This window comes from Microbacterium sp. F1-18, assembly GCF_052921305.1.
Map to the genome: position 1 here is coordinate 166596 of NZ_JBREVD010000003.1, position 55594 is coordinate 222189.

54 protein-coding genes and 1 tRNA gene (1 of these 55 running past the window's edge) are annotated in these 55594 nt (G+C 69.3%); 29 read left to right on the forward strand and 26 right to left on the reverse strand.

The annotated features are described in order from the left end of the window. The 5 genes from pstS to ACU6RU_RS09520 form a co-directional block, all read left to right on the forward strand. Positions 1 to 690, forward strand: partial view of a phosphate ABC transporter substrate-binding protein PstS gene (gene pstS, locus ACU6RU_RS09500; RefSeq protein WP_120264944.1) — the 3' portion only. Its footprint begins 414 nt before the window's first position; 690 of the gene's 1104 nt are visible here — the last part of the coding sequence; its start codon lies beyond the left edge, outside the window; it ends in the stop codon at positions 688 to 690. Positions 691 to 768: 78 nt separating this feature from the next. Beyond that, positions 769 to 1722 (forward strand): phosphate ABC transporter permease subunit PstC, encoded by a 954-nt coding sequence (gene pstC, locus ACU6RU_RS09505; protein WP_120264943.1) that lies wholly within the window; start codon positions 769 to 771, stop codon positions 1720 to 1722. A 1-nt stretch (position 1723) separates the two neighbouring features. Further along, the gene (gene pstA, locus ACU6RU_RS09510; RefSeq protein ID WP_120264942.1) at positions 1724 to 2821 is read left to right on the forward strand and encodes a phosphate ABC transporter permease PstA; all 1098 of its coding nucleotides are present in this window, start codon (positions 1724 to 1726) and stop codon (positions 2819 to 2821) included. A gap of 18 nt (positions 2822 to 2839) precedes the next feature. Beyond that, positions 2840 to 3619, forward strand: coding sequence for a phosphate ABC transporter ATP-binding protein PstB (gene pstB / locus ACU6RU_RS09515; RefSeq protein ID WP_023954907.1), 780 nt, complete (start codon positions 2840 to 2842; stop codon positions 3617 to 3619). 615 nt (positions 3620 to 4234) lie between these two features. After that, complete coding sequence (locus ACU6RU_RS09520) at positions 4235 to 5071, forward strand: DUF559 domain-containing protein (RefSeq protein ID WP_446726401.1); 837 nt, start codon at positions 4235 to 4237, stop codon at positions 5069 to 5071. Between the two features lie 152 nt (positions 5072 to 5223). On the opposite strand, the gene ACU6RU_RS09525 is transcribed toward ACU6RU_RS09520, so the two are convergent. The 4 genes from ACU6RU_RS09525 to sigK all read right to left on the reverse strand — a co-directional run bounded on the left by ACU6RU_RS09525 (position 5224) and on the right by sigK (position 8762). Next, the gene (locus ACU6RU_RS09525; RefSeq protein WP_446726402.1) at positions 5224 to 6108 is read right to left on the reverse strand and encodes an aminodeoxychorismate lyase; all 885 of its coding nucleotides are present in this window, start codon (positions 6106 to 6108) and stop codon (positions 5224 to 5226) included. Between the two features lie 465 nt (positions 6109 to 6573). Then, positions 6574 to 7212 carry a DNA-directed RNA polymerase subunit beta gene (locus ACU6RU_RS09530; RefSeq protein ID WP_289329839.1) on the reverse strand — a complete coding sequence of 213 codons (639 nt, stop codon included), beginning with the start codon at positions 7210 to 7212 and terminating at the stop codon, positions 6574 to 6576. Between the two features lie 120 nt (positions 7213 to 7332). Beyond that, positions 7333 to 8166, reverse strand: coding sequence for an anti-sigma factor (locus ACU6RU_RS09535; protein ID WP_289329840.1), 834 nt, complete (start codon positions 8164 to 8166; stop codon positions 7333 to 7335). Continuing rightward, positions 8163 to 8762, reverse strand: a complete 600-nt coding sequence (gene sigK, locus ACU6RU_RS09540) for an ECF RNA polymerase sigma factor SigK (protein ID WP_289329841.1) — start codon at positions 8760 to 8762, stop codon at positions 8163 to 8165. Before sigK ends, ACU6RU_RS09535 begins: the two co-directional genes overlap by 4 nt. A gap of 236 nt (positions 8763 to 8998) precedes the next feature. Between sigK and ACU6RU_RS09545 the strand changes: the two genes are divergently transcribed. After that, complete coding sequence (locus ACU6RU_RS09545) at positions 8999 to 9670, forward strand: fasciclin domain-containing protein (protein WP_120264938.1); 672 nt, start codon at positions 8999 to 9001, stop codon at positions 9668 to 9670. Between the two features lie 171 nt (positions 9671 to 9841). Then, a tRNA-Lys gene (locus ACU6RU_RS09550) sits at positions 9842 to 9914 on the forward strand. 35 nt (positions 9915 to 9949) lie between these two features. Here the strand turns inward: ACU6RU_RS09550 and ACU6RU_RS09555 are convergent. Beyond that, complete coding sequence (locus ACU6RU_RS09555) at positions 9950 to 11047, reverse strand: LacI family DNA-binding transcriptional regulator (protein ID WP_446726403.1); 1098 nt, start codon at positions 11045 to 11047, stop codon at positions 9950 to 9952. A 196-nt stretch (positions 11048 to 11243) separates the two neighbouring features. On the opposite strand from ACU6RU_RS09555, the gene ACU6RU_RS09560 reads away from it, so the two are divergent. The 3 genes from ACU6RU_RS09560 to ACU6RU_RS09570 are packed head-to-tail and all read left to right on the forward strand — an operon-like array spanning position 11244 to position 14216. Beyond that, positions 11244 to 12203 (forward strand): carbohydrate ABC transporter permease, encoded by a 960-nt coding sequence (locus ACU6RU_RS09560; protein ID WP_446726404.1) that lies wholly within the window; start codon positions 11244 to 11246, stop codon positions 12201 to 12203. Next, positions 12203 to 13096: a carbohydrate ABC transporter permease gene (locus ACU6RU_RS09565; protein ID WP_446726405.1), complete on the forward strand. Its 894-nt coding sequence runs from the start codon at positions 12203 to 12205 to the stop codon at positions 13094 to 13096. The genes ACU6RU_RS09560 and ACU6RU_RS09565 overlap by 1 nt, the downstream gene beginning before the upstream one ends. A gap of 31 nt (positions 13097 to 13127) precedes the next feature. Beyond that, positions 13128 to 14216 carry a glycoside hydrolase family 130 protein gene (locus ACU6RU_RS09570; protein WP_289329845.1) on the forward strand — a complete coding sequence of 363 codons (1089 nt, stop codon included), beginning with the start codon at positions 13128 to 13130 and terminating at the stop codon, positions 14214 to 14216. A gap of 139 nt (positions 14217 to 14355) precedes the next feature. On the opposite strand, the gene ACU6RU_RS09575 is transcribed toward ACU6RU_RS09570, so the two are convergent. Continuing rightward, positions 14356 to 18645 (reverse strand): galactose-binding domain-containing protein, encoded by a 4290-nt coding sequence (locus tag ACU6RU_RS09575; protein ID WP_446726406.1) that lies wholly within the window; start codon positions 18643 to 18645, stop codon positions 14356 to 14358. Between the two features lie 137 nt (positions 18646 to 18782). After that, positions 18783 to 20087 (reverse strand): ABC transporter substrate-binding protein, encoded by a 1305-nt coding sequence (locus ACU6RU_RS09580; protein WP_446726407.1) that lies wholly within the window; start codon positions 20085 to 20087, stop codon positions 18783 to 18785. A gap of 479 nt (positions 20088 to 20566) precedes the next feature. On the opposite strand from ACU6RU_RS09580, the gene ACU6RU_RS09585 reads away from it, so the two are divergent. The 3 genes from ACU6RU_RS09585 to ACU6RU_RS09595 all read left to right on the forward strand — a co-directional run bounded on the left by ACU6RU_RS09585 (position 20567) and on the right by ACU6RU_RS09595 (position 22946). Next, positions 20567 to 22222, forward strand: a complete 1656-nt coding sequence (locus ACU6RU_RS09585; RefSeq protein ID WP_446726408.1) for a catalase — start codon at positions 20567 to 20569, stop codon at positions 22220 to 22222. 78 nt (positions 22223 to 22300) lie between these two features. After that, positions 22301 to 22642 (forward strand): histone-like nucleoid-structuring protein Lsr2, encoded by a 342-nt coding sequence (locus ACU6RU_RS09590; protein ID WP_120264933.1) that lies wholly within the window; start codon positions 22301 to 22303, stop codon positions 22640 to 22642. A gap of 79 nt (positions 22643 to 22721) precedes the next feature. Next, positions 22722 to 22946, forward strand: coding sequence for a hypothetical protein (locus tag ACU6RU_RS09595; RefSeq protein ID WP_446726409.1), 225 nt, complete (start codon positions 22722 to 22724; stop codon positions 22944 to 22946). Positions 22947 to 22977: 31 nt separating this feature from the next. Here ACU6RU_RS09595 and ACU6RU_RS09600 read toward each other — a convergent pair whose 3' ends face one another. From ACU6RU_RS09600 to ACU6RU_RS09610, 3 genes are read right to left on the reverse strand one after another with little or no spacing between them, the layout of a single operon-like run. Further along, positions 22978 to 23310, reverse strand: a complete 333-nt coding sequence (locus ACU6RU_RS09600; RefSeq protein ID WP_120264931.1) for a hypothetical protein — start codon at positions 23308 to 23310, stop codon at positions 22978 to 22980. Between the two features lie 48 nt (positions 23311 to 23358). After that, on the reverse strand, positions 23359 to 23601 hold the full coding sequence (locus tag ACU6RU_RS09605; RefSeq protein ID WP_120264930.1) for a hypothetical protein: 243 nt from the start codon (positions 23599 to 23601) through the stop codon (positions 23359 to 23361). 20 nt (positions 23602 to 23621) lie between these two features. Beyond that, a complete protein-coding gene (locus ACU6RU_RS09610; protein ID WP_446726410.1) occupies positions 23622 to 23990 on the reverse strand; it encodes a VOC family protein in 369 nt (122 codons plus the stop codon). 57 nt (positions 23991 to 24047) lie between these two features. On the opposite strand from ACU6RU_RS09610, the gene ACU6RU_RS09615 reads away from it, so the two are divergent. The 3 genes from ACU6RU_RS09615 to ACU6RU_RS09625 all read left to right on the forward strand — a co-directional run bounded on the left by ACU6RU_RS09615 (position 24048) and on the right by ACU6RU_RS09625 (position 25917). Continuing rightward, positions 24048 to 24491: a MarR family winged helix-turn-helix transcriptional regulator gene (locus tag ACU6RU_RS09615; RefSeq protein ID WP_446726411.1), complete on the forward strand. Its 444-nt coding sequence runs from the start codon at positions 24048 to 24050 to the stop codon at positions 24489 to 24491. A gap of 22 nt (positions 24492 to 24513) precedes the next feature. Then, positions 24514 to 25554 (forward strand): YdcF family protein, encoded by a 1041-nt coding sequence (locus ACU6RU_RS09620; RefSeq protein ID WP_289329852.1) that lies wholly within the window; start codon positions 24514 to 24516, stop codon positions 25552 to 25554. Positions 25555 to 25638: 84 nt separating this feature from the next. Further along, positions 25639 to 25917, forward strand: a complete 279-nt coding sequence (locus ACU6RU_RS09625) for a PLDc N-terminal domain-containing protein (protein ID WP_446726412.1) — start codon at positions 25639 to 25641, stop codon at positions 25915 to 25917. Between the two features lie 24 nt (positions 25918 to 25941). Here the strand turns inward: ACU6RU_RS09625 and ACU6RU_RS09630 are convergent, their stop codons facing one another. Next, positions 25942 to 26796 (reverse strand): PhzF family phenazine biosynthesis protein, encoded by an 855-nt coding sequence (locus ACU6RU_RS09630; RefSeq protein ID WP_446726413.1) that lies wholly within the window; start codon positions 26794 to 26796, stop codon positions 25942 to 25944. A gap of 55 nt (positions 26797 to 26851) precedes the next feature. Here ACU6RU_RS09630 and ACU6RU_RS09635 point away from each other — a divergent pair, with 55 nt between their 5' ends. After that, entirely contained in the window at positions 26852 to 27190 is a 339-nt protein-coding gene (locus ACU6RU_RS09635) for an SH3 domain-containing protein (RefSeq protein WP_120264925.1), read from the forward strand. 16 nt (positions 27191 to 27206) lie between these two features. On the opposite strand, the gene ACU6RU_RS09640 is transcribed toward ACU6RU_RS09635, so the two are convergent. The 3 genes from ACU6RU_RS09640 to ACU6RU_RS09650 all read right to left on the reverse strand — a co-directional run bounded on the left by ACU6RU_RS09640 (position 27207) and on the right by ACU6RU_RS09650 (position 29988). Continuing rightward, positions 27207 to 27890 carry a HEAT repeat domain-containing protein gene (locus ACU6RU_RS09640; RefSeq protein ID WP_446726414.1) on the reverse strand — a complete coding sequence of 228 codons (684 nt, stop codon included), beginning with the start codon at positions 27888 to 27890 and terminating at the stop codon, positions 27207 to 27209. A gap of 62 nt (positions 27891 to 27952) precedes the next feature. Further along, entirely contained in the window at positions 27953 to 28711 is a 759-nt protein-coding gene (locus ACU6RU_RS09645) for a response regulator (protein ID WP_446726415.1), read from the reverse strand. Beyond that, positions 28708 to 29988 (reverse strand): ATP-binding protein, encoded by a 1281-nt coding sequence (locus ACU6RU_RS09650; protein ID WP_446726416.1) that lies wholly within the window; start codon positions 29986 to 29988, stop codon positions 28708 to 28710. Before ACU6RU_RS09650 ends, ACU6RU_RS09645 begins: the two co-directional genes overlap by 4 nt. Positions 29989 to 30139: 151 nt before the next feature. On the opposite strand from ACU6RU_RS09650, the gene ACU6RU_RS09655 reads away from it, so the two are divergent. The 3 genes from ACU6RU_RS09655 to ACU6RU_RS09665 are packed head-to-tail and all read left to right on the forward strand — an operon-like array spanning position 30140 to position 33298. Continuing rightward, a complete protein-coding gene (locus tag ACU6RU_RS09655; protein WP_446726417.1) occupies positions 30140 to 31162 on the forward strand; it encodes a tripartite tricarboxylate transporter substrate binding protein in 1023 nt (340 codons plus the stop codon). Beyond that, positions 31159 to 31779, forward strand: a complete 621-nt coding sequence (locus tag ACU6RU_RS09660; RefSeq protein WP_120264922.1) for a tripartite tricarboxylate transporter TctB family protein — start codon at positions 31159 to 31161, stop codon at positions 31777 to 31779. Before ACU6RU_RS09655 ends, ACU6RU_RS09660 begins: the two co-directional genes overlap by 4 nt. Before the next feature lies 1 nt (position 31780). Then, entirely contained in the window at positions 31781 to 33298 is a 1518-nt protein-coding gene (locus ACU6RU_RS09665) for a tripartite tricarboxylate transporter permease (RefSeq protein WP_120264921.1), read from the forward strand. Between the two features lie 24 nt (positions 33299 to 33322). On the opposite strand, the gene ACU6RU_RS09670 is transcribed toward ACU6RU_RS09665, so the two are convergent. From ACU6RU_RS09670 to ACU6RU_RS09685, 4 genes are all read right to left on the reverse strand, one after another. Continuing rightward, positions 33323 to 34870, reverse strand: coding sequence for a GMC oxidoreductase (locus ACU6RU_RS09670; RefSeq protein ID WP_446726418.1), 1548 nt, complete (start codon positions 34868 to 34870; stop codon positions 33323 to 33325). Beyond that, positions 34867 to 35865 carry a hypothetical protein gene (locus ACU6RU_RS09675; protein ID WP_446726419.1) on the reverse strand — a complete coding sequence of 333 codons (999 nt, stop codon included), beginning with the start codon at positions 35863 to 35865 and terminating at the stop codon, positions 34867 to 34869. The genes ACU6RU_RS09670 and ACU6RU_RS09675 overlap by 4 nt, the downstream gene beginning before the upstream one ends. After that, complete coding sequence (locus ACU6RU_RS09680; protein ID WP_120264918.1) at positions 35862 to 36761, reverse strand: SDR family oxidoreductase; 900 nt, start codon at positions 36759 to 36761, stop codon at positions 35862 to 35864. The genes ACU6RU_RS09675 and ACU6RU_RS09680 overlap by 4 nt, the downstream gene beginning before the upstream one ends. 114 nt (positions 36762 to 36875) lie before the next feature. After that, entirely contained in the window at positions 36876 to 37460 is a 585-nt protein-coding gene (locus ACU6RU_RS09685) for a TetR/AcrR family transcriptional regulator (RefSeq protein ID WP_446726420.1), read from the reverse strand. A gap of 93 nt (positions 37461 to 37553) precedes the next feature. Here ACU6RU_RS09685 and ACU6RU_RS09690 point away from each other — a divergent pair, with 93 nt between their 5' ends. Together ACU6RU_RS09690 and ACU6RU_RS09695 are read left to right on the forward strand one after the other, a co-directional pair. Continuing rightward, positions 37554 to 37943, forward strand: a complete 390-nt coding sequence (locus ACU6RU_RS09690) for a DUF1304 domain-containing protein (protein ID WP_120264916.1) — start codon at positions 37554 to 37556, stop codon at positions 37941 to 37943. An 82-nt stretch (positions 37944 to 38025) separates the two neighbouring features. Next, complete coding sequence (locus ACU6RU_RS09695; protein ID WP_446726421.1) at positions 38026 to 39045, forward strand: NADP-dependent oxidoreductase; 1020 nt, start codon at positions 38026 to 38028, stop codon at positions 39043 to 39045. A 78-nt stretch (positions 39046 to 39123) separates the two neighbouring features. On the opposite strand, the gene ACU6RU_RS09700 is transcribed toward ACU6RU_RS09695, so the two are convergent. Continuing rightward, entirely contained in the window at positions 39124 to 40527 is a 1404-nt protein-coding gene (locus tag ACU6RU_RS09700) for a DHA2 family efflux MFS transporter permease subunit (protein WP_183045434.1), read from the reverse strand. A 122-nt stretch (positions 40528 to 40649) separates the two neighbouring features. Here ACU6RU_RS09700 and ACU6RU_RS09705 point away from each other — a divergent pair, with 122 nt between their 5' ends. Continuing rightward, the gene (locus ACU6RU_RS09705) at positions 40650 to 41324 is read left to right on the forward strand and encodes a TetR family transcriptional regulator (RefSeq protein WP_446726422.1); all 675 of its coding nucleotides are present in this window, start codon (positions 40650 to 40652) and stop codon (positions 41322 to 41324) included. A gap of 216 nt (positions 41325 to 41540) precedes the next feature. Beyond that, the gene (erm, locus tag ACU6RU_RS09710; protein WP_446726423.1) at positions 41541 to 42338 is read left to right on the forward strand and encodes a 23S ribosomal RNA methyltransferase Erm; all 798 of its coding nucleotides are present in this window, start codon (positions 41541 to 41543) and stop codon (positions 42336 to 42338) included. Here the strand turns inward: erm and ACU6RU_RS09715 are convergent. From ACU6RU_RS09715 to ACU6RU_RS09730, 4 genes are all read right to left on the reverse strand, one after another. Beyond that, on the reverse strand, positions 42320 to 42613 hold the full coding sequence (locus ACU6RU_RS09715) for a hypothetical protein (protein WP_120264912.1): 294 nt from the start codon (positions 42611 to 42613) through the stop codon (positions 42320 to 42322). The two genes, erm and ACU6RU_RS09715, sit on opposite strands and share 19 nt — an antisense overlap. A gap of 172 nt (positions 42614 to 42785) precedes the next feature. Beyond that, positions 42786 to 43655: a WcbI family polysaccharide biosynthesis putative acetyltransferase gene (locus ACU6RU_RS09720; protein WP_446726424.1), complete on the reverse strand. Its 870-nt coding sequence runs from the start codon at positions 43653 to 43655 to the stop codon at positions 42786 to 42788. Between the two features lie 45 nt (positions 43656 to 43700). Then, positions 43701 to 44252 (reverse strand): CGNR zinc finger domain-containing protein, encoded by a 552-nt coding sequence (locus tag ACU6RU_RS09725; RefSeq protein ID WP_446726425.1) that lies wholly within the window; start codon positions 44250 to 44252, stop codon positions 43701 to 43703. A 234-nt stretch (positions 44253 to 44486) separates the two neighbouring features. Then, a complete protein-coding gene (locus ACU6RU_RS09730; protein ID WP_446726426.1) occupies positions 44487 to 45839 on the reverse strand; it encodes a D-alanyl-D-alanine carboxypeptidase family protein in 1353 nt (450 codons plus the stop codon). A 113-nt stretch (positions 45840 to 45952) separates the two neighbouring features. Here ACU6RU_RS09730 and ACU6RU_RS09735 point away from each other — a divergent pair, with 113 nt between their 5' ends. The 5 genes from ACU6RU_RS09735 (at position 45953) to ACU6RU_RS09755 (ending at position 52308) form a co-directional block, all read left to right on the forward strand. Beyond that, positions 45953 to 46921, forward strand: coding sequence for a hypothetical protein (locus ACU6RU_RS09735; RefSeq protein WP_120264907.1), 969 nt, complete (start codon positions 45953 to 45955; stop codon positions 46919 to 46921). Then, positions 46918 to 48531 carry a hypothetical protein gene (locus ACU6RU_RS09740; protein ID WP_446726427.1) on the forward strand — a complete coding sequence of 538 codons (1614 nt, stop codon included), beginning with the start codon at positions 46918 to 46920 and terminating at the stop codon, positions 48529 to 48531. The genes ACU6RU_RS09735 and ACU6RU_RS09740 overlap by 4 nt, the downstream gene beginning before the upstream one ends. Then, complete coding sequence (locus ACU6RU_RS09745) at positions 48528 to 49280, forward strand: ABC transporter ATP-binding protein (RefSeq protein ID WP_120264906.1); 753 nt, start codon at positions 48528 to 48530, stop codon at positions 49278 to 49280. Before ACU6RU_RS09740 ends, ACU6RU_RS09745 begins: the two co-directional genes overlap by 4 nt. After that, positions 49280 to 50599, forward strand: coding sequence for an ABC transporter permease (locus ACU6RU_RS09750; protein ID WP_289329869.1), 1320 nt, complete (start codon positions 49280 to 49282; stop codon positions 50597 to 50599). Before ACU6RU_RS09745 ends, ACU6RU_RS09750 begins: the two co-directional genes overlap by 1 nt. Positions 50600 to 50703: 104 nt before the next feature. Beyond that, positions 50704 to 52308, forward strand: a complete 1605-nt coding sequence (locus ACU6RU_RS09755; RefSeq protein ID WP_446726428.1) for a serine/threonine-protein kinase — start codon at positions 50704 to 50706, stop codon at positions 52306 to 52308. Positions 52309 to 52312: 4 nt separating this feature from the next. On the opposite strand, the gene ACU6RU_RS09760 is transcribed toward ACU6RU_RS09755, so the two are convergent. The 3 genes from ACU6RU_RS09760 to ACU6RU_RS09770 are packed head-to-tail and all read right to left on the reverse strand — an operon-like array spanning position 52313 to position 55554. Further along, entirely contained in the window at positions 52313 to 52897 is a 585-nt protein-coding gene (locus ACU6RU_RS09760; RefSeq protein ID WP_446726429.1) for an isochorismatase family protein, read from the reverse strand. After that, positions 52894 to 55098: an MMPL family transporter gene (locus tag ACU6RU_RS09765; RefSeq protein WP_446726430.1), complete on the reverse strand. Its 2205-nt coding sequence runs from the start codon at positions 55096 to 55098 to the stop codon at positions 52894 to 52896. The genes ACU6RU_RS09760 and ACU6RU_RS09765 overlap by 4 nt, the downstream gene beginning before the upstream one ends. Positions 55099 to 55158: 60 nt before the next feature. After that, the gene (locus tag ACU6RU_RS09770; protein WP_289329873.1) at positions 55159 to 55554 is read right to left on the reverse strand and encodes a hypothetical protein; all 396 of its coding nucleotides are present in this window, start codon (positions 55552 to 55554) and stop codon (positions 55159 to 55161) included. Between the last annotated feature and the right edge of the window lie 40 nt (positions 55555 to 55594).

Consider the following 55594-nt stretch of genomic DNA (forward strand, 5'->3'; position numbering starts at 1 on the left):
GACGGTGTCGACTCGCTGAACCTCGATGCCGACACGCTCGCGAAGATCTTCGCCGGCCAGATCACGACGTGGAACGACCCGGCGATCGCGGCCCTGAACGAGGGCGTCGAGCTGCCGGCGACGGCGATCACGCCGGTGCACCGCTCCGACAAGTCGGGCACCACGGGCAACTTCACCGACTACCTCGGCAAGACCGCGCCGGATGTCTGGACCGCCGGTTCGGTCGAGGAGTGGCCGGCCCTCGGCGGCGAGGCCGCTCAGGGAACGTCGGGCGTCATCTCGGCCGTCGAGGGCGGCCAGGGCACCATCGGCTACGCCGACGCCTCGCGCGCCGGGAACCTCGGCACCGTCGCGATCAAGGTCGGCGACGAGTTCGTCGAGTACTCCCCCGAGGCCGCGGCGGCGATCGTCGACGCATCGCCCGAGGAAGAGGGCCGCGCTGCGACCGACATCGCGATCAAGCTCGACCGCACGAGCACCGAGGCCGGTGTCTACCCCATCGTCCTCGTGAGCTACCTCATCGGCTGCGCCGAGTACAAGGACGCCGCGACCGCTGAGATGGTCAAGGGCTTCTTCAGCTACGCCGCGAGCGCCGAGGGTCAGGACGCCGCGGCATCCGCTGCCGGCTCGGCCCCCATCTCGGAGACCCTGCGCACGCAGGTCACCGAGGCCATCGAGGCCATCAAGTAAGACGCTCCGGGTGCCCGGTCCGGTTTCGCCGGACCGGGCACCTCGCGCGGTTCCCGTCCGTCGCACAGAATCGAAGCCATGACCACCACACCCGAGGTCACCCGCACCGGAGCCCCGAGGGCCAAGACCCGAGCGGGCGACCGCTGGTTCTCCGGCACGGCGCTCTTCGCCGGCTCGATGATCCTCGTGACCCTCGCTGCGGTCGCGATCTTCCTGGTCATCCAGTCGCTGCCCGCTTTCGTCGCCACCAACGAAGACGCCTCGATCCTGCCCGACAACTTCTGGTCGTACGTCGGGCCGCTCGTCTTCGGCACCGTCTGGGCAGCAGCGCTGGCGCTGCTCATGGCCGTGCCGCTGTCGCTCGGCGTCGCGCTCTTCATCTCGCACTACGCCCCGCGCAAGCTCGCTCAGGCTCTCGGCTACGTCGTCGACCTGCTCGCGGCCGTCCCCTCCGTGGTCTTCGGCCTCTGGGGCATCGGCGTCCTGGCACCGGCCGTGCAGCCCGTCTACAGCTGGTTCGTCGACAACGTGGGCTGGTTCCCGCTCTTCAACGGCCCCGTCTCCAGCACGGGCCGCACGATTTTCACGGCATCCGTCGTCCTCGCCGTCATGGTCACCCCGATCATCACCGCGATTTGCCGTGAGATCTTCCTGCAGACGCCGACCCTGCACGAGGAGGCCGCCCTGGCCCTCGGGTCGACGCGCTGGGAGATGATCCGGATGGCCGTCTTCCCCTTCGCCCGCAGCGGCATCGTCTCGGCCGCCATGCTCGGCCTCGGCCGTGCGCTCGGCGAGACCATGGCCGTCGCCATGGTGCTCTCGGTGTCGGGCGGCGTCACGTTCGCGCTCTTCACCTCGGGCAATCCCTCGACGATCGCGGCGAACATCGCACTCACCTTCCCCGAGGCCTACGGGACGAACGTCAACGTCCTCATCGCCACGGGCCTCATCCTCTTCGTCGTCACCTTCGCGGTGAACGCGGTCGCGCGCTACATCGTGAGCCGCCGCAAGGAATTCTCGGGGGCCAACTGACATGACCGCGACTCTGACTCCCCCGAGCACGTCGGCGCGCAGCGCTTCGACAGGCCTCACGACCGGCCACCTGCCGAGGTGGGCGCCCTGGGCGATCCTCGGAGCCTCCCTGGTCGTCGTGGGCGTCTTCTTCGGCGTGATCGCTGCCGCCTCGGGCGACGCTCTCAATGTGCCCGGCTGGCTCATCCTGTCGGCGGTGGCCTACCTCGTGCTCATCACGGCGGTCTCCGCCGCCGTCGAGGGCCGCCGCAAGTCGGTCGACCGCCTCGTGACCGGCGTCGTCACGGTGGCGTTCCTCATCGCCATGGTGCCGCTGGTCTCCGTCGCGTTCACCGTCATCACGCTGGGCGCCCCCAGCTGGAGCGGCGAGTTCTTCAGCTCGTCGATGCGCAACGTCGTCGGCGAGGGTGGCGGTGCGCTCCACGCCATCATGGGCACGGTCCTGATCACGCTCGCCGCCGCGGTCATCTCGATCCCGATCGGCATCTTCACCGCGATCTACCTCATCGAGTACGGGCAGGGGAAGCGTCTCGCGCAGGGCATCACGTTCCTCGTCGACGTGATGACGGGCATCCCCTCCATCGTGGCCGGCCTCTTCGCCTACGCCCTGTTCGCGCTGTTCCTCGGCCCCGGCATCCGCCTCGGCATCATGGGGTCGGTGGCGCTCGCGGTGCTGATGATCCCCGTGGTCGTGCGCTCGACCGAAGAGATGCTGCGCCTCGTCCCCAACGAGCTGCGCGAGGCTTCGTTCGCACTCGGCGTGCCCAAGTGGCTCACGATCGCCAAGGTGGTGCTGCCTACCGCCATCGCGGGCATCACGACCGGCGTCATGCTCTCGATCTCGCGCGTCATCGGCGAGACCGCCCCGCTGCTGATCACCGCCGGCTTCACGGCATCCATGAACTACGACCTCTTCAACGGTCGTATGCAGACCCTGCCGGTCTTCACCTACACCCAGTACATGAACCAGGGCATTCCCGCCGAGGCCTTCGTCGGCCGCGCGTGGGCGTCCGCCCTGACCCTCATCGTCATCGTGATGCTGTTGAACCTCGTGGCGCGCCTGATCGCCAAGTTCTTCGCACCCAAGACCGGCCGCTGACCCGAAAGAAGAATCTCCGTGTCCAAGAGCATCGAAGTCAACGACCTCAACGTCTACTACGGCGACTTCCTCGCCGTCGAGGGCGTCTCCCTCGACATCGAACCCCGCAGCGTCACCGCCTTCATCGGCCCCTCGGGCTGCGGCAAGTCGACGTTCCTCCGCACCCTGAACCGCATGCACGAGGTGATCCCCGGCGCGCGCGTCGAGGGCAGCGTGCTGCTCGACGGCGACGACCTCTACGGACCGGGCGTCGACCCGGTGCTCGTGCGGCGCCAGGTCGGCATGGTGTTCCAGCGGCCGAACCCCTTCCCCACGATGTCGATCCGCGAGAACGTGCTGGCAGGCGTCAAGCTCAACAACCGTCGCATCTCGAAGTCGGACGCCGATGCCCTCGTCGAGAAGTCGCTGCGCGGCGCCAACCTCTGGAACGAGGTCAAGGACCGTCTCGACAAGCCCGGCTCGGGACTCTCGGGCGGACAGCAGCAGCGTCTGTGCATCGCGCGGGCCATCGCCGTCTCACCCGATGTGCTTCTCATGGACGAGCCCTGCTCGGCCCTCGATCCGATCTCGACGTTCGCGATCGAGGAGCTCATCCAGGAGCTCAAGAGCGACTACACGGTCGTCATCGTCACGCACAACATGCAGCAGGCCTCGCGCGTCAGCGACAAGACCGCGTTCTTCAACATCGCCGGAACGGGCAAGCCCGGCAAGCTCATCGAGTACGACGACACGACCTCGATCTTCACCACCCCGTCCGTTCAGGCCACCGAGGACTACGTCTCCGGCCGCTTCGGGTGAGCCGCGCCCGGCTCGCTGTGGGCCGGGATGCAAGGAATCGTGCGCGACGCGCCGGTGCGAGGGCTCCTCGCCCGGCGCGTCGCCGTTTCGGCCTTGCATCCCGGCGCGCGTGGGGCTGGCGGTGGCCCGGTGGCTCGGGTAGGTGGGCCAGCTAGGCGGGCCGGCCCGGGGGAACCGGGGGGTCGGGCCTGTTGGGCCGGTCGGGCCGACCGGGGGCGAAGGCCGGCTCGGACTCTGCCGAGCTCGCTGCCCTCCGTGCCGGGATGCAAGGGATCGAGGCCGACACCCCGATGAGGATGCCGCCCCTGCGGGGTGTCGCACGGCATCTCTTGCATCGCGGAACACGCATCGCCCAGCCCCACCCACCCCACCAATAGACCGAACGGCCCACCCGGCCGGACGCCGCTCCGGCGGTGGCAGTACGCGGATGCAAGGGATCGAAGCCGACACCCCGGTGAGGATGCCGCTGTCGCGGGGTGTCGTCCCAGACCTGTTGCATCGCAGACGCGGCCGCACCCGACCGCCCGCTTCTCCACATCTCGGAGGACGAAAGAGCAGTGCACGAATAGTGTGTTCTCTCCCGTTGGCCGGCCGCGGCGGGGTCACGGTGAAGAGATGTGCGAGTCGCGATCGATCTTCACCACCCGGGACCTCCGCGCCGACGGCCTGAGCCGTCGCGAGATGGCGGCTGCACTCGACACCGGCAGGCTCAGCCGCATCCGAATCGGCGTGTACGCCTCTCCGGGTGCCTGCCCTTCGGCCCGAGCGATCGCGGCGCACGGCGGCTCGATGGCATGCGTCACGGCTGCGCGCCACCACGGGCTCTGGACGCTCGCCGACGACGACGAGCCGCACGTATGGCTCAAGACCGGCCAGCGCGCGCATCACGGCTCGTCGTGCGGGTGCGTCGAGCATTGGGACCGTGACCTGCGCCCCACGGCATCCGGTGCTCTTCCGCTCCGACAGGTGCTGCGCCAGATCCTCGGATGCCGCGGCCCCGAGCATTTCTTCGTCACGCTCGAGTCGGCCCTGCGACAGCGCCGTCTCACGACGGCCGACCTGCGGTGGCTCCGCATGCACACCAATGCCCGCGGCCGAGAGGCGCTTCAGCTCGCCCGGGCGGATGCCGACAGCGGGCTCGAATCGCTCCTGCGGTGGCGTCTGCGCACACTCGGACTACGGGTGCGAACCCAGGTGTCGATCTTCGGGGTCGGAGTCGTCGACGCCCTCATCGGCGACCGGCTCATCGTGGAGCTCGACGGCCGCGAGAATCACCACAGCGGGGCGAAGCGCCACAAAGACCTCATGCGCGATGCGAATGCGGCGACATGGGGATACGTGACGCTGCGCTTCGACTACGCGCTGGTCATCCACGACTGGGAGCTCGTCGAGTCAGCCATCCTCGGAGCCCTGCGCTCACACCCGAGCCTGCAGCTTGCAGCATCCGTTTGACCCGCGACCGGGCCACCTGTCCATGCTTGCTCGCCGCACCCGGATGCAATGGTTCGTCGCCGACACCCCGACGACGCCTGCCATTCTCCGGCGCGCCGCGCACGATCCCTTGCCTCGCGGGCCACCGCTAAGGCACCGCCACCCGCGGCGCCTCAGTCGCGGGGTGAGAGCAGGTAGGAGTTGAGGGATGCCGTGACCTCGGCGTCCACCGCCAGCGCCGCGCCGTCGAGTTCGATGATGGGGGCCGCGAGCCGCACGCTCGACACCAACCACGCGGCATCCGCTCGCCGCAGCTCATCGACCGGGATCGTCTCGTACGCCGTCTCGAAACCACGCTCGGCAAGGTGGTCGAACAGGCTCAGCTGCGTGGTGCCGTGCAGGATGCCGCCGTTGGGTGCCGGCGTGATGAATGTGTCGCCACGTCGCAGGATGAGCGATGCCGTCGGGGCTTCGAGCACGTACCCGTCGGAGCTGAAGAAGATCGCGTCGTCGGCGCCGCGCCGGTGCGCCTCGCGCAGGGCGGCCATGTTCACCGCGTAAGACAGGGTCTTCGCTCCCAGCAACAGCCACGGAGCGCGTGCCGGGGCGTCGATGGCGTAGCCGCGGTCGAGGGTCACGACGCGGATGCCGTCGGTGCGCGCCGCCGTGAAGTCCGCGGCCGCCGCTGCGGTCGCCCACGCCGTCGGGGTCGGTCCGTGCTCGATTCCGCGGCTCAGGATCAGCTTGACGACGCCTTCGCCCGGGCCGCATTCGGATGCCGCGATCGCCACGGCCTCCCGCCACTGGGCGAGGTTCGGCGCCGGCAGGTCGCAGAGCTCGGCGGAGTGCGCGAGTCGCTCCAGATGCGCCTCGACTTCCTGGGGGTGACCGCCCACGACCCCGATCGACTCGAAAATCCCGTCGCCGCGCTGGGTGCTGAGCTCCCCCACCGTCAACGCCGGGGCCGCGGGGTCGACCGAGGTGAAGGTCGACGCGAAGTCCGACCGGGTCTCATCCGCCGCGAGCGGGTCGATCATCAGCGCGAAACGCAGTGCCATGCGCCGAGCCTACGACGCGCCCGGTGCCGGGATGCACGACATCCGGCCCGACACCCCGATACGGATGCCGCTCCCCCGGCGCGTCGCCCACCATCCCTTGCATCGCGGCCCACCCGACCCGCCGCGGCGACCCCCGCCCCTTACCGGTCGGGCGCCGAACATGTCCACCCCGGGAATGCCCCCGGCCGAGGCTCCGTTAGACTGTAAGTGCCGGGCCGCAGTAACCCCGGGCTCCATCTTCAGCCGCTGCGAGCGGCCACGCGCCGAGAGGCGTTCTGCGGCCCGGCACTTCGCTTTTCCGGGGTCTTCTCGCGCTCGAGTAGCAGCCGCCGAGGACCGGGAATCGCGGCGCACACCGAACGCGCGCGACGTGAGAGACCGCCTCGAAGCCGGTTCGCCCCCGCTCCGCGCCCGCTTCGGCCCCACCCCGCGCCCCCCACGGCACGAGACTTCGTCCGCGCGGCCTCAGCTCAGCGCTTCACGCCGCCACAGCCCGGCGCACGATCCGAGGTCGTCGGCGTACGTACTCAGGCGCAGCGCTCGCGCGGTGAGCGCCGAGGACCGATCGGGCTCACTGACATCATGGTCGTCGGCCATCGAGGTCGCCCCCGCCGCCTGCACCCGGCAGAACGATGCGGCGCGTTCGAGCGCCACCGCGAAGTCGCCGCGGAACACGCCCCGCATGATCGTGTCGATGAGCGCCACCAGCTCGTCCGGCCCGGCGGGCGTCGGGGCTCCCGCGATCACCTCGTCGGCCGAACGCAGCACAACCCGTCCGCGTTCGTAGAGAAGCGCAGCGGTGCGCGGGTCGCGGTGGATCATCAGTTGCAGCAGGTAGAGCCGCCAAAGTGCTCCGGGCAGCGACTTCGCAGGTGAGCGCGACCACAGCTCGGCGACGGTATCGATCCCGTGTTCGGCCGTGAAGCCCACGAGGCGGTCGACGACGGCGTCACTCGGGTCTTCGCGCACGCGCGACAGCAGGGCTCCCGCGGTCGCGTGGGCGACGCGCGAGACCTCCGCCGGATCTTCACCGGCGAAGTGCCGGTCGAACTCGTCGGCGGGTCGCCGAACGGGCTTGTGGTAGTCCCGGGATCCGTCCGTCATCATTCCAGGCTAAGCGAGAGCGGCATCCCTCCGGCGCTGTTCCACACAAGCCGGAGGACGACGAAACGGCCGGCCCGAAGAGGGCCGGCCGTTTCGCTGCCGGATAACGGGGTCGGGCAGTCAGGCGCTCGTCGGGATCGCGACGATCGGGTCGGTGGTAGGCAGGCCGCTCGGCGACCCGCCGCTCTGCTCGATGGTGAGCGCGATGACGTCTTCGGGCTGCATGTCGCCCTCGAGCAGCATTGCGGCCGAGCCATCGCTCGATTCGAACGCCCCGGCCGGGATCGGCGCGCTGCCGCGGACGAACCACGCCTCGTATGACTGGTCGTCGGCGATCTCGGGCAGGCCATCGGCGACGAGCACGACACCGTCGACACTCGGCGACCAGTGGACCGTGGCCTCACCGCCGTCGCCGAGCTGCGCGGTGCTCGACTGCGCGTCGTCGGAGCGCTCGATCTGTGCGAGCACGCTTTCGGCGGACGGCGCCCGCATGTCCTGGGTCAGCGCGCCGACGCCCCAACCGATGCCCACGAGGAGCGCGATCGACGCCGTCAGCGCGAAAAGGCTGCGCGTCCAGTTGCGACGCTGCACGGTCTGAAGTTCTTCTGTCGCCGGAGAGCCGACGGAGTAGCCGGATGCCGCGGCACGCGGGTCGTCGTCGTGCAGCTCGTCGGCGGGGTCCGCGACGTCGTCCTCGCGAGACGACGGCTGCTCCGCGACTGGCTCCGCGACCGGCGCGCCGATCTGGGCGAGCAGGCTGGCCCGCAGGGCGGGCGGAGGAGCCACATCGGCGACGCCTTCGGAAAGCAGCGCCGCAGCCGCGGCATCCGCTTCGACGAGCGGCATCCACTCGGGGTGCGCCTCGAGGGCTTCGCGGTAGGCGAGCTCGTCTTCAGGCGACAGCGCTCCGAGCGCGTACCCTGCCGAGAGTTCGGCGAATGTCTGTTCGTTCACGATGTCACCCCCATTGCACTACGGAGCTTGGTCAATCCATCACGCATCCGTGTCTTGATAGTTCCGAGCGGCGCTCCCACCAGCGCTGCGATCTCGCTCTGACTGTAACCCCCGTAGTAGGCGAGGGTGATGGCCTCTCGTTGCGCCTCGGGTAGAGAGCTGAGAGCCCGAGCGACGCGCCGTCCTTCGATGCGCAGCTCAACCTGTTCGGCGACACCTTCGGGCTGTGTCGCCATCTCTCGGTAGCCCGCACGGACGTCGCGATCGCTGCTCGCCTGCGACGACCGAACCCGGTCTACCGCGCGGCGGTGGGCGATCGTGAGAACCCACGACCTTCCTTGCCCCCTCTTCGGAGCGAACGTCGAAGCGGATTGCCACACTTCGAGGAACACTTCCTGGAGCACTTCCTCGCTCTGCGCGCGGTCGACGAGAACACGGAGGATGAGCCCGAAGACCCTCCCCGACAGCGTGTCGTACAGGCTGGCGAATGCGCTGTGGTCACCGTCGGCGCAGCGCTGGATCAGCTCCGCGACGTGATCCGTCGACGGCCCGTCGTCGGGCACGTCCATTCCATCTATGACCATCGCTACCAGCATGCCGCATTCCCGGCCCGTTCCCGGATGCAGCGCCGACCTGTTATGCGTTCTCTACCTGGCGCGCCGCGCGGCCGAGAGCATCCGTCTCAGCTCGCTTCCTATAAGAGGGGTGCTTCGGATGCCTGAAAACTCGGTTTCAAAGTTTCTCGAACTTTTTCCGATCCGATCCCCGAGGGTCTCCGAAGAACCCTCGACGCCGGGGACGGACCTACGGCGGAGAACACACGGAGGCAATCATGCTCAGCACCAAGAAGAAGTTCACTGCTGCCCTGGCCCTCGGCTTCGCCGGAGCCCTCGCCCTTTCGGCCTGCTCGTCGGGCTCGGGCGACAACATGACCGAGGAGACCGAGGCCCCCTCGTCGTCGGCCGCCCCGATGGAGTCGGCTTCGCCCGACGCCTCGATGGACCCGGCCGCCAACCTCGTCGGCCCCGGCTGCGCCGACTACGCCGCCGCCGTTCCGGACGGCTCGGGTTCGGTTGCCGGCATGGCGCAGGACCCGGTGGCCACCGCGGCGTCGAACAACCCGCTGCTCACCACCCTCGTCGCCGCAGTCAGCGGACAGCTCAACCCTGACGTCAACCTCGTCGACACGCTGAACGGTGACGAGTTCACCGTCTTCGCTCCCGTCGACGACGCGTTCGCCAAGATCGACCCCGCCACCATCGAGTCGCTGAAGACCGACTCGGCGACGCTGACGTCGATCCTCACCTACCACGTCGTGCCCGGCCAGATCGCGCCCGACGAGATCGACGGCACCCACACCACCGTCAACGGTGCCGACCTGACCGTCACCGGCTCGGGCGACAACATCATGGTCAACGACAGCGCCGCGGTCATCTGCGGTGGCGTCACGACGGCCAACGCAACGGTCTACCTCATCGACACGGTGCTGATGCCCCCGATGTGACCCGAACAGCCGCGGTGAGGGGTTCCCGCGGCACGGCCTCGGTATCTCCGTGGCCGAGGCGAAGCCGCCGGTGCGAGCACACCGGCGGCTTTGTCGTGCCCGGACGGATGCCGGCGGGTCGGATGTCGGCGGTTCGAGCCCTCCCCCGCGGCTACTAAGCTGGGAAGCTCAGGGCCTCTAGCTCAGTCGGTAGAGCATCGGACTTTTAATCCGCGGGTCGTGGGTTCGAGCCCCACGGGGCCCACCCACCCGGAGGACGCGACGGCGGTCAGAACGCCGTCAGCGCGGCACTCGAGCAGTGCTTCCCCGCACCACGAACTCGACCGAAGGCAGCTGGACCACCTCAGGCTCGTTGCCCTCGACCAACGCGACAAGCGCATGCGCGCAGGCTCTGCCCCAGGCGATCACGTCCTGACGCACCGTCGTGAGCGGCGGCACCATGTACGGCGCGAGCGGGATGTCGTCGAACCCGACGATCGACACATCACCAGGCACGCTCATCCCGCGGTCGATGGCGGCCGACATTCCGGCGATGGCCATCAGGTCGTTGGCGTAGACGATCGCCGTCGGCGGATCCGACAGGTCGAGCAACTCGTGAGTGGCCGAGGCCCCCGCCGCACCCGTGAAGTCGGCGCTGACGGCCGGCCCCGGCGGCAAGCCCAGCTGCGCCATCTCCTGCTCCCAGGCGCTACGGCGCACGTGGGAGTGGATGTAGCGGTCGGGTCCGCCGACGTGGCCGATGCGTCTGTGTCCCAGGGCACTCAGGTGGCGCACCGCGCGCCGCACGCCCGCGGCGTCGTCCAAGCCGATCGGCGCTATCGCACCGTCCGCCGGACCTGCCGGCCCGACCATGACGAACGGCATGCCGAGGCGCGTCAATTCGTCGGGCCGGGTGTCGTCCATGCGCAGGTCGCCGAGAAAGACGCCGTCCACCCGTGATTCGCGCGCGAAGCTGACATACGCTGCATGCTCGGCCTCCTCGCTCTCGACCACCTGGAGCATGAGCGCGTAGCCGATGCCCGACAAGCCGCTCTCGACACCCGCGATGAATTGCGGGAAGAAGGGGTCGGTACTGAACAGCTCGGGCTCACGACGCACGACGTAGCCCAGAGCCTGTGCGCGGCTACGAGAGAGGGCTCGCGCGCGCGAATCGGGGCGCCAGTCGAGATCGGCCGCGGCCTGCAGGATGCGCTGACGCGCGGTGTCCCCCACGCCGCCACGTCCGTTGAACACGAAAGACACGGCGCTCTTGGAGACACCCGCGCGCGCGGCGACATCGCCGATGGTCACCTTTCGCTCCCGCTGCTCGCCGCGAGAGGAGCGGGGCCGACCCTCGGGGCCCTGCGAAGCCGTCGGGTCGGGTCGAGGTGTTGTCATTTTGCCATCATAGCGCGGGATTTAGCTCTTTTTAGTAGAGATGACTCGGCATCGAACCGCGTCGTAACAGGGCTGTGGCGCGTCCGACTCCAGGAGTTGACCTGCGGGAGACAAACCGGTTTACTACCATCGTCGGGATGCCCGCCGCTCACCCAAGACCGACGGCGCATGCGACTCGAGAATGAGGAGTGTCGCGATGACGCGCGTAGCAGACAGGGCCTCCGGTTCGACCGGCGTCCTCTCGCCCCAAGCGGCCGCCGCGCCGCGACGGAAGCGACGAGTGCATCGCTGGCTGGGAGAGAATCCGATCGGCCTGCTCTTGAGCAGCCCCTATGTCGCCTTCGTCGTCGTCGTCTTCCTCGTGCCGTTCTGCTTCGGCATCTGGATGTCGTTCCACGAGTTCTTCTTCACCGCCCCCGGCGTCGCTGTGCCGCATCCCTTCGTCGGGTTCGACAACTTCGCCACGGTGCTCGGCGACAGGCAGGTGCGGCAAGCGTTCGTGAACCTGCTGATCTTCCTCGTCATCAACGTGCCACTGACCGTCGTGCTCGGTCTGCTGCTCTCGAGCGGGCTGAACGCGGTCGTGCACTGGAAGGGCTTCTTCCGCGTCGCCTATTACATCCCGTACGTCACGGCGTCGGTCGCGACGATCGCCGTGTGGATCTTCCTGTTCAACGGCAACGGCGTCGTGAACTCGCTGCTGGGCAGTCTCGCCCCCGACCCGACATGGCTGGCCAATCCGGCGATCATCATGCCGCTGATCGCGGTGTACGTGACGTGGAAGAACCTCGGCTTCTACATCCTGCTCTACCTGGCGGCATTGCAGAACGTGCCCGAAGAGCAGTACGAGGCCGCGCAGCTCGACGGTGCCGGCCGCTGGCAGCGCTTCCGCTCGGTCACCCTGCCGGGAGTGGCGCCGGTGACCTCGCTGGTCATCCTGTTGACGATCATCACGACCGGTCAGATCTTCACCGAGCCCTACCTGCTCACCGGCGGTGGACCGAACGGCGCGTCGCTGACACCCGCACTGCTCATGTACCAGAAGGGCATCCAGCAGGGTCAGCCCGACATCGCCGCTGCCATCGGGATGATCCTCGTCGTGGCCGTGATGACCGTGTCGCTCGTGTCGCGCCGCCTGACGGAGAGGAAGAACTGATGACCACCGAGACCCCCCTCCCCGTCGATGCCCGCACGACTCGCGCCCGCAAGGCCGGCGGGTCGCGCGTCCTTTCCGCCCTGCGCTTCGGCGCCCTCACCCTCGGCGCTCTCGCTGCGCTCGTGCCCTTCTACTACATGGTCATCGGGGCGCTGCAGCGCAAACGTGACACGAGCTTGTGGGGACTCCTGCCGTTGCCCGGCAACCTGACGCTCGACAACTTCACCGAGGTCAACGAGTCGATCAATCTGTTGCGCTCACTCGGCAACTCGCTGATCATGACCGCCGGCGTCGTCGGCTGCACGCTCGTGTTCGGCCTGCTCGTCGGCTACGCGCTGTCGATCCTGCAGTTCCGCGGTCAGGGTCTGGTGTTCGCCCTCGTCCTGCTGGTGCAGGCGATCCCTTTCCAGCTGCTCATGATCCCGCTTTACGTCATGGTCGTGCGCTACTTCAACCTCGCCGACAACTACATCGGCATGATCCTGCCGTTCGCGATCAACTCGGTCGCGGTGCTGATCTTTCGCCAGTACTTCTTGCAGATCCCGAAGGAGATCTTCGACGCCGCCCGCATCGACGGGGCGAGCGAGATGCGGATCCTGCGCTCGATCGCGGTCCCCCTCGTGCGGCCCGCTGTGCTGACGGCCATGCTCGTGACCTTCATCGGGCCATGGAACGAGTTCCTCTGGCCCTTCCTGGTCACCAAGAACGCCGACCTACAGACCCTCGCCGTGAGCCTGGCCAACTTCTCGCAGTCCAACGGCACCTTCCTCGCCAACCCGATGGGCGCCGTGCTCGCGGGCGCTTGCGTGCTGGCGGTGCCGGTCGTCGTTCTGTTCCTGGTCTTCCAGCGCCACTTCACCTCGGCGAACCTCGGCTCCGCCGTCAAGGGCTGACGCAGCCCGTCCCTCGAATGAAAGACACACGATGACCACTCATTCCCCCGTGGAATCGACGACCGACGTGCCGTACGCGCTTCGCCGGATCGGCACGATCATGACCGCCGACTCGAACGACCCGTTCGAGGCCGAAGGCGTACTCAACCCCGGCACCGCCTGGGGCCCGGACGGAGAGCTGTATCTCTATCCGCGTATCGTCGCCGAGGGCAACGTGTCGCGCATCGCACGCGCACGCGTCGTGGTCGAGAACGGCGAACCGGTCGCGGTCGAACGCCTCGGCGTCGCACTCTCGCCCGACGAGGGATGGGAGTACGGCGCGAGCAACGCCGGTGTCGAAGACCCGCGCATCACGTTCGTCGAGCCGCTCGGCCTGCATGTGATGACCTACGTCGCCTACGGTCCACTCGGCCCGAAGTCGGCTATGGCCGTGTCGACCGATACCGTCACCTGGCGTCGACTCGGCCCCGTGCGGTTCGCTTACCAGCCGGAGCTCGACTCAGACCTGAACCTGTTCCCCAACAAGGACATCGTGTTCTTCCCCGAGGCCGTTCCCGGCCCCGACGGCCGCCCGAGCCTCGCGGTGCTGCACCGCCCGATGTGGGACCTGGACTGGCTGCGTGACGGTGAAGGCGCGCGCACCCCGGCGGGGATCGATGACGACCGCCCGTCGATCTGGATCGGGTACATCGATCTCGAAGCGGCGACGCGCGACCTCTCGGCACTCACCTACATCGAGAAGTCCGAGATGATCGTCGCGCCGGAGGCCTGGTACGAGAGTGCCAAGATCGGCGCCGGCCCCTCCCCGCTCCGCGTTCCCGAAGGCTGGCTGCTGCTGCACCACGGCGTCTCGGGCGCGAAGCCGAAGGGGTTCGAGCTGGCACACGGATCGAAGTACGCCGCGGGCGCCATCATCCTCGACGCCACCGATCCCCGCCGGGTCATCGCGCGTTCATCCGAGCCGTTGCTCGCCCCCGAAGTCGCCGAAGAGGTGTCGGGAACGCTCGGCAACGTCGTCTTCCCGACGGCGATCGAGACCATCGGCGGGCGCGATTTCGTGTTCTACGGCATGGCTGACTCGTCGATCGGCGTCGCAGAGCTGCGACGCATCGTGGACTGATCCGCAGCACGCACCGACGCGCAACGGAGCCCCCTCCCACACGGAGGGGGTTTCGTTGCGCGTGCGCTTGGGGCGACGCGGACGGCCAGACGGATGCGGCCGGACCCCGCAGGGGTCCGGCCGCACGGTTGCTCCGACGTCAGACGCGGCCTCGTCGAGCGCCGTGCACCGCGGCGGCTCCCGCCACCAGCAGCGCCGCGGCGATGCCGATCGCCCACATGACGCCCGCGATGTGCCCGCCCGTGGCCGACAGTTCACCGTCGCGGTCCCCACCTCCGACTGCCGGCGGGCCGGCGGCGCCGTCATCCGAGCCGCCGCCCGTGCCGCCATCCGGAGGCGCGGCGGTGACCGTGATCGCCAGCGTCGCGACATCCGCCTCACCCTGCATCGCGACGAGCGTGTGCTCCCCCGGTGCGACATCTGCGGGAACGGTCGCCGTCAGCCGGAACTCCCCACCGGCGTCCGCGACGACGATACCGAGGTCCACAGGCGTCGAACGCAGCTGCACCACGTACTCGCCGCCGCTCGCGAACCCGGTACCGAGGACACTGATCAGCGAGCCGGCCCGCACCTCGCCCGGCGCCGACAGCACCGGGGGCGCGGGTGCTTCGTCGACGACGAGCCCGTCGATCGCCGTCCGGAGTGCCGCGGCTCGAGCATCGGCCGTCTCCTGTGAGATGCCTGCGGGCGCCCCCAGTACCACCTTCGCCGCCTCGAGGGCCGGCAGCAACGGCTGCCAGCTCTCGGCGGTGTACTCCGTGCTGTCGAGCGCGTTCGCCCGGTCGACCAGCGTCTGCAGCTCGGCGGTCGAGACGGCGATGCTCACGGTCGACCAGACCGACTCGTCGCCGTTTGCATGCAGCAGCAGCACAGGCGTCGTTCCCGAGCGACCCGTCGTGAGGTCGAACTCGATCCGGCCGTCGGCCGCGACCTGAGCGTCACCGTCGACGGCCACGACGGAGGCGTCGAGCGGGTAGGCCGAGAACGTATCGTCATCGTCGAGCGGGGTAATGGATGCCGCGACCACCGCGGTGCTGTCCGCATCGGCGGTCACCGACTCGGTCAGCGGCACGAAGTTGTAGCCGCCATACAGCTCGAGCTCGAAGACCGACATGCCATAGCGCGTGACCGGCAGCCCCTCGACGCGCACGTAGCGCACTTCGGCGTCGGCGAAATCGACGACGTTGCGCAGCTCGGCCGACGTCTTCTGCACCCGCGCGAGCTCGCTCCACGTCGTGCCGTCGATCGAGCCCTGCACCCGGAAGTCGTTCGACGTCGCCGTCTCCCACGTGATGACCGCCTGGTTGATCGTGCGGTCGACGCCTAGGTCGACCTGGAGCCAGCGTGGAGTGGTGTAGGGCGCGTTCTGCCGCTGCGACGCCCACCGGGTCGTCGTGTTGCCGTCCGTGGCGTACCGAGCGGCGAGCGCGTCGCTGAACTGCGAATCGGCTGTCGTGTCTTTGCCGAGGGCGAGATTCTCGCGGCCCGCGGGCGCTGCGTTCGCCGAGACGATCAGGTCGTCGGGAAACACCTCGAACTCCCACAACGAGACGCCGTACTGCGAAGCACTCCGTGCCGACGCCTGCATCCGGACGTACCGGGCGCGGGCGTCGATCCCGAGCGCGTCGACTCCTCCGTCGCTGCCGGTTTCCGGGGTGGCGTAGACGTCGCGCCACGATGCAGCGTCATCCGAGACCTGGATGCGGTAGCGGGTCGCGTACGACGCCTCCCACCAGAGCCGCACCGCGCCGATGGACTGCACCGATCCCAGGTCGACCTGCGTCCACGCGGTGTCCGACAGGTTCGAGCTCCACCGGGTGGCCATGTTGCCGTCAGTGATGGCGCCGGTCGCGCTGCCTCCCGACGCGGCCACCGATCGACCGAGGGCGATGTTGCGCGTCGAGCTGACCTCGAACCCCGCGACACCGTACGGCGCGTCTCCGACGCTCTCGAGCATGAGCAGCCGCACGTAGGTCGCCGCCTGCGGTGCGAACTCCAGCGTGTCGGTGCCGCCGTTGCCCCCTTGCACGACCCGTTGATCGGCCCAGGTGCGGCCGTCGAGAGATGTCTGCAGCAGGTAGCGCTCGGCCGCGGCATCCTCCCAGACGATCGTGGCGCCCGTGACGAAAGACCCGACGCCGACATCGGCGGTGAGCCACTGCACCCCCGCCTCGCTCGATCGCCACGCCGTGCCGGCGTCACCGTCGCCCGCGAACGCGGCGTCGGACCCGACCGCGGTGCTGCTGGCGCTGAACGGCGACGCGACGCCGCCATCGGAGTCGGTCAGCGGGACGGTCACCGTCTGCCCCAGGTAAGCACCCGAACCGAGCGCGAACGTACCGCGCTGCATCGTGTCGGCGCCGATGAGGTCTACGCGCACCAGGAGCGCCGGCTTGTCGGGGTTGGCGACGCTAACGACGGGCGTGTCGCCCGATTCGTCGAGGATGACGATCGCAGGCTGGTCGACGCGCAGCACGCGCCCGTCGCCGAGATCGAGGTCTCCCGACTCGTAGAAAGTGGCCATCGTGCGCTCGAGTCCCGCGTGGCGCACCGCCTGCACCGACGCGTCGTTGCGCAGCGTCTCTACCGCGGGCGCGGCGGCATACGCCGCGACCTCGCCGGGCTCCGCCGCCGGCAGCACCGTGTACTCGTAGCTCGCGTCCGTCGGCCGCACGCCGTGATCGAAGTACAGCGTGAAAGCGTCGCGCTCGACGACGTCTTCGCCCACCCAGCTTCCGCTCTGCAGCTGACGCGAAACTCGCAGCGAGCCGTCGTCCGGCACGACGTAGCCGACCTGGTCGTTGTACGCCCAGCGTGCGCCGTCGAGCGCCTGGTCCGCGGTGCCGACGTCGAGCGCCTCGCCGCCCACCGAGGCGTTCGGCTTCGCAGCCGCCTGGTTGACGACCGTGTGCACGGCGCCGTCCGAAGTCGACCGGATGCCGGTGCCGAGCGCCACCATCTCGTCGTCGAAGTAGAAGTAGCTCTTGCTCGCCTTCGACGACGAACGGTCGAGCGTGTACACGCTCGCACCGTACGTGCCGTCGGAGACGCCGCCGGTGAAGCTGCCGCCGTTGCCGACGCGCCCGTTCGTGCCGCGTGTCTGTTCCTTGACATAGGGAGCAGTCACTCCCGGGTAGTGGAACCAGTCGAAGGCGGGCCCGAGCTCGAGGTACTCGCGACCGGTCACCTGGATCGCGGTCGCGCCGGCGGAGTTCCAGTACACCTCGTTGCCGACGGCGGCACGGAACGTCGACCGGTACTCGGCGCCGACCGTGCGGCTGGAGTTCAGACGGGTGAAGATGCCGTAGTCGTCGCGCAGCTGCGACGAGAACTCCGAACGCCAGAAGTACTTGTTGCCGGTGACCCCGTTGCCGGGCGCCTGTCCCCGGATGTTGGCCGCGAGATCGCGGTACGCGGTGGCGTATAGGGCATCGGTGCGGACCATCTGGTCGAGCGGCTCGAGGAACTCGGCCGCGTAGCCGGTGACGCCGTCGACCGTCTTGGGCGGACGGTAGCCGAGGTACAGCATCCCGACCTCGCCGCGGATCATCCAGCGTGTGCCGTTGATGATGTAGAACGCGATCGTGTCGAGTTGCTCGCGGGTGAAGCCGAGGCTCGTGCCACGAGCCGCGTCCGCCCAGATCGCGACGTTGGTGAACAGCGCCATGCCGTAGCCCTCGCTGTACAGCTGGGCCTCATGGGCCCAGAAGCTCGCATCGGGCTGCACGGCCTCGTTGACGTCGCCGGACTCGTCGACCTCGACCGTCTCGACCATCGTGGCGAACCCGGTGGTGATGTCCTCGAAGTTGCGGGTCGACACCGCCTCGAAGAGGTAGTTCGTCGTCCGCCAAGCCCCGTTCGCACCGACCGGGTCGAGCTTGCCGGTGTTGTGCTCCTGCGCCGCGTCGAACGCCTCGTCCGACAGCTCACCGCCCACGAAGATCGCGATGCGGCCCATGGCCATCGACTCGCCGATCTCGGTCTCCCACCAGTTCTGATTGCCGGGGTCGACGCGGTCCCAGTGCACGAGCGCACGGTCGAGGGCGGCGATCAGGGTGGGGTCCTCGAAGCCGGGGGCATCGGGCGCCCGGTAGGCCTGCGCCATCGCGAGCATGCGGTACAGCGCGATGTAGGCCGACCACGTCGAGCCGTTCGCGGAGCTCGTGCGGTCGGCGTAGTTGACGTCCGACCATGAGCCGTCCTCGTTCTGTGAGGCTGCGTACTCCTGGGCCTCCGACGTGCGAGCGAGGTAGATGCCGTTGGCGATGATGATGTCGTCGCCCTGCGCCAGGTAGTAGTCCTGCAGACGGCTGACGATCGTGTCGACGTCGTCGTCGGGTGTGGCAGCCGCCGCGGGCGGTGCGATGAGGGCGCCGGCGCCGAGCACCAGGGCGGTGATGGTCGCGGCGAGCGCGGTAAGGAATCTCAAGACGGCTCCTTCGGCCTGACGGGCGCAGCGGAGCATCGGTACGCAACGCTGCGGAGACGGGGTGATGCAGGACGGCGCGGAGACCGTCGATGAAACGGGAGGGCCGGGCGGAGGATGTCCTCCGCCCGGCCCGGGGATCAGCCCTGAGAGGCGAGCTGGTCGATCGTGTCGGCCGCGCTCTGCATGGCCTCGTCGAGATCAGAGTTGCCGGTCTGCACCGAGGCGCCCCAGGCATCGCGGAATGTCTGCCAGATCTCCGAAGCGTTCGCGATGTTGGGCACGTCGACCGTCAGCGGCACCTCCTCAGCGAACGTGGCGAGGAGCGGGTCGCCGGCGAGGTAGTCGCCGGCGACCTCGGTCAGGTCGGTACGGATCGGGAACTGCCCCGTCGTCTCGAGCAGCGCCAGGTCGTTGTCGGCGTTCATCGAGAACTGGGCAAAGTCCCACGCGGTCTGCTTGTTCTCACACGATGAGTAGATGCCGACATTCTTCGAGTCGCCGAACGTGTACGTCTCTTCCAGCGGGATGCCGTCGGCCGTGGGCAGCGGCACCACGCCGAAGTCGACCTTGCCCTCGAACTGCGCAGCGCCCCAGGGCCCGGCGATGCCCATCGCCGCAACGCCATCGGCGAAGGGGCCTGCCCAGGCGTCGCCGGAGTATGCCTCGGCCGACGAGTACCCCTCGGCGTAGAGCGTCTTCCAGAACTCGAGCGTCTCGAGCCCCTCCGGGCTCGTGAACGTCGCGGCGCCGTCGACGACCAGCTGCTCACCGCCCGAGTTGGCCAGGAAGAACGGGTAGAAGTCGAACAGGGCGTTCGTGTAGTCACCGGATGCCGGCGGGTACAGCGCGAAGTCCGCCGAGCCTGCGGTCTTGATCGCCGCCGCGGCGGCCAGCACGTCGTCGTACGTGGACAGGCTCGGGTTCGCGGCATCCAGTCCGGCTTCGGCGAACGCCGCCTTGTTGTAGTAGAGCATGAACGGATTCGCCTTCCAGGGCACCTGGTACAGGTCGCCGTCGGGCGAGCGGAATCCGTCGGCAGCATCCCCCGAGCGTTCGGTGATGAACGACTCGCCATCATCGAACGTCTTCGAGATGTTGACCAGACCGCCCTGCTTCTGGAACGCGGGCACCGCGGCCGGTGCCGTGTTGTAGACGAGGCACGGGGTGTTGCCCGCGGTGATGGCGGCCGCAATCGCATCCTCGGAAGACTTACCCGACGGGATCGCCTCGGCGGTCACCTGCGCGTCGGGGTTGTCCGCATTCCAGGCATCGACGACCGCCTCAGCCCACGCGATCTCCTGCTCGTTGGTCGAGTACCAGATCTTGATCGGGCCTTCGGTCAGCTCGGAACCTGCGCCGGGTGCAGTGCTCCCACCGGCACATGCGGTGAGCGGCAGGGCGACGGCGACGAGTGCGGCGGCCGCGACAACGGAACGCTTCATTGCGCGCTAACTCCTTCGTGTGGCGCTGCCCGCGTCAGCGGCGAAACTTCATGTGGTGCGGCTCCTGGTGCGTTCACCGACGACGACCTCGACACGTCGGAACGAGTTGAGAGCCGCGTCCTGCCGTGATTCACGCGTGCGGGTCGCGTTCGTCGTGACGGTGGATGCTGCGCCTCTAGTAAACCGGTTTGGTCAAAGGCCTGTCAAGAGTCAATCAGACCGCTTGGAAGAGCACTAAATCGGTCTATTCCTCGCGTGCCGACGCCTCCGTGCGGGAACCATCCGCCCGGTCGATTCGCCAGGACCTACGCATGCCGGAGACCCAGAATCCGCAATTCGTGGCGACTCGACGATCGGGCCGCACCCCGCGCCGGGTGATCTGCGACCGCCTCGGAGCCCGCAACCCCCTTCCGAGCGCCACCCGCTCACCCGTAGCGTCGCCCGCATCCCCACGACAGGCGAACCACACGGAGGACGCGATGACCGATGTATCGAGCCAGGGCCCCGCTGCGGGCGACGACCGCACCGAGCTGACCGACCGGCAGGGACACCCGGTCTACGACAACCAGAACCAGCGGACGGTCGGACCCCGCGGTCCGGCGACGCTCGAGAACTACCACTTCCTCGAGAAGATCAGCCACTTCGATCGGGAACGCATCCCGGAGCGCGTCGTGCACGCGCGAGGCTTCGTCGCCTTCGGCCACTTCGAGGCCACCGGCATGTGGGGCGACGAGCCCATCGCGCAGTTCACGCGCGCGAAGCTCTTCCAGCAGCCGGGCAAGCGCACCGACGTCGCGGTCCGCTTCTCCACGGTGATCGGCGGACGCGATTCGTCCGAGGCGGCGCGCGACCCGCGCGGGTTCGCGGTGAAGTTCTACACCGAGGACGGCAACTGGGACCTCGTCGGCAACAACCTCGGCGTCTTCTTCATCCGCGACGCGATCAAGTTCCCCGACGTCATCCACTCGCTCAAACCCGACCCGGTCACCTTCCGGCAGGAACCGGCGCGCATCTTCGACTTCATGTCTCAGACACCCGAGTCGATGCACATGCTCGTCAATCTGTTCAGCCCCCGCGGCATCCCGGCGAACTATCGCACCCAACAGGGCTTCGGGGTGAACACCTATAAGTGGGTCAACGAACAGGGCGAGACGAAGCTCGTGAAGTACCACTGGATCCCCTCGGTCGGCGTCAGCTCGATGACCGAAGCCGACGCCGCCGCCGTCCAGGCCGGCGATCTCGGTCACGCGTCGCGCGACATGTACGAGGCCATCGAACGCGGCGAATACCCCGAATGGGAGTTGCGGGTGCAGATGATGGACGACCACGACCACCCCGAGCTCGACTTCGACCCGCTCGACGACACGAAGGTGTGGCCGGAGAACGAGTTCCCGCCGCGCGCCGTCGGCACGATGGTGCTCAATCGGAACGTCTCGAACTTCTTCGCCGAGAACGAGCAGATCTCTTTCGGCACCGGCGTCCTCGTCGACGGGCTCGACTTCTCCGATGACAAGATGCTCGTAGGACGCACGTTCTCGTACTCCGACACCCAGCGCTACCGCGTCGGCCCGAATTACCTGCAGCTGCCGGTCAATTCACCGAAGAACGCGTCGGTGGCCACGAACCTCCGCGACGGCCAGATGGCGTACCACGTCGACAACGGCGGCGAGAATCCCCACGTCAACTACGAGCCGTCCATCACCGGTGGCCTCCGCGAGGCGCAATACCCCACTCACGACGAGCAGGGGCCGGAGATCGTCGGGCGACTCACCCGCAAGCGGATTCCTCGGACCAACGACTACACCCAGGCCGGTCAGCGCTATCTGCTGATGGAGGACTGGGAGCGCGATGACCTCGTGGCGAACTTCGTCGAGCTGATCGGACAAGCCGCCCGTCCCGTGCAGGAGCGGATGCTCTGGCACTTCTACATGGTGGAGGACGACTTGGGCCGTCGTGTCGGCGAAGGCCTGGGAATCACGCTGAACGACATCGCCAGCCTCCCCCCTCTCCAGTCCCAGACGCTCAGCGTCGACGAGCTCGAACGCCTGCGAAATCTGGGAAACAACGGCCCTCGTGATGTAGCAGATCTCCAGATGACTCATTGCGTTCCCAATGCTCGCGCACAGAGGGTGTGAGGCGTTCGGGTTACATGACACGAAATAGTGTCGTCGAGTGGTGATGCGAAACGCCGACAAACCGCTAACATGTCTGCCATGGCCCGCAAACAAATCACTCAACTCATCGACGACCTCGACGGCACTGTTCTGGAGAGCGGTGAGGGAAAGCAGATCACGTTCTCGATCGAGGGACGCGCGTACGAGATCGACCTCTCCGACGACAACGCCGAGAAGTTCTACAAAGCGCTCGCACCCTTCGTGGACGTCGCTCGCTCGATCCGTGTCAACAACACCTCGCGCTCGCGCTCGTCACGTGCGAACAAGAGCGACCTCGACCTGGGTGCGGTGCGCGAATGGGCGCGCGCGAACGGGCACACGGTCAACGAGCGCGGCCGTGTTCCGGCAGCCGTGATCGACGCTTACCGCGCCGCGAACTGACACCACCCCATCGCAGAAATGGCTCAGGCGCCTCCAGGCCTGAGCCATTTCTCGTTCCTCGAGATCGACGGAGTGCGCCATGAACGGAGAAACACCCGGCACGAGCGATCCCGCGAGCAGCGGCGCGAACGGGGTTGCGATCGGGATCGCTCTCGGCCTCCCGCTCGGCAGCGCCATCGGAATGCTGGTATTCGACAACATCGCGCTCGGCGGCGCGATCGGCCTTTCCCTCGGGATCGTGCTGGGCGTCGCGGCCGACGCCCGTAGACGCGATCAGTCGGATGACGCGGATGGCGCCGACTGAGCGCGCCGCCAGGCACGCTCGCCCCGGGGCGTCACTCCGTCGGCCCCGCAGCGCTCGCCGCGCGCCGCTCGAAGCTCCCGTTCACGGCGTAGATCGCGATGAACATGGGTACGAATGCGAGCGCGACGGCGACGGGGGTCAGGAACCACAGCGGGCCCAGGGACGACGAGAACATGATCGCGCCGAAGAGGATGAGACTGGCCCCACCGATGCGCACCGTACGCACCCGACCGGGTTCCTTCGGCACATACGTCCACATCGGATACGGCTCATCCGGGCGCAAGCGCACGAGCCAGACGACCGAGACGACCTGCATCGCTGCTCCGGCCGCGACGAGTAACAACCACATCCACGAGAGATCCATCTATTCGATGCAATCACACGGATGCGTCGACGGCCAGCGATGAAGAGATCAGTCGTCGCGAGAGGCCCGGAGAGCGCGCCGCCGACGGATACCGTAGACCAGCGCCACCACCCAGTAGAGGGCCAGGAGCGGTGAGATGACGGCGAGCACGATGCGGATGACGTCGCCGCCGTTGATCGCCCACGGAATCCAGATCGCCGACATCCCCACCCAGACGATCGTCTGCATGACGATGACACCGAACGGGGTCGCGGCGGAGGCCGTTCCGATTCGTTGCCACAGACTTTGCACCCAGCGAACCTAACAGTCGATCAGGCCCGGTTGTGAAGCGTCACGTGGTATCCGTCGGGGTCGGCGAAGGTGAACGTCAGCCCGAACGGCCCGTCGACAGGCTCAGACACGATTCGGTGGCCGGCGGCAACCAGTTCATCGTGGATAGCCTGCACACCGGTCGCGTGGAGCCACAGCGCGACACCCCGGCCCGGCTGCTCGAGCGCGTCGAGATCAACGCCGGGCATCGGATTCCGCAGGGCGAATGCGATCGGTGACGTCGAGAACACCACGGCGTGAGGCGGTCCCTGCGGCGATCGCTCGAGGCCGAGGAATCGCTCGTAGAAGGCCTGGGCGACCGCGAGGTCGCGGGTTTGGATAGAGATGAAGTCGGGTCCGGTGGCAGGCATGAGGAGAGTCCTTTCGTGTCAGTTTTCTGACACCCCACCGTATGTCAGAATACTGACATGAGTCAAGACGGTGCCGGCATCGATTTGGAGACCTCGATGGGCTACCTCGTCAAGGAGGTCTCGAGCGCCCTGCGATCGGCGATGGAAGACGTGCTGCGCCCGCTCGGCATGAACATCACGCACTACTCGTGCTTGGAACTGCTCGCCCAGCGCCCGGGACTGTCCAACTCCGAGCTCGCCCGCGGCACGTTCGTCACGCGCCAGAGCATGAACGTGCTGCTGCAGGCCCTCGAACGCGACGGCGAGGTGGTCCGGGCGGCCACCCCGGCGGCCGGCAAGGCGCTGCCGACCGAGCTCACCGAACGCGGGCGCGAACGCCTGGCCGCCGCCACCGCCGCGGTGCGCGGAGTGGAAGTGCGGATGCTGTCCGGCCTCGATGACGCCGACCGGATGACGACGTTCCGGGCTCTCCGCGCGATGGCCGGATCGCTGCGGTCTTAACCCCGGTCTCTAGGCTGGGCGCGTGCCCGGATTCTTCACGCTCCTCTTCGCGGCCCTCGGCATCGCCCTCGCGGCCCGCGACCCTCGCCGCCTGCTGCCCGGCGTCTTGCTGACGCTCGCGGCGACATCGCTCGTCGCCGCGGTCGCGGTCTTCGTCCTCGGCATCGGCGGTGTCCTCCTGGTTTCGCTGACCGGCACCGGCGGCAGCATGGCAGCAGTCCTCCTGGTCTTCATCGTTCCCCTGCTCGCGGGCGTCGGACTCGGCATCGCACTGGTCGGCAACGGCATCGTGATGATCAAGCGTGAAGGACGCTCGCTCGCCAATCGCCTTTCGCTTCTGGCTGGAGCCGGAGTCTTGGCGATCCTCGCGCTCGGGGTCGTCGCCGTCCTCGCCGGTTGGTTCGAGCTCGCCGTCATCCTCCTGCTCCTCGCCGGACCGATCGGCTATGTCGGCATGGGCTTCGTGGCCTACCTGTGCTGGTCGGCCGTTTACGCCCGCATCGCACGTCGGGGCCCGGCCCCGGCGGCGATCGTCACGCTCGGCTCGGGTCTGCGCCGCGACGGCAGCGTTCCACCGTTGCTCGCCCAGCGCGTCGCGCTCGGCGTCGACACGTTGCAGCGCTTCCCCGACGCGGTACTCGTGCTCTCGGGCGGCCAGGGCGCCGACGAGCCCCGAAGCGAGGCGGCGGGTATGGCGGAGCACGCCGCCGGGCTGGGCGCCCCGCCCGAGCGCCTGGTGATGGAGGACTCGTCCCGCACCACCGAAGAGAACCTCACGTTGACCCGCGCGATCCTCGCCGAGCGGGGCATCACGGGCCCGGTGCTCGCCGTGACGAGCGATTACCACGCCTTCCGGGCCGCCACGCTGCTGCGGACGCTCGGCATGCCGGGCAACGCGATCGGAGCCCGCACCGCCCGCTACTACCGGCCGAGCGCGTTGCTGCGCGAGTATCTCGCCGTGCTTCGCGACCACCGTGTGCTCAACGGCATCGCCCTCGGAGTGCTGATGGTGCCTCTCGTCTCGTTCGTGGCGATGAACCTGGTGCTGCTCCTCGCGGATTGAAATTCTGAAGTTCATCCTGCCGGGCTACGCGAGATCCGTCGGCAGGCTCACGACACCAGGCTCATTCCCCACGAGGCTGGAAGCATGATCGAAACCGCACGAATCCTCGTCGTCTCCGACGATTGGCTGCCTCGCGACTGGATGCCGGGGGTGACGGCATCCGTCTTCGTGGTGTTCACGGTGGTCGCGGCGGTAGCAGCGATCCTGTTCGTCTCGAGCCTGATCTCGATCCTCGCCTCGTCGCGCTACACCGGCGGCGGCAAGCTGCTGTGGATCATCGGGATCTTCGTCTTCCCGATCGCCGGTCCGCTCGTCTGGTGGCTCGGCGGCCGCAACGCCCGCATCCGCACCGACCGCGTGTGACCCGACGCGGCCGGCATCACGACATCACGAGATGGCGACGGCGTGGCCCGTCACGGTGATGCCTCCCTCGGCGGGGATGTCGACGGTCAGCTCCCCTGGCCGGCCGACGTGTCGGCCCTGCTCGATCACGATGACCGCGGGAGCATCGACCGCGCCGAGCGAGCGCAGATAGGCGCCGAACGACGCCGCAGCCGATCCCGTCGCCGGGTCCTCCGTGATACGCCCCACCGGAAACAGGTTGCGCGCCTGGAACCGATCGGATGCAGACCGGAACGCCACAGTGATGGTGGCCGGCCATCCTCGATCATCGAGCAGCGCGCGAACCGCGTCGGGCTCGAAGGAGAAACCGTCGAAGGTCTTCTGATCCGCGAGCGCGACGACCGGATGCGCGTTGCCCGTGTTCGCGAGTCGCGGCGGCAGTTCGGGATCGAGGTCCGCTCGCGAGAGACCGAGCAGAGCGAGGATCGCGTCGAGATCGACGTCATCGAGTTCGCGGACGGACGGCTCGACGCTGGTGAAGGACGCCCGGATGCCGTCATCGTCGCGCGAGACCGCGATCGACACGTCGCCGACGGGGGTGTCGAACCGGACCGCGCCGTCGGGGGCGACCTGGCCCCGCTCGGCGAGCGCCACTGCGGTGGCGACGGTGGCGTGCCCGCAGAAGGGGACTTCGGCGATGGGCGAGAAGTAACGGACCGAGCGGGCCCCATCAGCGGTCGTCCCGGTGACGAAGGCCGTCTCGGCATAGTCGACGTCGGCCGCGATCCGCTGCATGGCCCGGGCGTCGAGCGCGCCCGCATCGAGGACGACGCCGGCGGGATTGCCGCCTTCGGATCGGGTGCTGAACGCGGTGTATCGCAGGACCTCGGGCGTGCTCATCAGCTCAGGCTACGCCCGCCTCCGCGGTGTCCGACGCCGGCGCCATGATGGAACGATGCGACGTGTTCTCATCTCTGACCATGAAGCACCTCAACGGCCCCCGCTGCAGGTCGAGCCCGGCGACGTCGTCTCCGTCGGCGCCTGGGATACCGAATGGCCGGCCTTCGTCTTCGTCACCGCGTCCGACGGCTCGGGCTGGGTGCCCGGAAGACACATCCACATCGAGGGATCGGTCGGCACGGTCGTGACGGGGTATGACACCACCGAGCTCTCCCAGGCCGAAGGGAGCGTCGTCGAGGTGGTCGTGGACGACGCCGAGAGCGGCTGGTCGTGGTGCCGTGCCGAATCCGGCCGCGAGGGCTGGATCCCCCATCGGGTCCTCCGCGACGCCTGAGCGGGGCGTCGGGAGATCACAGCAGGCGCGAGAGCCGCTTCTTGCTCGCGTTCTCATGGACGATCCAGGCGATGTCCGGGTCGGTCGTGTCGAGCGCTTCGAACGCGCGCAGGCCGGGACCGGGATCGGCCGCGACAGCGACGCTCCACGCGTAGCCGAGTGTCTGACGCAACGTGCGAGCTGCGCTGTCGTGCCGCTGCGGTTGCGGACGTGCCACCAGGTGAGCGGTCGCGCGAGCGCACACCTCGACGGCGATCGCCGCCATCTCGGGCGACCGCAGCAGTCGCGGCTCGCAGATCGCCGCGACGGCGGCGCGCACCACGAGGGGGTCGTCTTCGTCTGCCCATGCCCGCACGGTCGCCGCCAGGGTGTGCGGATCGGCATCGCCGAGCAGCTGCAGGCCGAGCGCGACTCCCTCACGAACCCGCCACCGATCATCGGCCGCGAACCGCAGGGCCTCAGCGTCACGGCCCGGAGCCGCACGCCGGGCGACCGCCGCCGCGGCGCACATCATGGGGAACTCACCACCGTCGCGGACGAGCTCGTCGATGACGCGGGCATCGGCGACCTCTGCCGCTGCCGCGGCCAGCGTCGTGTTCGCCCGCGGCCCGGGCAGACCCGAATGCTCGACGAGGTAGTCGACCCAGGCATCTGCGCCGAGTCGCCGGAGTTCCGCCGCCCACGCGGTCACGGTGGCCATGCACCGCACGCTACGCGCATCGGTCGCTCTCGTCACCGGGGCAGGCGGCGTGACAAACGCGCTCAGCGCTCGGGCGAGGGCGCTAGCCGGTACAGCACCTCGGGCCGGCCACGCTTGCCGTATCGGTGCGACAGATGGATGACGCCGGTATCGACGAGGTGCGTCAGATACCGGTTCGCGGTCGCGCGCGAGATGCCGCAGGCTGTCGCGACCTCGGCTGTCGTGAGGGCGACGACCGGGTCGAGGGCGGCGACGACCTGCGTCAGGGTCGGAGCAGCGAGGCCCTTCGGCAGCCCGGACGGATAGCCGCCGCCCGTCATCCCGCCCGCCCCCCGGCGAGACCCGGACGCCGCCGCCGATGCGGTGCGGATGGTGCCGGTGGACAACAGCCGGTCGATCTCACCCTGCGCGAGTATCGCTTCACGCCCACCGGCGACGATGCGCTCGCGATCGGCCGCGTAGCGTTCCAGTCGCTCGCTCAGCGCGGCCTGCGTAAAGGGTTTGACGAGGTAGCCGACGACGCGCGCCGCGAGAGCCTGGCGCACCGTGGTCTGATCCTGCGACGAGCTGATGACGAGCACGTCGGGTCCGTCGTCGCCGAGCGTACGCAGACGGTGGAGCACCTCGATGCCGCTGATGCCGGGCAACCGCATGTCGAGCAGGATCAGATCGACCCCGGAGCGGCTGTGCTCGAGAGCCGCCTCGCCCGTGCCCGCCGTCGCCACGACGACGAAACCGGGAATGTCGGCGACGAATCCGGCATGCAGGGCGCGCGCGCCACGGTCATCGTCGACGACGAGCAACCGGATCGGGCCGGTCATCGGCCGCTCTCCAGCTCGAAGGCGAATCGCGCTCCCCCGAGGGGTGAGCGCCCGACCTCGACGGTGCCCGATCGTGCGGTGACGATGCGGCGGACGACATCCAGTCCCAGGCCGCGCCCGAGGCCCGTCGTGTCGCCCTTCGAGGAATAGCCCGCGGTGAAGATGCGGCGGGCGATGCGCTGGTCGACGCCGGGGCCGTCGTCGTCGACCGCGCCCGCGATGCGCGAACCCCGGTGCCGCAGCTCGCAGATCACGTTCGCCGCCCCCGCCTCCGCGGCGTTGCGGCACAGGTTCGACACCACCGACACGATGCCCTCGTCGATGTCGTGGTCGAGGGCGAGGTCGAAGCGGAGCCGGGATCCGTGCTCGTGCAGTTCGGCACGCACGGTCGGGATCATCGCGGCGAGCACGGGCTGGTCCGCGCGCGCCTCGTCGTCACCGATGTCGACGGGGCGACGCACGCTCGCGATCTCTTCGATGTACCCGCGGGCCTCGTCGGCGTCACCCCGCGAGAGCAGGCCGTGGATGACGTGCAGCCGCGTGCTGAACTCGTGCGATTGCTCGCGGAGTGCCGTCGCCGTGCGGCGCATCTGCGCGTGCTCCGCCGCGATGACGTCCAACCGACGGAACCGGCGCTCGACCGCGGCGGTGAGGACCGAGCTCGCGAGCGTCGCGACGACGAGCGCGCCGATCGCCCAGGGCAACAGGGCGCCGACGGCGTCGTCGAGCTCCCCCGCGATCTGCGACTCGAGCACCCCGACCGCCACCATCCCGATCGGGGTGCCGCCGGGATCGCGCACCGGCACCTTCGCACGCAGCGACGGCCCCGAGGCCCCGACCTCGGTGCCGACGAACGTGTCGCCGGCGAGCACTGACGCGTTGGCGGTCTCGACCTGCACGCCGCGTTCGGACGCGAGCGGGTGGGTGATGCGGACGCCCTCGTCGTCGGTGATGACGACGTAGTAGACGCCGGCCGCTTCGCCCACGAGATCGGCGATCGGCTGGAGGATCGCGGTCGCCGGAGCCAGGTCGGCCGCATCGGCGAGCATGGTCGGCGACCCCGCGCTCATCGCCCCCGCCACGGCCTCACGCACCTCTGGCAGGTCGGCGAGGCTCTCCGCGACGTCGAGCACCCGTTCGCCGGTCGCCTCTCGGATGGTCCGCTCCTGCGCCGCGAGGGCGATGGCCACGGTGGCCGATAGCGCCGCGAGCGTGACCACCGAGGGGAGCACGAGCAGCACGAGGCGGGCAGCAGACGCTCTCACCGTGAACGGCATCCTGTCCACTTCCTCGTGCGATCGGACGTTGTCGGGCGGTGCCCGTGAGTATTTATGAGAACAAATCCCGCCACCCTCGGGGGCGGCTCGGCGAAGTGCCATCCTAATTCGATCTCGCGGCGACGACGATGTCCGCGCGAATGGAGTGATCATGACGCATAGCGCGACAGATGCCGGCGCGCGCCCGGCCCACCGCGGCCGCACTCTCGCCGCCCGCATCATCGGGGGCGCCGTCGCCGCGGCGGCGATCGCGACGGCCGCCGTCGGCTCGGTCACCTCGGCCGCCACCGGTCAGGAGATCAGCGCCTCGATGACGATCATCGCCCCCGCGGCCGCCGGCGGCGGATGGGACGGTGTGGCCCGCGAGCTGCAGCAGGCGCAGAAGGCCAACGGCCTCGTCAACAACGTGCAGGTGGTGAACATGCCGGGCGCCGGCGGGACGATCGCGCTCGGCAACGTCTCGGTGCTCGACGGTCAGCCGAGCAACATGCTCGTCGGTGGGACCGGGCTTCTCGCGGCGACCATCCAGTTCGACTCCGCCGCGAAGCTGAGCGACGTGACCCCGCTCGCGGTGGTCGTGGAGGAGTACGACGTCATCGTCGTGCCGGCCGACTCGCCCTACGAGACCCTCGACGACCTGGTGAACGCGTGGCGTGAGAACCCGAAGTCGATCCCCTGGACGGGCGGCGGATCGTTCGACCAGCTCGTGGTCACCGACCTGGCGCTCGCGGCGGGAATCGACCCCGTCGAAACGACGTACATCTCGTCCGACGGCGGCGGCGAGGCCATCCAGGCGCTCCTCAACGGCACCGCCAAAGCTGCCGCCGGCGGATACCCCGACAACATCGACCAGATCGAGGCGGGCCGGTTGCGCGCACTCGCGCTCGTCTCGCAGGAGCCGATCGACGGTATCGACATCCCGACGGCCGCGGAGCAGGGGTACGACATCTCGCTGTCGAACTGGCGCATGCTCGCGGCGCCCTCGGGGCTCGACGACGCCGATGTGACCGCGCTGACCGAGCTCGTGCTCGATTCGGTCGCGACCCCGGAGTGGCAGGACGCGATCGAGCGCTACCGCTGGACCGAGCGCATCATCACCGGCGACGAGCTCACGGCGTTCCTCGACGACGAGGAAGAACGCATCAAGAACCTGTACGAGGAGATGGGGCTATGACGTTCCCCCCGAATCCGACCGCGACCTCGGCCGTCGTCGGCGACCGTCTGAGGCTCGTCTCGGGCCCCGGGATCGCGGCGCTGCTCAAAGGCCTGACGATGCCGGCGATCATCACCGCCTTCGCCACGTACCTGGTGGTGGGGATCTTCACCATGAAGGTGCCCGCGAACGCCGTGTTCCCCGGCCCCCAGTTCTTCCCCGCGATCATCGCGGGAGGGCTCTACATCTTCGCGGTGGCCCTCGTCGTCTCGGCCCTCAGAGAGATGCGCGAGACGAGTGCGGCACGACCCGACATCGCTGCGGTCACTGCGGACGCCATCGGAGGCGACGAGCTGGATGCCGAGTCGGATGATGCCGCTCCGGCGCGGCCGGTACGGGTGGACGTGCGCTCGCTGCTGTGGGTCGTCCTCTCCTTCCTCGGCTTCGCGTTCCTCCTCGACATCCTGGGCTGGATCATCGCAGCGGGGCTGCTGTTCTGGTGCGTCGCCCGCGCGTTCGGCTCGACGAAGCACCTCGGCGGTCTCATCGTCGGGCTCACCGTGAGCTCGATCGCCTACATCGGTTTCGACATGGTGCTCGGGATGCCGCTTCCCTCCGGCATCCTCGGAGGGTTCTGACATGGATGTGCTCCAGCTTCTCGGCGAGGGCTTCGCCGGTGCCCTGACCCCCGCCAACCTGCTCTGGGTGCTCGTGGGCTGCCTGCTCGGCACGGCCGTCGGCGTGCTCCCCGGTCTCGGCTCCTCGATGGCCGTCGCCCTCCTGCTGCCGATCACGTTCTCGCTCGACCCGACGGCCGCGTTCATCATGTTCGCGGGTGTGTACTTCGGCGGACTGTTCGGCGACTCGACCATGGGCATCCTCATGAACACGCCCGGCCAGGCCTCGGCGATCGCGTCGACGTTCGAAGGCCACAAGATGGCGCTGAACGGACGCGCGGCGCAGGCGCTCGCGACCGCAGCCATCGGCGCGTTCATCGGCGGCTTCGTCGCCTCGATCGTCGTCGTGTTCGTCGCGCCGGCGCTGGCGGACTTCTCGAGCAGGTTCGGCCCGGCCGAGTTCTTCGCGCTCGCGGTCTTCGCGTTCGCGGCGACCTCGTCGGTCGTCACCGACAACGTCGTCAAGGGCCTCACCGCCCTGTTCATCGGCCTCGGCATCGCCGTCATCGGCATCGACGGCGTCTCGGGCGCGCCGCGCTTCACGATGGACTCCCCCAACCTGTTCGACGGCGTCTCCCTCGTCACGGTGACGGTGGCGATCCTCGCCCTCGGTGAGGTGATCTACGTCGCCTGCCTCGAGCGGCACACCTCGAACAAGGCGCTCATCAAGCCGACGGGTCGCCCGTGGCTCTCCCGTCGCGAGCTGAAGGAGGCGGCCCCGGCCTGGGCACGCGGCACCGCGATCGGCCTCCCCTTCGGCGTCGTTCCCGCCGGCGGATCGGAGATCCCGACGTTCCTGGCCTACGGCGTCGAGAAGCGGCTCGACGCGCGGCGGAAGGACCCGCAGTTCGGCAAGGGCGCGATTCGCGGCCTCGCCGCCCCGGAGGCCGCGGGCAACTCCACCACCGGCATGGCGATGGGCGCCCTGCTCGCACTCGGGCTGCCGATCTCTGCCACCGCGGCGATCATGCTCGCCGCATTCCGCCAGTACGGGCTGCAGCCCGGCCCGCTGCTGTTCGATCGGGCGCCCGACCTCGTCTGGTCGCTGCTGGCGAGCTTCTTCATCGCCATGGTGGTGCTGCTGATCCTGAACCTGCCCTTCGCGATGCTGTGGGCCAAGCTCCTGCTGATCCCTCGCCCCTACCTCTACGCCGGCATCACCGTGTTCTGCGGCCTGGGCATCTACGCGACCTCGGGGTCAACGTTCGATCTGCTGATGCTGCTCGGCATCGGGCTGCTCGGGTTCCTCATGCGCGCCCTCGACTTCCCGCTCGCACCGCTCATCATCGGCATGGTCCTCGGGCCGCTCGCCGAGACGAGCCTGCGCGATGCCGCGATGAGCTCGAACGGCGACTTCTCCGTGCTCGTCCAGAGCCCGATCACGATCGTGCTCTACGCGCTCCTCGCGCTCGTCCTGATCTTCTCGGTGCGGGGCCGCATCGTCGCCCGCAAGCGCGAGAAGCAGCTCACGAACGCCTGAACACGGTAGGGAAGGAAGGACCGATCAGGCAGAGGCGAGCAGCCGATCCGCGGTGCGCAGCGACAGCGCCATCTGGGTCAGGCCCGGGTTCGCCGACAGCGCGCTCGGGAACGTCGAGTTGTCGCAGATCCACATGTTCGGGATGTCGTGCGATCGCCCGTCCGGATCGACCACCCCGTCGTCGGGATCGGAGCTCATGCGGCACGTGCCGATCGTGTGGGCCGTCCGCGCGAGCACACGTGTCTCGCGCGCGCCCGCCGCCTCGAGGATGCGTGTCATGACTCCGACGGAGTGCTCGTCGATCGCCTTCTCGTTCGGTCCCGGCGAGAAGCTGATCTCCGCGCGCGGGATGCCCCATTCGTCGGTCTCCGCCGACAAGACCAGCCGGTTGCCGTCGGAGGGGAGGCACTCGCCGTTGATCCCGATGCCCGCCGAGAACTGCCAGACGTCGAGCGCATCCATGAGGTCCTGACCCCACAGCGCACCGCCGCGGACGAGCGAGGTGGCGTACGTGAGGGGCATGACCCCGAGGCTCTGAATGAGGTATCCGCCGGCGAAGTCGACGCCCGCGGGACGCACGAAATCCTCGGTGATGGCCGCGGACGGGTAGCCGCGGTATCCGCGGATACTCTCGTCGAACCGACCCCACACCTGCACCGCGCCGTGTGCGAGGAAGTTGCGTCCCACCTGCCCGCTCGAATTGGCGAGCCCCGTGTTCAGCAGCAGCCGCGGGGTCTCGATGCCGCCGCCGGCGAGAACGAGGGCCGCGCAGCGCTGCCGGTACTCGGCTCCCTCGTGCAGATAGACGACCCCGGTCACCCGGCCCGCGGCATCCTGCTCGATGCGGTGCACCATCGAGTCGGCCCGGATCTCGGCCCCGTGCGCGACGGCGACGGGGAGGTAGGTGATCGCCGTCGTCGCCTTGTAGCCGAAGCGGTCTCCCTGGTGGATGCCGCCGACGTCGATGCTCGCCTTGCGCCGTCCGTAATGGGGTTGTTCCCGGTCACGCGTGATGATCGCGGCCGGGGCATCGGTCGCCGTGATGCCCAGACGTTCGCACCCTTGCAGCACGAGGTCTGCCGGGGCGTTGCGGCGCGTCGGCTCGTCGAGATACTCGCGCTGCGGATCCCACGGGTAGGGGGTGGGACCGCTGACGCCGATGACTCTCTCGACCTCGACGATGTAGCGGATGAGCTCGTCGTAGTCGATCGGCCAGTCGCGACCGAGGCCTGTCTCGCTGCGCAACGAGAGGTCGCGACGGTCGGGTCGCGGCGTGAACGCCCCCCAGTGCAGCGTGCCGCCGCCGATTCCCCAGCCGCTGTTGTTCGGACCGAAGGCAGTGGGGGTGTCGCCGCCGCTGAACCGCTCGGACATCCAGTTGATGCGTGTCGCCTCGCGCTCGTCGGGGGTGAACTCGTCCATCTCGAGGTTCGGTCCGGCCTCGAGGGCGACGACGCGCAGACCGCGCTCGGCGAGCCTGCTGAGCAGCGGACCGCCACCGGCCCCCGTGCCCACGACGACGACGTCGACGATCTCGTCGAGGTCGTACCGGCGCATTCCGTAGAGGTTCATGCGGTGCGTCCTTTCGCGGCGCCGAGGCGTCCGAGCTCTTCGGGTTCCCATTCCTCGCGTTCGCCGGCGGCGAGGACGAGGTAGCCGGCGGGCTCCGGTCCGGTGCCCCCGGTCGCGAATCCCGAGTAGCCGACGCGCGCGAGGGAGGCAGGATGCGACAGCCAGAGGCGCGCGAGGTCGTTGCGGGCGTCTTCGAACCAGAGGCTCAGCTGGTCGGCCGTGAGGACCGCTCCCGAGGGCGCGTCGCCGTCGATGACCCGTCGGATGACGGCATCCTGAGCAGCCGCGCCGCGCATCCAGATCGCGGCCAGCGCGTCGAGACCGGCCCGGTAGGCCTCGACGTCGGTCGACATGCCGGTCGGGCGCCAGCCGTCGCTCTCCCCCGCCTCGATCATGCGGTCGAGGCGGGCAGCGAGGTCGATCGTCGCTCCCTCGCCCTGCGGCACGATGCGCCGCGCGACGTCGCGCAGGAGGGCGAGCTGCTCGGGAGTCAGCGCACGCGGACGGTACGCCGGGTCGTCGGCGAGCGCACGGCGAGCGAGGGTGGCGCGCACCGCGACATCCGTCCGTGACGAGGCGATCACCCGTGCCCACGACTCGGGGACGCGTGGCCCCCACGCGGCGATGTCTGCTGCGAGGCTTCGCACCGATGCTGCGACGTCGTCCGTCGTGACCGCGGCGGGAACCTCGTGCTCGCGGATGCCGTCGGGAATCTGCGTGCCCTCGAGCACGACTCCGGCGAGGCCGAACACGCCGATCGCACCCTCGAGGACCCGGGCGACGAGGTGTGCCGCGACCTCATGATGGTCGAACCCACCGACGAGGATCCACGGCGTGGCGATCTCTGCGTCGGCGATGGCCTCGATCAGCGCCTCGGAACCCTGCGCCGGGTCGAGGACGAGCTGCCGGAACGGGCCGACGGCGTCATCGGACGCATCGTCGAGCTGCGGTACGTCGCCGCGCAGGGAGACGACCGCGAAATCCGATCCGGTCACGGGGTGACCATGCCGCCATTGACGTTGAGCGTCTCACCCGAGACGTAGCTCGACTCGGCCGAGGCGAGGAAGACGAACGCGGGCGCGATCTCGGCGGGCTGACCCGCGCGCTGGTAGGTGCTCTCGTCGTCGAACGCGCGCATCTGCTCGTCCGAGACTCCGTCGCTCACCTGGAGCGCCGACCACGTCGGGCCGGGGGCGACGACGTTGACCCGGATGCCGCGGGGCGCCAGCTGCTGAGCGAGCCCCTTCGAGAAGTTGTTGATCGCGGCCTTCGTCGCGGCGTAGTCGACACGGTCGGGCGCCGGCTTGTATGCCTCGAGCGAGGCGGTGTTGATGATCGATGCGCCCGCCGGTAGGTGGGGCAGCGCGGCTTTCGTGATCCAGAAGTTGGCGAAGACGTTGGTGTGGAAGGTGGCGGCGAACTGCTCGTCCGACAGATCCTCCAGCCGCTCGACGGCGACCTGCTTCCCCGCGTTGTTCACGACGATGTCGATGCCCCCGAGGAACTCGACGGCCTCGGCCACGAGCGAACGGCACGCGTCGGCGGTGGAGATGTCGGCGGCGATCGCGTGTCCGCGCACTCCCGCATCGGCGATGAGGCCGAGGATGCGCTCGGCATCACGCTGCTCAGCGGGCAGGTGGACGATCACGACGTCGGCGCCTTCTCGCGCGAACGCGATCGCGGTCGCACCGCCGATGCCCGAGTCGCCTCCGGTGATGAGAGCCTTGCGTCCGAACAGGCGCCCGGAGCCGCGGTAGGTCTGCTCGCCGAGGTCGGGCACGGGCTGCATGTCGGCTTGGATGCCGGGCTCGGGCTGGTGCTGGACCGGCGGCTCGACCCGGTCGTATCGGGTCACCGGGTTGTCGAAGGTGTATTGATCGCTCTGCTCCACGGCCTCACGGTAGGTCTCGGCCTCATCTCGGCGCGAACGCTTGCCAAAAGTCAAGCGAGGGGCGTAAAGCGGATGACCACGGGGCGCGCTGGGCCCCCGTCGGCCGCGTCAGGACTACGGCGCCCCGGTGACCAGGGCGATGGCTGTGCCGACGGCATCCGCAGCACCGACGGCGTCGACGCGCGCGAGGGCGAACGCCGAGACGACGAGTCCCGTGCATGCGTCGGCGAGGATGGCGTGCTGAGCGCCCTCGAGATCGGGTCGACGCGCGGCGACCCCCCGGCCGAAGGCTGTGCGCAGTTCGGCGCGGTACCCCGCGATCACCTGCGCGACGGCTTCGTCACGGGCGATGGGCGCGGCCGCCGTGTTCACGAGCAGACATCCGCTCGACGCAGGAAGCGAACTCGGCTGCCGGAGCGCGTCGCGCAACCCCTCGAGATACGCCTCCAGTGCGCCCGGGCCCACCTCGTCTGCCGTCAGGGGCGACAGCCGCGGTCGGATGATCTCGTCGAGGTAGCTGTCGACGGCGGCGTCGAACAGGCCGCGCTTCGAGCCGAACGCATGATAGATGCTCGATCGGTTCAGGCCCGTCACACGCTCGAGCTCGGGCAGCGGCGCACCTTCGTATCCCTGCTGCCAGAAGACGCTCCGCGCCGCGCGGACGACATCGTCGCGATCGTAGCTCTGCGTTCGACCCATGCGCCGCACCCCCTTTTGTGTATCGGTCAGTTCAGTATATATTGAACCAAGCGATACACAACTGCGGTGTCCACCGCCGGAAGGGAACAGCTCATGATCATCGTCGGTCTTGCGCTCGCGGGCCTCGCAGCGCTCATCCACGTCTTCATCTTCTACCTCGAGTCCATCGCCTGGACGAGCAAGCGGGCGCGCGAGACGTTCGGAACCGGGACCGTCGCCCAGGCCGAGACCCAGAAGGCGCTCGCCTTCAACCAGGGCTTCTACAACCTGTTCCTCGCGATCACGGTGTTCGTCGGCATCGCCTTCGTCATCGCCGGGGCACTCCCGGTCGGCGCGGCGCTCGTGTTCACCGGCGCCGGCTCCATGGTCGCGGCCAGCCTCGTGCTGATCCTCTCCGATACCTCGAAGGCGTCCGCCGCGCTCAAGCAGGGCGTGATCCCCGCCCTCGGCGTCGTGGCGCTCGCGCTCGGCCTCGCACTCTGACCCGGCGCACCGCGCCACCCCTCGTCCGCGACTCCGACCGAGTCCCGCGGCATCCGTCACCGACCCCTCACGAAGGAGAGAAATGACCCACGGAACCAGCACGCAGATCCGTCTCGCACGCCGCCCGCAGGGATGGCCGACACCCGAGGACTTCTCGATCGAACGCGTCGAGCTGAGCGACCCCGCCCCCGGCGAGGTGCGGGTGGCCAACGAGTTCGTCTCGGTCGATCCCTACATGCGCGGACGCATGAACGACGTCCGAAGCTACGTGCCGCCCTACGCCCTCGGCGACGTGATCGCCGGCGGCGCGATCGGCCGCGTGGTCGCGAGCGCCTCTGACGACCTCCCCGTGAGCACGGTCGTCCTGCACCAGCACGGATGGTCGGATGTCGTGCAGGCTGACGCCTCGACGTTCCGCGCCGTCCCCGAGATCGCCGGCCTCCCCCTCTCGGTGCGGCTGCACATCCTCGGCATGACGGGTCTGACCGCCTACATCGGACTCACCGCGATCGCTCACATGAAGCCGGGTGACACCGTGTTCGTCTCCGGCGCGGCCGGTGCGGTCGGCACCGCGGTCGGCCAGATCGCCAAGCTGCTGGGCGCGGGTCGCGTCATCGGCTCGGCGGGCTCAGCCGAGAAGGTCGCGCTGCTCACCGAGAAGTACGGCTACGACGCGGCGTTCAACTACAAGGACGCCCCGGTCCGCGAGCAGCTCGCCGCCCACGCGCCGGACGGCGTCGACGTGTTCTTCGACAACGTCGGCGGCGACCACCTCGAGGCAGCGCTCGACGTCATGAACACCGGCGGGCGCCTGGCGCTCTGCGGCGCCATCACGGGCTACAACACCACCGAGAAGACCCCCGGACCCGACAACATGGCCAACATGATCACCCGGGGACTCACCGCGACCGGCTTCACGCTCGCCGCCTACCTGCACCTGGCGCCGGAGTTCACCGAGAAGATGACCGGCTGGTTCGCCGAGGGGAAGATCGCCTACGACGAGACCATCGTCGACGGCATCGAGAACACCGTCGAAGCCTTCCTGGCGATGATGCGCGGTGCGAACACCGGCAAGATGCTGGTGCGCACCTCGCAGGCCTGACCCCTCCCGCTCCCCCGACCCGACCGGAAAGGCGGTGACGCTTCGCGCGTCACCGCCTTTCGCGTCGGCTCGACGCCGTCAGTGCTGCCGTGGGACCGGCGCCGGGCGGCGGACGAAGAAGGTCAGCACCACAGCGGCGGAGGCGATGCACGCGCCGGTGACGAACGCCGTGTGGACTCCGGTCGCGGTCGCGGCGACGGCATCCATCCCGTCGGCGGCCGCGGATGCGGCGCCGACCGACATGAGAGTGACGAACAGCGCCGTCCCGGCGGCACCGGCGACCTGCTGCAGCGTGCTCACCGTCGCACTGCCGTGCGAGTACAGCCGCACCGGCAGCGATCCCAGCGCCGAGGTCAGCAGGGGTGTGAACACGCATCCGAGGCCCAGGTTGAGACCCATGTGCACGGCGATGATCCAGGCGATCGGGGTTGCGACCCCGAACGTCGTCATCCCCCAGAGCGCCGAAGCCGCGACGATCATGCCCGGGATCACGAGCGGGGTCGGGCCGAAACGGTCGAACAGGGCTCCGACGACCGGCGCGATGAGTCCCATGAGCACACCGCCCGGCAGCAGCATCAGACCCACGGTCAGGGTGTCGAGACCGAGCACCTGTTGCAGGTAGAGCGGCAGCAGGATGAGCGAGCCGAACAGCGCCGACATCACGACCACGACCAGCACGACCGCAAGGCTGAACGACCGGGACTGGAAGGTCCGCAGGTCGAGCAGGGCCGCGTCGCTGCGCTGCAGCTTCAGCTGACGCATGACGAAGGCGGCGAGCGAGAGAGCGCCGACGACGAGCGGGATCCACACCGGCACAGGTGCGTGCCCGGCCGCCGACTCGCCGATCGAGCTCAGCCCGAAGATCAGGCCGCCGAAACCGAGGGCCGAGAGCACGACGGACCCGACGTCGAAACGCGCCTCGCGCGTCTCGGTGACGTTCTGCACCCAGATCGCACCGAGAGCGATCGCGAGCAGGGCGATCGGGAGGACGAGCCAGAACATCCAGCGCCAGTCGAGAACCGACAGGATCAGACCCGAGACGGTGGGGCCGATCGCCGGAGCGACGGCGATCACGATGCTGATCACGCCCATCATCCGTCCGCGGCGCGCCGGCTCGACCACGTTCAGCACGGTCGTCATCAGCAGCGGCATCATGATGGCCGTACCCGAGGCCTGCACGACGCGCCCGGCGAGCAGCATGCCGAAGCCCGGCGCGAGAGCGGCGATCAGCGTTCCCGCCGCGAACAACGACATCGCGGTGAAGAAGACACCTCGGATCGGGAATCGCGCCAGCACGTAACCCGTCAGCGGGATGACGACGGCCATCGTCAGGAGGAACCCGGTGGTGAGCCACTGCGCGGTCGCCGCGGAGATCTGGAGGTCGACCATGAGCCGCGGCAGGGCCACGCCCATGATCGTCTCGTTGAGGATGACCACGAACGCCGACGCGACGAGCAGTGCGATGACGGGTCCGGTGCGCACGGACGTCGCTCGAGATGCGGCCGAGGTCGGAATAGCGGAGGTTTCGGGGTGCTGCTGCTCAAGTGTCACTCACTGATCATATGGCAGTCTCTGCCACATTGGCGTTGTGCGACACTGGTGCCATGCACCGCGACAGCGATCAGGACATCCCGGTCATCGAGGACCATCCTGCGGGCCTGCGCGAGCGACGACGGCAGGAGACCCAGCGCGAGCTGTCGGATGCCGCACTCGATCTTTTCGAGCAGCACGGCGTCCACGGCACGACGGTGGACGACATCGCCCGCCGCGCCGGGACATCACAGCGCACGTTCTTCCGTTACTTCGCCACGAAGGAGGCCGCCGTCTTCGCCAGCGCCGACGATTCGGCGCGCGTCGTCGGCGACGCCATCGACGCCGTGCGAGCGGGAGCCTCGGTCGTCGAGGGCATCGAACGCAGCTGGCTGAAACTCCTCGATCGTTTCGACGCCCATCCCGATGAGCACGTCCGCGCCCTGCGCATCCGCCGCCTCGTCGGAGCGGAACCCTCGCTTCTGGCGGTGGCGCTGCGCAACGAGGCGGAAGAAGTCGAGCAGCTCACCGACGCAGCCGTCGACGCGGCGGGCGCGGATGCCGATGTGCTCGCCGCTCGCGCCGCCGTGTCGACAATGGCGCTCGTCCTCCGGCTCACGATCGACGAGTGGGTTCGCCGTGCCGAGCTCAGCGAGCGCGCGAGTGTGCGCCAGATCTACCTCGAGATGCGGCGAGGCGTCGCGACGGTGGCCCGCGACCTCGAGACCGACCCGCCCCACCACGACTGACCGGCGCCCGGCTGCTAGCCTGGGCACGTGGGTTCGATAATCGCAGCGCCCGTGACGGCGCGCACCTTCACGTTCCGCGACCGCCGCGCCTGACGGCGCGTTCGGCATCGCCGGTCTGACCGCGCCGTCCTTCGAGATGTCTTCTGCACCTCGGACGGGCGCTTTCGCTTGCCTCCCCGCATCCGGGGTGCTCCCCTCGAACATCGGAGCACACCCATGCCTCGTTCCCGCCATGGCGGACGTCACGAACTCGGTCAGAACTTCCTGACCCACCGCCCCACCCTCGACACCATCTCCGCACTCGTCGCCGCGACCGACGGCCCGATCCTCGAGCTCGGCGCTGGCGACGGTGCACTCACCCGCATCCTCGCGTCATCTGGCCGACGGTTGACGGCCATCGAGATCGACGAGCACCGAGCGCGTCGATTGGCGCGCTCACTCCCCCAGGCGCATGTCACGGTTGTGACCGCCGACGCGTTACGACACCGGCTCGACGCGCCGGTCATCGTCGGCAACATCCCGTTCCATCTGACGACACCGATCCTGCGCCGCCTCCTGGCCGAGCCGCACTGGCGGTACGGGGTCCTCGTGACCCAATGGGAGGTCGCGCGCAAACGAGCCGGGGTGGGCGGCCGAACCATGATGACGGCCCAGACCGCTCCCTGGTTCGACTTCGCCCTCCACGGGCGCGTGCCGAGCTGGGGCTTCGAGCCCCGCCCGTCGGTCGACGGCGGCATCCTCGCCATCACGAGGCGGGACTCACCGCTGCTTCCCGAAGCAGAACGACGCGGGTACGAGTCGTTCGTGCGCACGATGTTCACGGGGCGCGGTCACGGCGTGGCGGGCATCCTCCGCCGGTCGTGCGGAGCGAGCGCCGCAACCGCCCGCGAAGCAGGCCGTGGTGCCGGGGTCGCTCCCGACGCGCTGCCGCGCGACCTCACACCACGGCAGTGGGCCGCCCTATGGCTGGAACTGCGGGAAGGGCGTCAGGACCCTCAGCTGCGCACGCGCTGAGGCGGGACCGCGCCGCGGGCGCGTCTCCGTTGCGAGCGCGCACCGCGGCGCGGGGTCGCCGGTCGCGCGGCACCGGCGACGGCCGCAGCCGCCGCCTCAAGCGACTCGTGGGTGCCGAGGTCGGCGCCGTGGCCGCTCTCGGCGTCGAATGTCGTCGGCACCGGACCGGTGGTCACGAAGCCGGCGTACTGGCCGTCGAGGGTCGCGACGAAGAAGTCGGCATCAGCCTGTCGCCAGACGAGCGAAGGCGCGGAAGTAGAGAGTGTAGAAAGCACGATGTCCTGAGAAGAAGCGCGCACAGCACGGTGCGCAGGGAAAGATGAGGGCTGGATGAACCAGTGATCGCGTCAGACGATCTGCTCGACAGTGAGCCAGACGAACGACACACGAGCCCCGAAGGGACGTCCCAACGCTAGCATGCCCCCGATGGGCGAGGGCCGGACGAGGTCATTCTCGCCAGTGGCCGATCATGTCGCGGAGTCGGACGGTCGCCGCGGCGACGAAGCCCGGGTGTGCCCGATACCACTCGGCGTGCGCCTCCGCGACGAGCGAGGGATCGACCTCGACGCCGTCCACGATCCACGAGCGCCGCGGTGATTCGGGGAGCCCCCAGGCATCGACCACCCAGTCCTCGAGGGGCGCCCGGACCGCGTTCAGCAGCGGCCGCCCCGGATCCGTCGGCTCGCCCGGTAAACCGAGGGCCGCGAGCACGCGCTCGGCGAGGGGCAGCCACACGCCGTTGCCGGGGTGGTTGACGGTGCGCATCAGTTCGGCCGATGACGGCCGCAGCAGATCCGATGCGGCCACATCGATCGACGCCTCGCGCCGACGCAGCTCGGCCAGCGAGTCGCTCTCGATCCGCCGCACCGTGCGGCGATCGGGTCGCGACACCGTCGGGAGCCCCGCGGCAGCGGCGAGTGTGCGGATGTCGTGGTAAGCCACGATCGGCGGCACCTCGTCGATCCCGTCGACGTGCAACGCCGCCTGGAACGGATGCAGCCCCGCGTAGCGCACGACCGGGAAGGTGACGAGGCGCGCGGATGAGGAGAGCGATGCGGCCAGCTGGCGGGTGCCGAGACGCAGGCCGTGGTAGTCGTCGCGCACGGGCTGCGCGACGAGGAACGATGCCCGCGGAAGCAGCTCGTGCAGCCGCTCGACGTCTGCGGCATCCATCTCATGGACGGGAGGCACCCGGAGCGTTGGACGGTCGGCGGCGTCGAGGACGATCCGCATCGACTCCGCCTGGCAATTGCCGACGACGAGCCCGAAGCCCTCGGGGAGGTCTGCACCTCGGAACGGGACAGGGGTGTGAGGCATCCCACCACTGTGTCCGTTCGCGCCGCGAGACGGCGCCGTTTGCCGTCAGGCCCGGGAATGCGCTACGGCAGACCTCGCCCGATGCCGTCGCACGCCGTCGCGGTTGGCGCACCTCACCGAGCAGTAACGCTGCCGGCCGTTGCGGGTGACGTCGACCACGACGTTGCGGCACGGATCGCCGGGGGCGCGTCCGGCCGCGCAGCGCGACAGACGCCCCATCCCCCGCGTCGTCACGTGGAGCGCCGTACCGACGGCGACGACCGCTCCCAGCACCTGTGGCAGACGTTGATCGTCGTCGCGGTAGTGCAGGTGCCACTCGCCGTCGTGGTCGGTCAAGCGAGGGTACGCGGTCGCCTCCGCCATGAGCCGGTTCAGCAGCGTGGCACGGAGCGCCGGCGTCTCGGCGTCGACGACCTCGAGCCAGGAGTCGATGACCGCCCGGGTCGACGCGAGGTCGGATGGAGCCGCCGGAGCGTAGATCGCGGTCATCCCGAACTCGTAGGTGCGCGCGACGATGCCGTCGCGATCGCGCGGCCAATCGTTCGCGAGCGAGGCGGCGAGGAGAACCGCATACTCCCCGTAAGGGTTGAGTTGCATAACGGCATTACATCACGATCGAGTCATGACCCCGTCGCCATCCGCATCGCCATCCGAATCGCCCACCGCACAGCTCCCTGCTCGCATCCACGAGCACGGCTGGACGACCGAGTCGGCGCACCGGACGTCGGACGGGATCGTGCGCTACGTGCGGTGCGACGGATGCGGGACGCGACGGGTCGACCTGCAGACGGCGGGATCGCACGCGCCGGTCGCGCAGAGCGCAGAAATCCGTCAGCCGATTTCACCCGGATGAGTGAGACGCCACCACTCCGTGGGCGGTTCGATGTCGCCGTCGAGCACGACGGGCACGGTGACCGACTCGGGGCCGGCCGTCCACGTGATCTGTCCCAGCACCTCTCCGTCTATCCAATCCCGGGGCACGCGCACGTCACCGTCGACCGTGATGGGCGTGTCGGACCACGTCCGCAGCGACGCCCCCTTTTCCAGCACGACTCGTACCGAGCTGCCCCACGCCGTCGTGTACACGCCGATCTCCTGCCCGTGCTGTGCGACCGAGGTGTCATGGAAGCCATCGGCCAGGCGCCGCAGGACACCCAGAACGCTGTCCGCCACGCCGCCCTTCGATGACCCGCCGAGGGCCACCCCCACGACGCTCAACGGCTCGGGAAGGCCGACGTCGACGGATGCCGTGTAGAGGAGGTTCGCGCCGCTGTCATCGAGCGTTCCGGTCTTGAGCCCCGTTATCCCGCTCTGGCCGAGCAGTCCGTTGGTGTTGGCCAGGCGTCCCGGCCCCGGCAGGTTCAGAGACGGCGTCGCGGCGATAGCCGCCACCGTCGGGTCCGCCGCCGCGATGCGCCCGAGCGCGATGAGGTCGCTCGGAGTGCTGGTGTTGCGTGGATCGAGGCCCGAGGGCTCGACGATGTTCGTCCTCTCCAGCCCGTTGGCCACCAGCCATCGGTCGGCCGCAGCACGGAAGCCCGACACCGACCCGAATGCCCAGACGGCGATGGCTTCGGCGTAGTTGCTCGCCGAGGGGATGAGCATCGTCGCCAGCGCGTCGCGCAGCGACAGCGAACTGCCGATCGGCATCGGGGCGATCGTCGCGTCGCGCACGAAGTAGGCGTCGTAGAGCGCGTGATCGTCGCGGTCGAAGGTGAGCGTCGGCCCCCGGTCGCCGTCCGCGATCGGATAAGCGTCCAGGACCACGAGCGCGGTGACGAGCTTGGTGATGCTGGCGATGGGGCGAGGGTCGTCGCCGCCGTGAGTCATCCACGCGCCGGGCGCCTCGGGCCCCAGGTACGGTTCCGCGCCGGCGACGGACAGTGCCGCGGCCCCGTCGGCCGTGAAGGCGATGTCGACCGCTGCCGCCGGAACCGGGGCTCGCGGGATCGACACCTCGCCCGTGGCCGGCTTCAGCGGGGCGGTCAGCGCCCACGCGGCATACCCGCCGGGCGCACCGAGCACGATCGCCGCGGTGACACCGGCGGCGATCCACCCGCTGCGTCGGCGTCGGCGACGGGACGCCGCCACTTCCGACGCGGTCTTCACCGTCTCGGGAGCAGACGCCGCGAAGAGGCCGTCGAGGTCCGCGACGTCGTCGTCACTCGGGTCGCGTCGCGCCATCTCATTCCCTCCGTCGTCACGTCCATCGTCACGCAAACGTCATACTCGCGGATGATTCGGGGCTCTCAGCGAACCCCTAGTCTTGAGGCGATCTTGAAACAAGGGGGTTGCACGTGCACCGCAAAACACTCCGATGGGCCGCGCCGGCCGCGGTCGGTCTCGTCTTCGTGCTGGCCGGTTGTACGGCCGCGGACGGGTCCGCGAACGACACCGAGGACTCGCCGCTGAACGAGTATTTCTCCGCCTTCTACGGCGGCGATATGAGCGAGGAGGAGCAGCAGGCCCGGTTCGAGAAGGAGAACAAGCAGCGCGAGGAGCTCGTCGCGCAGTGCATGCAGGACGAGGGTTTCGAGTACATCCCCGCGCCCACCAACGCCTCGTTCAGTTCGGGCACGGAATGGAAGCCCGAAGACCGCGAGTTCGTCTCCCAGTGGGGCTACGGCGCCGTGAAGTATCCTGACGCCGACGCGGAGCCTGCGCCCGAGCAGCAGACCACCGATCCCAACTCGGACTACGTCACGGCCCTCTCCGAGTCGGAGCAGGCTGCGTACTACGAGGCGCTGTACGGCCCCACCCCGAGCGAGGAGGAGATGTCCGAGGACGGCTCCTACGAGTACAACTGGGAGACCTCGGGCTGTCATGGCTGGGCGAGCCACGAGATCAGCGGCGACGACCCGCTGCAGTCCGACGAGTTCGCCGACGTCATGGACGCCATCACGAAGTTCTACGAGAGCACCGCCTCGCTCCCCGCCATCGCCGACATCGACCGTGAGTGGGCCGCGTGCATGGACGCCGCGGGGTACCCCGGATTCGCCGCGCAGACCGATGCCCAGAACTCCATCTACGACGAGCTCAACGCCGTGTACGAGAACATGACGGAGACCGGCCCGGACGAGGCGACGATGGACGAGATCCACGAGCGAGAGGTCGAACTGGCCCTCGCCGACCTCGACTGCCGCAAGGAGACCGACTACCGCGCCAAGTACCAGAAGGCGCAGTACGAGGCCGAAGAGCAGTTCATCGCCGATCACAAGACGGAGCTCGAGGCGATGAAGGCGGCGGCTGAGCAGGCTCGTCCGTGAGCGACCGCCCCGTGAACGACGCACCAGAGCCCGATGACTCGTTCGACGACCTCGTCGCAGATCCCCTGAGCCCGGCCGAAACCGCCGTCGACGGCCCGGATGCCGCGGCCTCCACGACACTGTCGAGCGGCGGCCGGTTCGCCGTCTGGCGGTCGGTGGCCGCCCGCAACCGCGTGCTGTGGGTCTCCGCGGCGGTCGCCGTGGTCGCGCTCGTCGGCGGGCTCCTCGTCGGGCGGTTCGTCATGGCGCCCGCCTCGGCCGCGGCCGACGACGCCCCCGCTCCCGGTCTCGTGACGGTGCCGGTGGAGTTCGGTCCGCTCAGCAATGACGTCACGATCCGCGGCGAGGTCGGGTTCGCCGACCCCGTCGAGGTGAAGATCGACACGTCCGCGATCTCGGGTCCGGCAGTGGTCACCGGACAAGTTCCGGCACTCGGAGCCGAGCTGACGCAGCTCTCCGTCGCGCTCGAGGTGGCCGGGCGTCCCGTGATCACGCTGCCGGGCGAACTGCCCGCCTACCGCACCCTGCGATTCGGGGTCGCCGGCCCCGACGTCGTGCAGTTCAAAGAGGCGATGCGTGCCGTCGGCATCGATGCGGGCGACCCCGGTAACGACGTTTTCGACGAGCAGGCCGCGAATGCGGTCACCGCGCTGTACGCGGCAGTCGGCTACACCGGCCCCGAGTCCGAGGAGGACGGCACGAGCAGCGTCCGGTCGGCCCAGGACAACGTCCGGTCCGCCGAGCAGGCCCTCGCCGCCGCGCGCGGAGCCCTGAACGCGGCCGGGCGAGACGGCAATGCCATCGCACGTGCCGACCTCGAGGTCGCGAATGCGCGCGCGCTGCTGCAGGGCGCCCGCGACAACGGTGCCTCGTGGGACGAGATCGTCGCGGCCCAGAACCAGGTGGCCACCGCCGAGCTCGCGCGCGAGCAGCTGAACGCCGCGCCCGACACGAGCAGCGAGCGCGCGGCGGTCGACGCCGCGGCCAGCCAGCTCTCGCAGGCGCAGGACGACCTCGTGCGCGCCCGTCAGCAAGCCCTGCCCGCACTTCCGGCGGGAGAGGTGCTCTATCTCACCGAGCTGCCGCGCCGTGTGGACGCGGTGTCGGCTGAACGCGGCAGCATCCTCTCCGGTGCGGCGATGACCGTGTCGGGCGCGACCGTGGCTCTGACCGGATCAGCTGCGGAAGCCGACGCCAAGCTCCTGACGGTCGGCTCGACCGCCAGCTTCGCGCTGCCCGACGGGACCGAGCACGCTGCGACCGTCACCGCGGTCGACCCCGGAACGGGCGGGGAGAGCCGGTGGAAGGTCAGCCTCGAGCCGGCCGCGCTGACCCCCGAGCAGATCTCGCAGCTGCAGGGCACGAACGTGCGCGTCACGATCGCCGTCGGCGCGACGGCGGGCGATGTGCTCAGCGTTCCCGCGGCGGCGCTGACGGCAGGCCCAGGCGGCGAGACGAGAGTCGAGGTCGTCGAGGGCGACCCGCGCGACCCCGACGCCCGCACCCGCCTCGTCGTCGTCGAGACCGGTCTCTCCGCCGGCGGCGCCGTCGAGGTGCGAGCTACCGACGGTGAGCTCGCGGAAGACGATCTCGTCGTGGTCGGGCGATGACCGACGCCGCCATCGTCACCTCCGATCGCCCCGCCGCCCCGGACGAGTTCGTCGACGTCATCCGATCGGATGAAAATCCACCGGTAATCGAGCTGCGCGATGTCACCCGTTCGTTCCCCGGCCCACCGGAGGTGCAAGCACTCAAGGGCATCAACCTGACGGTCTCCGACGGTGAGTACGTCTCGATCGTCGGGCCGAGTGGATCGGGCAAGTCGACGATGCTCAACATCCTCGGACTCCTCGATCGGCCGACCGTGGGCGAGTACCGCCTCGCGGGCGAGCTGACCGGCGGCTATACCGAAGACGAGCGGGCAGCGGTGCGTGCACGACGTCTCGGCTTCGTCTTCCAGGCGTTCCACCTGATGCCGCGGCGAACCGTGCTCGAGAACGTCATGCTGCCGATGCTCTACAGCGGCACGCCACGCGGCGAGCGCGCGGAGCGCGCACGAGCCGCCCTCGACCGGGTCGGCCTCGGTCACCGCGTCGACTTCCGTCCCGGGCTGCTCTCGGGCGGTGAGCGACAGCGGGTGGCGGTGGCGCGTGCCGTCGTCACACAACCCCGCGTCATCCTCGCCGACGAGCCGACCGGCAACCTCGACCAGGCCACCACCGCCGACATCATGGCGTTGTTCGAAGAGCTCAACGCGGGCGGGCTGACCTTCGTCGTCATCACGCACGATCAGGGCGTGGCTGATCGTGCGGCTCGGCGCATCCGCATCGCGGACGGCCGGATGAGCGAGCTGAGCTGATGGCCGCGCTCTGGAAGAAGCTCCGCAGCCGGCGGTCCGACCGCTCGACCGACGCTTCGGCGACGACGACCGCGGTTGCCGAAGCCCGCCAGGTGGCACGCGCCGATCGCTTCGGGTTCGGCGACCTCGTCCTCGAGGCGACGACCGACATCGGCTCGCGCCCGGGCCGTCTGGTGATGACCGTCATGGGCACCGTGCTCGGCATCGGCGCGCTCGTGGCGACCATCGGCTTCGCACAGACCGCCGCCGGGCAGATCGCTCGGCAGTTCGATGCCGCTGCCGCGACCCATCTGAGCATCGGTCCGAGCGAGGCGCAGGCACGCGGCGGCCAGCGGGTCGCGACCGCCTCGCTGCCGTGGGATGCGCCGGCGCGCCTCGAGAACCTCGCCGGCGTCGAGTCGGCCGCCGTGCTGGCACCGGTCACGCTGCGCGAGAACACGATCACCGCCGTGCCGATCAACGATCCCTCGATCGCGGCTGCCGCTCCCCCGGCGCTCTTCGCGGCCTCGGGCGAGTTCCTCGACACCCTCGGCGGGCGCATCGTCACGGGTCGGTCGTTCGACGCTGGACACGATGCCCGCGGCGATCGCGTCGCGATGCTCGGCTCCCGCGCCGCCGAACGCCTCGCGATCAATCGCGTCGACACGCAGCCCTCGGTGTTCATCGGCGGCGTGGCTTACGCCGTCGTCGGGATCTTCGACGAGCTCGACCGCCGCGCCGAGGTCGTCGACGCCGTCGTGATCCCCACCGGTGCCGCGCGACAGGACTTCCAGCTCGCCTCCCCCGGTGACGCCATCGCGCGCATCGTGGTCGGCACCGGACCGCAGCTGCGTCAGCAGGCACCTCTGGCCCTCGCGCCCGACGCGGTCGACACGCTCGAGGTGAGCGCGCCGCAGGGCCGTTCCGATCTCGCCCGCGACGTGCAGGGAGACGTCAACGTCGTCTTCCTCATCCTCGGCGTCATCGTGCTGCTGGCGGGAGGCCTCGGGATCGCGAACGTCACGACCCTGTCGGTGCTCGAACGCACCGGCGAGATCGGGCTGCGACGCGCGCTCGGGTCGACCGGAAGGCAGATCGCCGGACAGTTCGTCGTCGAGTCCATCGTCATCGGACTGCTGGGCGGCCTGATCGGGTCGGCCCTCGGCGTGTTCGCCGTGATCGGCGTATCGATCGTGCAGCAGTGGTCGCCCGTCCTCGATCCCTGGGTGGCTCTCGGCGGAACCGTGCTCGGAGCGATCATCGGGCTCGCAGCCGGCGGCATCCCGGCCCGGCGCGCATCGCGCATCGAACCGGTCGTGGCGCTGCGCGGCAACGCCTGATCCCGCCCATAGCGCGAACGGCGCCCGAGCGCCAGTCCTCCTCGCCTCGAGTCGTCGAGGTCTACCGTTGCTCGCGGTGGGACGGCCGAGGACGAGGACGCGGGATGATCGACAGTGTCGCGAGCGATGATTCCGTCCTCCCTGGCGTGCTCCTCGCGGGTCGGTACCGCGTTGTCGAGGCGATCGGCTCGGGCGGCATGGCCCGCGTGTTCCTCGCGCGCGACGAAGCGCTCGGGCGTCCGGTAGCTGTCAAGGTGCTGCGGTCCGAGCTGACCGACAGCACCGCGTCGGACCGCGCCGCGATCGAGACGCGGCTGCTCGCGTCACTGAATCACCCCGGCCTGGTGACCCTGTTCGACGCGCATCTGAGCGACGAGCCGCGCTTCCTCGTCATGGAGCACGTGGTGGGGATGACGCTGTCGCAGCGCATCGCAACGGGTGTCCTCGACGACGGGGAGCTGACCGCGCTCGGCTCTCAGCTCGCCGACGCACTCCACGTGGTGCACGACGCGGGAATCGTGCACCGCGACGTGAAGCCGTCGAACATCCTCCTCGCCCGGTCGACGGTGCCCGGCGTGCCGCTGCGCGCCAAGCTCGCCGATTTCGGCATCGCCCACCTTCTCGACAGCGACCGTGTCACCTCCCCCAGCCTGCTGATCGGCACCGCCGCATACATCGCGCCCGAACTGCTGCACGGCGCTGATCCCGCCCCGCCGTCGGACATCTACGCGCTCGGTCTGGTCCTGCTCGAAGCAGCGACCGGCGAGCGCGCATTCTCCGGGTCGGAGGGCAATCGCGGTCAGCTGCTGGCGCGCCTGTCGCGTGACCCCGACATGCCTCCGATGCTGGACCACCCGTGGCGCGACCTCCTCTGCGCGATGACCTCGCGGCGTCCCGACGACCGTCCCACGGCGCTCGAGGTGATGTCGCGGCTGAGTCGTCGTGGCTCTGGCGCCTCGGGTGGCGCCGCGCCAGCCGCACCGGCTGCGCCTGCCGCGAGGGGAGGCGACGATGAGAACGCATCTCGCACCGCTCAGGCGGATGTCGCGACCGCGGCGTGGCCCGTCACCGAGGCTCGGGATCTCGAGACCACGACGGCATCCGATGCCCCGGTAGCCGCGACCGCCGCCCTGTGGGCACGCGGCACGACAGCAGAACCGGGCATCGAGCCGCTGTTCGGGTCGCCACCCCTCCGCGCCACCGGTGCCTCGACGGCGGCTCGCGGAACGACCACGCGGCGCCGGAGGCGAACGGCGATCACCGTCGGCGCCGCATCCGTCGGCGCGATCGGAGTAGCGCTCACCGCTCACCTGCTGCTGATGCCGCCCCCGGCCTCGCCGACGACGAATGTGACCGTACCCGCCGTCGTGGAGACTCCGGCAGACATCTCGACGGGCAACGGCGTCGCCGACGTCGAGGCGCCGACGGACGAGACCCCGGCGGCGACCGAGACGGTCGTCACGCCGGGGACGCGCGACGCCGGAGATGACACGCCGGCCGGGGCGGTCCCCGCCGGGGCGACGACCGTCGACACCCCCGCCGCGCCGGCGCAGAACAACGGGTTGGCCCCCGGCTCGAACAGCGGCAACGGGAACGGAAACGGCCCCGGCTCGAACAGCGGCAACGGGAACGGAAACGGCCCCGGCTCGAACAGCGGCAAGGGACCGGGCTCGACGGGGCCCGGTAAACCGGACAAGCCCGGCGGCTGAGCCCTCAGCGTCCGTCGGCGGAGGTGAGCAGTGCTCCCGCGTGGGCCAGCTCGGCGAGCGCGGCGGCGCTCGACTCCTCGGCGACACCCGCGACGAGGTCGGTCAGGATGCGCACGCGACGACCGTGCGCGATCGCGTCGAGTGCTGACGCGCGCACGCAGTAGTCGGTCGCGATGCCGACGATGTCGACGTCGACGACCCCGTGCCGGGTCAGCAGGTCGGCGACGGCATCCCCCGCTTCGGTCGTGCCCTCGAAGAGCGAGTAGGCGGGCACCCCCTGGCCCTTCTTCACGTGATGGGTGACGGCGGAGACGTCGAGCTCGGGGTCGTACTCGGCTCCCGCCGTATCGGCGACGCAGTGCACCGGCCAGGTCTCGACGTAGTCGGGCTCACCGTCGGCGAAATGTCCGCCGTTGTCATGATCAGCGTGATGCCAATCGCGCGAGGCCACGATGATCTCGTAGTCGTCGGCGTGATCCCGGAGGTGACGCGTGATCGCGGCGGCGACCGCGTCACCTCCGGTCACACCGAGCGCTCCGCCTTCGGTGAAGTCGTTCTGGACATCGACGATGAACAGGGCACGGGTCATGCGTCGAGGCTACGCTCCGCGTCCGCGCGGCGCACGGCCCGTTCACGACGCCACAGCTTCGACGGCCACCAGATGGCGGCGCCGATGTCGTGGGCGAGCGCGGGAACGAGGAGCGAGCGGACGACGAACGTGTCGAGCAGCACCCCGAACGCCACGATGAACGCTATCTGCGCGAGGAAGAGGATCGGGATGACGCCGAGGGCCGCGAACGTCGCTGCGAGCACGAGCCCCGCCGAGGTGATGACCCCGCCCGTCGCCACGAGGCCCCGCGCGATGCCCCGACGGGTTCCGTGCTCGAGCGTCTCTTCGCGCACCCTCGACATGAGGAAGATGTTGTAGTCGACTCCGAGCGCCACGAGGAACACGAAGCCGTACAGCGGCACGGCGGGGTCGCCTCCGGGGAAGTCGAACACGTGATTGAACACGAGAGCGCTCACGCCCAGCGCCGTGCCGAACGACAGGATCGTGCTCAGGATGAGCAGCACCGGCGCCAGGATCGAGCGCAGCAGCAGCATCAGGATGAGCAGGATCACCACCAGGATGACCGGGATGATGACGGTGCGGTCACGGATCGAGGTGTCGTTGGTGTCGACGTCGGTCGCGGTCGTCCCGCCCACGAGCACCCCGGGCACCTCTTCGGCGAAGGTCGCGCGCAGGTCGCGCACGGTCTGCTCGGCCTCGAGCGAGTCGGCGGGATCGGTGAGCGTCACCGAGAGCAGGATGTCGCCCTCCGACACCGTCGGCTCGGGCACCGGTGCGCCCGGCGGGCCCGCCGCGGTGAAGACGGGCTCGCCGCCCTCGAGAGCCACGGAGACCTGACCGGTCGGTGAGTCGGCCGCGATGGCGGCGACCGAGGAGATGCCGGGGTTCTCGTCGAGGATGACGAGCGCGTCAGCCAGACCGCCCTCGGGAACGATGACGTATGCCGGGCTGCCCGACCCCGCGGGGAAGTGCTCGGCGAGAGCGGCCTGCCCGTCGCGGGCCTCCGAGGCTCCGAGCACGAGATCGCTCGAGGGCACACCGTTCGCGTTGAGCTGCAGGACGCCCGCGGCGCCGACGAGAAGCACGACCGTGCTGGCGATCCAGACCGTCCGGGCGCGGCGCGCGACGAAGCGCGCCTGACGGGGCCACAGCCCGCGAACGGGCTGACTCGGGTCGTCGGGGAGATCGATCGCACCCGTGCGCGGAATGAACGGCCAGAACGCGGCTCGACCGCACAGCGCCAGGAGGGCCGGCAGGAAGGTCAGCGCCGAGAGCATCGAGAAGGCGATGCCGATCGAGGCGATGGGGCCCAGCGCCTTGTTGCTGGCGAGATCGCTCAGCAGCAGGCAGAGCAGGCCCGCGATCACGGTTCCCCCCGAGGCGAGGATCGGCTCGACGGCGCCCTTCCAGGCGCGCAGCGTCGCATCCCAGCGTGACGCACCGGCCCCGATCGCCTCTCGGTAGCGAGCCGTGTACAGCAGGGCGTAGTCGGTCGCGGCGCCGATGACCAGGATGAACAGGATGCCCTGCACCTGTCCGTTGAGGACGACGATGCCGGCCTTCGCGAGCCACCAGACCGTCAGCAGCGCGACGCAGAGCGCGAACACCGATGTGAGGAGGACGAGGATCGGCAGCAGCGGCGACCGATAGACGATGACGAGGATGACGAACACCGCGGCGAGCGCGACGAGGAGAAGAAGTCCGTCGATGCCGAGGAAGCCCTCGGCGAGATCGGCCGTGAAGCCGGCTGGTCCGGTGACCCACGCCTCCACGCCTGCGGGAAGGTCCTTCTGGACGAGGGCGCGGATCTCTTCGACGACGTCGCGCACCTCACCCGAGGCATCGACGGGAACGAAGACCTGAACCGCGAGACCGTCCTCGGACGGGATGGGCGGCGAGACCTCACCGACTCCCTCGAGCTCGCCGATGGCGGCGGTGAGCTCGGTGAGTGCTGTCAGCTGGGCCTCGTCGAGCGGGTCGGATGCGGCGGCGACGACGACTGCCGGGATCTCTTCGCCGCCCGTGAAGTCGGTCAGGCGTTCGCTGACCTGCGTCGCATCGGCGCTGGCCGGCAAGAACGACGACTGATCGTTCGTGGCCACTTCGCTGACCCGCCCGAAGTACGGCCCGCCCACGGAACCGCCCACGATCCAGACGAGCACGAGCAGGGCGGGGATGCCGATGCGCAGCCAGCGCGGCACAATTCGTTCGCTCTTCACGTAGGTAGCTTATCTAGCTATTTCGAGACGCGCCACCTCACGGCCGATCGCCGCGCAGACTCAGCCGCGCGCGAAGAGGACGATCCAGGATGCGACGAGGGAGACGACGCCCACCGCGAGGAACCCCGAGGACAGACCGACGAGCAGGTGATGGGCGGGCGGGCGCCGGGTCAGCCGCATCCTCCCCCGCCACCCGCGCCGATACCAGATGTCGGCCCGATCGCGGCCGGCCAGAAGCGTCGCCGCGTGCTCGTCGACCCGCGCACTGTTGGCTTCACCCTCATCGTCGAACCACCGGACCCACGTGCCATCGGCCTCATGATCGACGAGAGCTTCGGCCGCCAGCCAGGTGCCGTCCATCGCCCACAGCGCGAGGAACGCGATCCCGAACACGGCGGCACCGCCGAAACCCGCCCAGCTGAGGATCTCCAGGACCGCGTCGATGGTGCTCGTCACGCGCACCGCCGACTCGGGAAACAGGTCGCTCGCGCCATGC

Excerpts from the sequence above, each read along its gene's own strand:
- erm (WP_446726423.1), top strand. The coding sequence starts at position 41,541 with ATGCCTCGTTCCCGCCATGGCGGACGTCACGAACTCGGTCAGAACTTC.
- ACU6RU_RS09650 (WP_446726416.1), bottom strand. The coding sequence starts at position 29,988 with ATGCCGTTCACGGTGAGAGCGTCTGCTGCCCGCCTCGTGCTGCTCGTG.
- ACU6RU_RS09555 (WP_446726403.1), bottom strand. The coding sequence starts at position 11,047 with ATGACAACACCTCGACCCGACCCGACGGCTTCGCAGGGCCCCGAGGGT.
- ACU6RU_RS09545 (WP_120264938.1), top strand. The coding sequence starts at position 8,999 with ATGCTCAGCACCAAGAAGAAGTTCACTGCTGCCCTGGCCCTCGGCTTC.
- ACU6RU_RS09755 (WP_446726428.1), top strand. The coding sequence starts at position 50,704 with ATGATCGACAGTGTCGCGAGCGATGATTCCGTCCTCCCTGGCGTGCTC.
- ACU6RU_RS09640 (WP_446726414.1), bottom strand. The coding sequence starts at position 27,890 with ATGGCCACCGTGACCGCGTGGGCGGCGGAACTCCGGCGACTCGGCGCA.
- ACU6RU_RS09530 (WP_289329839.1), bottom strand. The coding sequence starts at position 7,212 with ATGACGGACGGATCCCGGGACTACCACAAGCCCGTTCGGCGACCCGCC.
- ACU6RU_RS09520 (WP_446726401.1), top strand. The coding sequence starts at position 4,235 with ATGTGCGAGTCGCGATCGATCTTCACCACCCGGGACCTCCGCGCCGAC.
- ACU6RU_RS09560 (WP_446726404.1), top strand. The coding sequence starts at position 11,244 with ATGACGCGCGTAGCAGACAGGGCCTCCGGTTCGACCGGCGTCCTCTCG.
- ACU6RU_RS09745 (WP_120264906.1), top strand. The coding sequence starts at position 48,528 with ATGACCGACGCCGCCATCGTCACCTCCGATCGCCCCGCCGCCCCGGAC.
- ACU6RU_RS09670 (WP_446726418.1), bottom strand. The coding sequence starts at position 34,870 with ATGAACCTCTACGGAATGCGCCGGTACGACCTCGACGAGATCGTCGAC.
- ACU6RU_RS09705 (WP_446726422.1), top strand. The coding sequence starts at position 40,650 with ATGCACCGCGACAGCGATCAGGACATCCCGGTCATCGAGGACCATCCT.
- ACU6RU_RS09570 (WP_289329845.1), top strand. The coding sequence starts at position 13,128 with ATGACCACTCATTCCCCCGTGGAATCGACGACCGACGTGCCGTACGCG.
- ACU6RU_RS09630 (WP_446726413.1), bottom strand. The coding sequence starts at position 26,796 with ATGAGCACGCCCGAGGTCCTGCGATACACCGCGTTCAGCACCCGATCC.
- pstC (WP_120264943.1), top strand. The coding sequence starts at position 769 with ATGACCACCACACCCGAGGTCACCCGCACCGGAGCCCCGAGGGCCAAG.
- ACU6RU_RS09720 (WP_446726424.1), bottom strand. The coding sequence starts at position 43,655 with ATGCCTCACACCCCTGTCCCGTTCCGAGGTGCAGACCTCCCCGAGGGC.
- ACU6RU_RS09615 (WP_446726411.1), top strand. The coding sequence starts at position 24,048 with ATGAGTCAAGACGGTGCCGGCATCGATTTGGAGACCTCGATGGGCTAC.
- ACU6RU_RS09610 (WP_446726410.1), bottom strand. The coding sequence starts at position 23,990 with ATGCCTGCCACCGGACCCGACTTCATCTCTATCCAAACCCGCGACCTC.
- ACU6RU_RS09660 (WP_120264922.1), top strand. The coding sequence starts at position 31,159 with ATGACGTTCCCCCCGAATCCGACCGCGACCTCGGCCGTCGTCGGCGAC.
- ACU6RU_RS09565 (WP_446726405.1), top strand. The coding sequence starts at position 12,203 with ATGACCACCGAGACCCCCCTCCCCGTCGATGCCCGCACGACTCGCGCC.
- ACU6RU_RS09635 (WP_120264925.1), top strand. The coding sequence starts at position 26,852 with ATGCGACGTGTTCTCATCTCTGACCATGAAGCACCTCAACGGCCCCCG.
- ACU6RU_RS09600 (WP_120264931.1), bottom strand. The coding sequence starts at position 23,310 with ATGGATCTCTCGTGGATGTGGTTGTTACTCGTCGCGGCCGGAGCAGCG.
- ACU6RU_RS09690 (WP_120264916.1), top strand. The coding sequence starts at position 37,554 with ATGATCATCGTCGGTCTTGCGCTCGCGGGCCTCGCAGCGCTCATCCAC.
- ACU6RU_RS09645 (WP_446726415.1), bottom strand. The coding sequence starts at position 28,711 with ATGACCGGCCCGATCCGGTTGCTCGTCGTCGACGATGACCGTGGCGCG.
- ACU6RU_RS09730 (WP_446726426.1), bottom strand. The coding sequence starts at position 45,839 with ATGGCGCGACGCGACCCGAGTGACGACGACGTCGCGGACCTCGACGGC.
- ACU6RU_RS09580 (WP_446726407.1), bottom strand. The coding sequence starts at position 20,087 with ATGAAGCGTTCCGTTGTCGCGGCCGCCGCACTCGTCGCCGTCGCCCTG.
- ACU6RU_RS09685 (WP_446726420.1), bottom strand. The coding sequence starts at position 37,460 with ATGGGTCGAACGCAGAGCTACGATCGCGACGATGTCGTCCGCGCGGCG.
- ACU6RU_RS09725 (WP_446726425.1), bottom strand. The coding sequence starts at position 44,252 with ATGCAACTCAACCCTTACGGGGAGTATGCGGTTCTCCTCGCCGCCTCG.
- ACU6RU_RS09695 (WP_446726421.1), top strand. The coding sequence starts at position 38,026 with ATGACCCACGGAACCAGCACGCAGATCCGTCTCGCACGCCGCCCGCAG.
- pstA (WP_120264942.1), top strand. The coding sequence starts at position 1,724 with ATGACCGCGACTCTGACTCCCCCGAGCACGTCGGCGCGCAGCGCTTCG.
- ACU6RU_RS09590 (WP_120264933.1), top strand. The coding sequence starts at position 22,301 with ATGGCCCGCAAACAAATCACTCAACTCATCGACGACCTCGACGGCACT.
- ACU6RU_RS09760 (WP_446726429.1), bottom strand. The coding sequence starts at position 52,897 with ATGACCCGTGCCCTGTTCATCGTCGATGTCCAGAACGACTTCACCGAA.
- ACU6RU_RS09625 (WP_446726412.1), top strand. The coding sequence starts at position 25,639 with ATGATCGAAACCGCACGAATCCTCGTCGTCTCCGACGATTGGCTGCCT.
- ACU6RU_RS09525 (WP_446726402.1), bottom strand. The coding sequence starts at position 6,108 with ATGGCACTGCGTTTCGCGCTGATGATCGACCCGCTCGCGGCGGATGAG.
- ACU6RU_RS09585 (WP_446726408.1), top strand. The coding sequence starts at position 20,567 with ATGACCGATGTATCGAGCCAGGGCCCCGCTGCGGGCGACGACCGCACC.
- ACU6RU_RS09655 (WP_446726417.1), top strand. The coding sequence starts at position 30,140 with ATGACGCATAGCGCGACAGATGCCGGCGCGCGCCCGGCCCACCGCGGC.
- sigK (WP_289329841.1), bottom strand. The coding sequence starts at position 8,762 with ATGCTGGTAGCGATGGTCATAGATGGAATGGACGTGCCCGACGACGGG.
- ACU6RU_RS09750 (WP_289329869.1), top strand. The coding sequence starts at position 49,280 with ATGGCCGCGCTCTGGAAGAAGCTCCGCAGCCGGCGGTCCGACCGCTCG.
- ACU6RU_RS09665 (WP_120264921.1), top strand. The coding sequence starts at position 31,781 with ATGGATGTGCTCCAGCTTCTCGGCGAGGGCTTCGCCGGTGCCCTGACC.
- ACU6RU_RS09595 (WP_446726409.1), top strand. The coding sequence starts at position 22,722 with ATGAACGGAGAAACACCCGGCACGAGCGATCCCGCGAGCAGCGGCGCG.